The following is a 55,879-nucleotide window of genomic DNA, read 5'->3' as shown; positions in this document are numbered from 1 at the left end:
CGGCGAATGCGGAGAAGTCAAGACCGAAATTCCACTCGGCGGGCAGCGGCGTGACGCCCATGGGGATGCCGACGATCGTGGCGACCACGATCGAGATGAGCAGGCCGCCCTTTACGTTGAGGGCCTGCAGCACGACGGCCAGAAGGATGGACACGAGCGAAACGAGGACGATCGGAGACGAGAGGTCGCCGAATGCCAGGATGGTGGCCTCGTCGGGGACGATCAGGCCGCCGCCTTTCAGGCCGATGAATGCGATGAACAGACCGATGCCGATGCCGATCGCGTGACGCAGGCTTGCGGGGATGGCGTCCATGATGGCTTTGCGCAGGCCGCACAGAACAAGAACCAGGATGACGATGCCCTCGAGGAAGACGATTGCCATGGCGACGCGCCAATCGACTGCGGTTTCGCCCAGGCACAACGTGTAAGCCACGATGGCGTTGATGCCCATGCCCGAAGCAAGGGCGATCGGCCTATTGGCGATAAGGCCCATGGCCACGGTCATGACGGCGGCGCCAAGACAGGTCGCCGTCAGCGCGGCGTCGAACGGAATGCCCGCTGCCTCCAGAAGAGACGGATTGACGGCGATGATGTAGGCCATGGCCAGAAAGGTCGTCAAGCCGCCGATGATTTCGTTTCCGATCGTCGAATTGCGCTCGGAAATCTTAAAGAACTTATCCACCGAGAAAGTCCTCCTTCGATTCGTGGATATGCGACAGTGCCCCTCTTATGAGAAAGGTAACGGAATTCTAACATTTCAATCTTTTCCGCGATATGCCGACGCCGCTATTTTCGATGGATATCAGTATCGCGAGCGTTTTCGTCGAAATGCGGCTTTTTTCGACGGTCTCTTCGTACAGTTTTAAAACAGCTACTATTTACCTGGTCTTTTACCAGACTACTTCATTTGCATGACAGCGTACATGACGAATTAAGGGCGAAATAGTCCGTTTGCACGATACTCTGCATGACTCATTGGGCTATCGTGGGGTTTGTCGATTCGCTCGCAGCTTTTGCGGATAAATGCGCCGCGAGCATATCTGCCGATTTCCATCAATTAGGAGGCATTCATGAAAATCTTCGGTCTCGGCATGCCGGAACTTCTTATCATCCTCGGCGTCGCGCTTCTGATCTTCGGACCCAAGCACCTTCCCAAGCTCGGCAGCGCCCTGGGCAAGACGATCAAGAACCTGCGCGACGGATTCAATTCCGGCGACGGCATGATCAAGAAGGCGGCCGAAGAGGAAGAAGACGAGCCCGCCCCCAAGCGTAAGAAGAAGGCCGTCAAGCGCATCGAGGCTGCCAAGGACGAGGAAGCCGCCATAGAGGAAGAGACGGCTGTCGCGGCATCCTAAACCGAGCGCCTCGCGTTCCTCTATGCGGAAACCCCGACGAAACCCCTGCGGAAGCGCCTGCAGGGGTTTCGTTTTTTCTCGGGCGCGTTTGCTATGATGGTGATTCGACGAAGGAGCAGCGAGTGAGCGAATCGACAACCCCCTCCCATAACGCAGCGTCCCTGCGGCGCATCTTGGGATTTTCATGCTATCAAGGTTTCATCTATGCCATCTTCTATATGGGCGCGAACAAGGCGCTCGTCCTCGGCGGAGTCGCGATCGAGCGCGCCGATCTTTTGGCGACGCTGCTCGGCATGGTGATCGCGTTTTGCGCCATGACGGCCCTGCCGCGTCTTGCGGGAAAAATCCTCGCCAGCGACGCGGCGATCGCAGCTTGCGCAGCCATGCTGACGGCGGGGGCGTTCGCACCGCGCCTGTCGGGATCGCTCGATATCGCCGGCGTCGGCTTGGAAGCGTTTCTCGTGGGACTGCCCATGGCGGTGCTTCTTGTGGCTTGGGGCAGGGTTTTGGGCATGACATCTCCTCGCATCGCCGCCTGGGAAATATTCGCATCCACCGGTATCGCGGCGGCGGTTTGCTTCATCGCGTCGTTTTTCGGCGAAGGCGCTTCGATAATGCTCGCCGTCGCTCTGCCTGCGGCCAGCGCAGGTGTGCTGCTCGTAGCAGGCGTCGGAAGCGCGGCATGCTCGCGCGACCTGGAGTACAGGAAGCGCACGACGTCATCCGCCGACCGAGATGGTTCGGGCGTGGCCGCTCTTTCGCGACGCATGCTCGTCGGCGCTCTCATGTTCGGTCTTGCGGCGGGCCTTATGGAGACCTTCAGATCGAATCCCGGCGCATCGAGCACTCCGACGCTTCCTGCGACGCTTTTGATCCTTTCGTTTTTCTGCGTTGCGGCGCTCCAGTCATTGCGCGGAGCTGCCGAAGAAGAGCGCTCGCTCGGTACTACGTATCGCATCGCCATTCTCGTCATGATGGCCGGATTCCTCTTCACGCCGGCGCTCTATGAAAGCGGCGTGCCGGGCGAAGCCATCGTCCTTGCGGGCTGCCTCGGGTTGACGGCTGCGTTCATCGCGCTGTTCATCGCTGTCTCGGTTTTACGCGGCATCGATTCGGCTATGGCGTTCTGTCGCGGATTCGGTGCATTGTACCTGGGTGAAGCGGCCGGTATCGCGGCTGGCAATGTGATAGACGGATTCGGCGCCAATGCCGCCGTGCAGCACGGCATGCTTGCGTTCGCCGGCCTTGCGGCGCTTATCGCCTACCTCTTTCTTTTCACGGAAAACGACTTCAGGACGCTTTCGGCGATCGTCGACGCAGGAAGCGCCGAAGATGCCATGCACGATGCGATCGTCGAGCAGGCGGGGCTTTCGAAGCGCGAGGCCGAAGTGCTCGCGCTTGCCTTGCGCGGCAGGACGAACGAGCGTATCGCACAGGAGCTCGTCGTGGCGAAAAGCACGGTTGACACCCACCTGCGTCGCATCTACTCGAAGGCCGGCGTGCATTCGCGTCAGGAACTGATCGATTACGGCGAGAAGCTGATCAAGAGCGCGATGAGGAAGCGCTAACGTTCTCGCACGTCAGGAATGTGCGACGAAAAAGGCGCGTGCGAGAGCGCGCCCTGCGACGACGCCGGCGAGGCATGCGACCAGGCTTACACCGACGTTGGCGGCCGCCACGCCCGCTGCGCCCTTTTCGATAAGGATGACGGTTTCAAGCCCGAACGTCGAAAACGTAGTGAACCCTCCCAGAACGCCCGTGATGGCGAAAGCCCGCCAGCAGCCTTTTTCGTCCCAAGGTCCCCCGTCGAAGATGATCGACAGCACTCCGATGACGAAGCATCCGATGAAATTGGCGGCAAACGTGGCCACGGGTAAATCGCTTGACACGTGAAGAGCCGCGGCTGCGACGGGTATGCCGAGGCCGAGAAGATAGCGTCCTGCGGCACCGATCGCACCGCCTGCGGCGACGGCGCACAATTGCACGAACATGGCCCTCCTTCCTCGGCGCCAGGAGAAGCGCCGAATGAGTACGGTATGGGGAATTATAAAGAACGGCCGGCGGCGTGCGCTACAATACCCCAGAACGGATCATGAGAAAGAAGGCGACAAGGCATGTCGGAGGATATCGAGCGCAAGGAAGACCGAGGGCACGAAGGTTCCGGAGGCTCTTCTGAAAACCCGCACCATCCCTCCTTTTCGTCATCGGTGGCTGCGAGGCTTTCCGACTCGACGATGAGCGACTATCTGCGTCTTCATCACGAAGGCTTCGGCGAAACCCCCTTCTCCCCCGTCGATAGCCTGGTGCTTTCCGCGCTTGCCTACCTCGATTTCAGCGCCTATCCCTATGGCGACGTCGGCGGCGCGCAGCAGGTGCCGCTCATCGACATCCTGCGTTTCACCGATTTGGACGCGATGCTCACCGGAGGCTGGATCAGGGCATCGAAAGATCTCCCGGTGTTTCTGGACGCTCTCGTGCGCTGCCACCGATTCGCCGACCTGACGGTGTCGTATCATGTCAACGAGAACGCGGTGGTGATCGAGAAGCAATTCGCCGCATGCACGTTCGGTTTCGATGGCGGCAAGGCCCACTACATCGCTTTCCAGGGAACCGACGGAACGTTCGCAGGTTGGAAGGAAGACTTCAACCTGAGCTATCGCAAGATCATTCCTTCGCAGCGCTCCGCTGAACGCTACGTTTCCGGCGTTTTGTCGGCGCTACCGCGCGATGCGCGCGTGTTCGTCGGCGGACATTCGAAGGGCGGCAACCTCGCCGAGTTCGCGGTGGCCACGATGGACGAAACGAGCTACGGGCGCATCGAACGCGTGTTCAACCACGACGGCCCGAGCTTCCTCGCCGCACCTTCTCCTCGCATCCACGAACAGCACTTCAAGGACAAACTGCTGAAGACCGTACCTGAGTCGTCGATTTTCGGCATGATTCTCGAGCACCGCGACGACTACGCGGTCGTGCAGTCTGACGCCACTACGGGAATCTTCCAACACAATCCCTTCACCTGGCTCGTCGACGACACCGACTTCCTCTATCAGGAAGGTCTCAACGCGAGCGCCGCGTTTTTCGACGAGACGCTCGACCGGTGGCTGAAAAGCGTCACGCCTGAGCAGCGCGAACGCTTCATCGACGCCTTCTACGACATCATCGCTTCGACCACTGATTCCAATACATGGCAGGAGTTTTGGGAGGGCGGCGTGGTCGGCACCGTTGCGGGCGTTTTACGCGACGGCCGCAACCTCGATGCGGAAACGAAAGAGATCATCGCACACACCATCCGCAATCTTGGCGCCGTGGCCAATGCCACGGCGCGCGAGCGCCTCAAGCGCTTCGCCGCGCGCATGAGGGATGCGGCGACCGCCATGCCCGGCGGACGCTAGCGTTTCATCGCCGCGCCTTTCGTGCCCTATATCTGCCGCGTCACGCGGCACGACCCCTTGCTTGAGAAAGGACCGACATGGCCTCATCGTCGTCTTATGCCCGCTTCACGCCCCGCATGGCTCTTCAACTCGCCGCACCCCATACGTGGCCCGCCGCCGTGCTCCCCTGTCTCATCGCCGTGTGCGCCGCCGCCGTATCCCCCGGCGGGGCTTCTGCGACGATGTCGTGCGTGCTTCTGGTCATATGCGTGCTTATGCAGTCGTCTGTGAACACTTTCAACGACTACTACGACTTCGTGAAGGGGTCCGATTCGACCGACGACGACGTCGAGGAAAGCGATGCCACGCTCGTGTACAACAACGTGAACCCCCGCTCGGCGTTGCGTCTCGGGATCGGCTTTCTGGTGGCGGCGTTCGTCCTGGGAGCGTACGTCATCTATCATGCGGGCTGGATTCCCCTGGCCATCGGCGTCGTCGGCGCGTTTTTCGTGGTAGTGTATTCCGCTGGCAAAACGCCTTTGTCTTATCTGCCCTTGGGCGAAGCGGTCAGCGGCGCGGTAATGGGAGGCCTCATACCGCTCGCCTGCTATCAGGCGCTGACCGGCGACATGAATTGGCTTATGTTGCTTTGGGCGGTACCCGAGATCATCGGCGTGGGGCTTATCATGCTCACGAACAACACCTGTGATATCGAGAAGGATATCGAGGCGGGCCGCCGCACATTGCCCGTACTTATCGGCCGCGCCAAGGCGCGCACGTTCTACCGCTGCACGATGGGCGCATGGGTCGCTTCTATCGTCGTGCTGTGCGCAGCGTTCTTTCCGCGCGGCGCAATCGTGCTGCCCTTCATGGTGCTTGCCGCGTATCCTCTGGTGAAGGCGCTTGCATCGAATCCGTTGATTTCTGCATCGCGCATCGGCGGCATGGCTCAGATTTGCAGTATGAATATCGCGCTGGGGTCGTTTTACGCCGCCTGCATCATCGCTCAGGGCGCCGCGATGCATTGGTGATTCTTCCCTCGCGAGGCGCGTTAGCGCCAGCCGATCTGCTCGAGATCGACGAGCGTGCGCGGCAGCGTCGCGGGGTCGAAAACGTCGAGCAGTTCTTCGGGCGACGCCGGATCGCATGATGGAGCCAGGCCCGTTATTCCCGCGATATGCCCGATAAGGGCGCGTGGATCGCCGAAACGTTCGAGCAGCACGTCGAGGGCCGTATCCTTGTCGCGCTTGGAAAGGCGCCTGTCATGCTCGGCCACCATCAGCGGTACATGCGCATACGTCGGATGCTCGAGGCCGAGAAGCGACTGCAGATACATCTGCTGGGGCGTGGAGCAAAGCAGGTCGACGCCGCGTACGACGGAGGTCACGCCCTGCTCGGCGTCGTCGACCACCACGGCGAGCTGATAGGCGAACGCGCCATCCGAGCGCCTGACGAGAAAATCTCCGCAATCGCGTGCAAGATTCTGCTCGTAGCGGCCTTGGATGCCGTCGACGAAAGAGACCGTTTCGTCAGGGACGAACAGGCGTTGCGCCGGCGTGCGCAACGCCGCCCGTTCGGCTCGTCGCGCCTCGTCGAGCCCGCGGCATGTCCCCGGATAGACGAGCTTTTCACCGTGATGAGGGGCGGAAGCCGCATGGAGGTCGGCGCGCGTGCAGAAGCACGGATAGATCAGGTCGCGGCGTCGAAGCTCCTCGAAAGCCGCTGAATACGCCTCGTCGCGGTCGTGCTGGAAGTAGGGGCCCTCATCCCAATACAGGCCGAGCTTTTCGAAATCACGCTGCACATCGTCGATGAAGCAAGCCTTCGAGCGCTCTTTGTCGAGGTCTTCGATGCGCAGCACGATGGTGCCGCCGTTCGATTTCGCCACAAGCCAGGCGACAAGCGCCGAGAAGACGTTGCCCGCATGCATACGTCCGGTCGGCGAAGGCGCGAAGCGGCCTTTCAATGGCGCGGCGGCGTGTTCGGACGGTGCGCATCGGTCTTGCATCGAAAAGCCTTCTTCCCTGTTCTTCATCATGAAAACGGCGCGGCCCGGAAAGCGTCGGAGACGATCCCGGGCCGCGCCGCGTGTCGCTTCGAACGGCCTTCGGCGCGCTCGAAACGTATCTTACATCTTTCTCAAATCCTGTACATGCTTGGTCTTGCCCGTACTGCGCTCGATGCCGCTGGGCTCGACGAGCTTGACCTTCGAAGAAACCAGCAGGACGCTCTTGAGCTTCTCTTCGATATTGCGGCGGAATGCATCCATCTGCTCGAAGGAGTCCGAGAATGCCTCGGGCTTGAGCTCGACATGGACCGTCATGCGGTCGAGACCGGTTTCGTTGTCGACAACGATGCGGTAATGCGGCGTAACGCCGTCGATGCCCGAGAGCACGTCTTCGACCTGACTCGGGAACACGTTCGTGCCTCGGATGATGAGCATGTCGTCGGAGCGCGAACGCACCTTTTGCATGCGCGCCGTCGTGCGGCCGCACGCGCAACGCCCGGTCACGACACGCGTGAGGTCGTGCGTACGATAGCGGAGCACGGGAATGGCATGTTTGCCGAGCGGGGTCAAGACGAGCTCGCCCATTTCGCCCTCGGCGACCGGCTCGCCCGTCTCCGGATCGACGACCTCCCAGACGAAATGGTCCTCCGCGATATGCTGCATGTCTCGCTCGGCCAGGCATTCGCCTGACACGCCGGGACCTATGACCTCGGTAAGGCCGTAGTTGTCAGTGCAGACGATGTGCATGCGGCGTTCGATTTCGGCCTTGAGCGCCGGCGTGCACGGCTCGCCGCCGAACAAGCCCACGCGCAGGGTGCTCTTCTCCCAGTCGACGCCCATGTTCTCTCCTACTTCGCATACATGCAGCGCATACGAAGGCGTAGAGACGAGCACGGTAGAACCATAGTCCTGAATCATCTGAATTTGACGCTCGGTATTGCCCGACCCCGCCGGAATCATCATGCAGCCTAGGCGCTGCAGGCCGTAATGCAGGCCGAAGCCGCCGGTGAACATGCCGTAACCGAACGCCATCTGCACGCGGTCGCTCGGCACGACGCCCGCCATCTGCACCAGACGCATGATGCAGTCGGCCCACAGGTCCATGTCGCTTTTGTCGTATCCGACGACGATGGGCTTGCCCGTAGTGCCGGAAGATGCGTGCAGCTCGACCACTTCGTCGAGAGGCACGGCGAACATGCCGTACGGAAACGTCTCGCGCAACGCCTGCTTATCGGTGAACGGAAGCAGGCGGATGTCGTCGAGGGTCTTGATATCCGAAGGCGCAACGCCTGCGGCATCCATGCGCTCGCGGTACCAGGAAACGCGGTTATAGGTCCATTCGACCTGGTCGATCAGACGCGCGAGCTGGATAGCCTTGATGCGCTCGCGGCTCGCGCATTCGATCGAAGGGTTGTGGATGGGCAGCTCGTCGAAACGCCCCTCCTGCGCGGCTTTCAACGCCGCGCCTTTGACGGTCATGTCGGCCACGGCTGCTACTCCTTTTCTTCCTTGGACGTCCGCGCGTCATCGAACGCGAAATCGGCCAGGTCGCCCTGGTCGATCAGCTCGATGGATTCACCCTCGAGCGCACGCTGGGCGGCATTGAGGTCTTTGACGGACATGGCGATGAAGGTCGAAATGAGCGAATAGCTGTATTCGACGTTGATGCCGCAACGCGCCATGATTCCCATGATGCGCGCGAGCTCGCCTGGCGTATCGGGGAGAAGGGCGCACAGGACTTCGGTCTTCACGGCGGCGGCGCCCATGTCCTCAAGTACCTTCAGGGCGAGGTCGGGATCGTCGACGATGAAACGCACGATGCCGTAATCGCCCGTATCGGATGCGCTATAGCCGCGTACATTGACGTTCGCGCGATTGAACGCGTCCAGGACGCGGGCCATGTGGCCCGGACGGCTTTCGACGAAAACGCTGATCTGGGATACGCTCACGGCTACGCCTCCTTCGCGGCGTTGTTTTCGGCCCAGGCGCACGCCGATTCGAATGCCGCAATATTGACATCTTTGAATTTCGCAGGCACGCGTTCTTCGATGACGCGCAGCCAGACATCTTTCGGAAATGGAAGATGGGTCGACAGTGCACCGAGCAAAACCACGTTAACGGCCTTGATGCTGCCCGCCTGCTTCGCCAGAAGCTCGGCGGGAATCACTTGCGCGTGATGGGCGGCGAGCTGTTTGCGCGCGCCCTTGGGCATGGCGAGCTTGCCCGTCAAGACGGGCAACGGCTTGATCGACTCGTCGCTAACGATGGCCACGCCGCCTTCACGCAGATACGAGATGTTGCGCAGGGCCTCGGTGGTCTCGAACGACACGAGATAATCGACGCAACCCTGGTCGGCCACCATGGACGAGACCTTCTCGCCGAAGCGCACGACCGTGGTGACCGCGCCGCCGCGCTGGGCCATGCCGTGGATTTCGGAAAGCTTCACGTCCTGTCCGCACGCCATGGCGCAGCGGGCGAGGATATCGGCGGCCAGAAGGGCGCCCTGCCCTCCCACGCCGCACAGAAGCACGGTCGTTGCACTGCTAGGCATTGCTACCTCCTGTCGACACGATGCAGCCGTACGGACACGCCTGCGAACACTGGGAACATCCGACGCACAGGCTCGCGTCGATGAAGGCGACCCTCGTTTCGGGGTCGCACGAAATGGCGGGGCAACCGATCAGCGAGCAGGTGCCGCATGCACGGCAGTCGCTTTTCACCTCATAAGGCGCCTTGCGCTCTTTTGTCAGCAGTACGCAAGGAGATTCGAACACGATGACGCTCAGCTCATCGTTGGACGTGGTCTCTTTCAGCGCGGCGCGGACGGCTTTCATGTCCATCGGATCGACCATGCGCACATCGTCGACGCCGAGCGCACGCACGAGCGCGGGAAGGTCGAGCTCACGGCTCGGACGATGCTGCAGCGTGATGCCGTTGACGGGGTTGCCCTGATGGCCCGTCATGGCGGTAGTGCGGTTGTCGAGGATGCACACAGTGCCGGTGCCGCAGTTATAGACGGTGTTCAAAAGCGACGTGATACCGGAATGGGCGAACGTCGAGTCGCCTATGACGGCAACCACCGGACGATGCTTCTCGCCTTCGAGGCCCAGTTCGAAACCGTGCGCCATCGAAATGGAAGCGCCCATGTCGACGCAGGTATCCACGGCGGAAAGCGGCGCCAGCGCGCCGAGAGTGTAGCAGCCGATATCGCCCGTGACGATGGCCTTCATGCGGGCAAGTTCGCGGAAGACGAGCCTGTGCGGGCAGCCCGGGCACAGCGCGGGCGGGCGCGGCGGAAGGTTAGCGGGCGCATCGGCATGCGGCGCTTCCCCGGCGCCGAATGCGCAGGCGATTGCCTGCGGCGTGAGCTCGCCTGCCGGAGAAAGCGGGCAAGCGGGTTCGGAAAGCTTCACGCCCAGCGCCTTCACCTGATCGGACAGGTAAGCAGATGCCTCTTCGACCACATAAACCTCGTCGACGCTTTCCGCGAAATCGGCGATGGTCTGCGCGGGAAGCGGCCAGGACATGCCCAGCTTGAGCACGCTCGCCTCAGGAAGCGCTTCTACGACATGCTGATAGGTCGCCCCGACGCAGATCACGCCGACCGCGCCGCTGCGCCGCTCGATGCGGTTGAACGGGCAGGTCTCGGCGTAGGCGCGCAGACGCGCGATGCGTTCGTCGAGGTCGAGCCTGCGAGGCTTAGCGTACAGCGGCATCATAACCCATTTGGGCTGATTCTTCTCGTATACGACAGGTGTCGCCTCGACACGCTCTCCGGTCTCGACAGCGCATTTCGTATGAGAGACGCGCACGGTGGAACGGATGAACACGGGAATATCGAAACGCTCGGACAGCTCGAAAGCATCCTTGGTGAAAGAAAGCGCCTCGGCGCTGTCGGCGGGATCGAGCATGGGAATATGAGCGGCCATCGCATAATAGTGGGAATCCTGCTCATTTTGCGAGGAGTGCATGCCGGGATCATCGGCCGCAAGCACCACGAAGCCGCCGCCGACGCCGGTATAGGCAGCCGTGAACAAGGGGTCGGCGGCAACGTTCACGCCGACATGCTTCATCGTGGAAAGCACGCGTTTGCCTGCGGCCGATGCGCCCAGGCCCACTTCGACGGCAACCTTCTCGTTCGGGCACCATTCTGCATAGACGTCGGGCATCTTGGAAAAGTTCTCCATCGTCTCGGTCGAGGGGGTGCCAGGATATGCGACGCCGATCGTCGCACCTGCCTCCCAGGCGCCGCGTGCGATCGCCTCGTTTCCAGATATCAGTTCCATAGAGTCACTTCCTATCGCGCGTCGTTACGAAAATCGTCGTTACATGCTCGGCATGGACTGATAGACCAGGCAGAACGTGCCGATCTGAACGACATCCCCATCTTTGAGGACCGCTTCTTTGACATTGAGGTTGTTCACCCATAGCCCGTTGAAGGAATCGGCATCGACGATTTCGTAGCCGCCGGGAATGCGCTTGAGCGTTGCGTGCATACGCGATACGGTCATGTCATTGAGGAAGATGTCGCACTGGGGACTGCGGCCGATGGTGATGGCGTCGGAGGACAGGCGGAACACGTTTCCGACCTGGGGGCCCTTCACGATGCTTAGCGTGCATTCTTCAAGAATGGACGCGGGCGCCGTATTGGCGTTAGGCTGCACGGCTATCGGAGAAAAGGCCTGCGTACGACCAAGAAGCTTGAATCCGCAGGTGAAACAGGCGTCGGCTCCCTCAGGGAGCGGCGCGTTGCAGACGGGGCATACACTTGCCATGATGTTCCTTTCTCGAATGGAGAATAGCTTCTCCATATGACTTTCAAATGCAGCGAGCGCGTCCTACATATCGGATATGGCGGACGGATCGTTCAAGCAGACCGAAGAGGCCGTTTCCGGTTGATTCTGGAGCCCGCGCACGAAGCGGTCGATCCAGACCCCGATTTCCTGGAAGAAATCAGGGGCGGCCTGGCTTTCAGCGGCGACCAGGTCGCATTCCGCGATTTTCTCGCCGTTCTGGGTGAATGTCAGATGCCCGATAACGTCCCCTTCGGAAACGTCGCCCCTCACGTCGACGAATGAGGCCTGCTGCTCGATAGGGCCGACGAGGTCGAATACTTCGACGGCGAGCTCGGGGTCGGACGCTACGGCGTCGATCGTGCAGTCGGGCCATTGCGTGTGGGCAACTTTGGCGACGAGGGGTTGGCGAACGCCTCCTGCCTCGATGTATTCCGTGCTGTTGATCAAGCGTTTCTGTACGATATTGCCATACATCCAGTCGAAAAGCGCTACCGTGTCGGTAAAACGCACGTCCGAATCGGGACTGCCGAGAACGACGCTGTAGAACTCCCCCTCTTCGCGGGATGCAGCGCCTGCGAAACAGAATCCGGCCGCATCGGTGGTGCCTGTTTTCACGCCGCAAATGCCATCGTAGACGCCGATGAGCTCATCGGTGGAAACGAGTTGGAGAAAACGTCGTGCGCCGTCGGCCGAAGCGACTTCTATCGTAGTGTCTCCCGCGTCGACGATCGCGCGAAACGTGTCGTTGCGCATTGCGTAGGACACCACAAGCCCCACGTCTGCAGCGGTCGAATGACAGTCGCTTTCGAACGCTCCGGCATCGAGACCGTGCGGATTGGTGTACACGGTGTCTTCGCAGCCGAGCTCATGAGCCTTCGCGTTCATGGCGGCCACGAACGCCGCTTGAGGGTCCGACCCATCGTATTCGGGAAGAAGGGCGCCGACGGTTTTGGCGACGGCGATGGCGGCGTCGTTGCCCGACGGCACCATGAGCGCATACAAGGCCGTTTCGAGGTCCATCGCATCTCCCTCGAGAAGGCCCGCCGACGACTCTCCCACTCCTGCCGCCTCGGCATCCACGACCACCTGCGTGTCGAGCGACGCGTTTTCGAGTGCGACGACGGCGGTCATGACCTTTGTGATGGATGCGATTTTGACCGGTTCGTGGGCATCGCGCGCAAAATACACGGTGCCGTCTTGAGACACGAGCAGGGCATTACGCGCCTCGATGTCGGGGCATGACGCGACGGAGAGGCCTCGATCGGCCACGCTTTGGGAAAGGACCTCGTCCTCTTGCAAGACGACGCCGAAAGCATCCTGAACGGGGATGCAGCACAATGATGCCGCAAGCGCGCACGAGACGAAAGTCGCGCCGACGCGTGCAGACATGCCGAAACGGCAGGACTTGGAAAAGCCCTGCCGTCCGACGGATTCATTCGACAATATCGAAGTCGAGCTATTCATCGAGCTCGTAGACCTCCTCGGCTCTCACGATATCGAAACCTGCTTGCAACAGTGTACTCTCGATAGACGAGTCGCCGACCTTCAAAACGTCGATCGCCGTTTGTTCGCCGCGAGAAAAACAGTAGCCGTATTCGATGTTGCAACCCGCATCCTCGATTGCCTCGAGAAGCGTGGCAAGGCCCCCCGGCACGTTGGGAACGCGCACGGCCAGCACATCTACGACGCGTGCACGATATCCGCATTCTTCGAGCATGGCGGCGGCCCGTCGCGGCGTATCGCAGAAAATACGGACGATACCGAAATCCGACGTATCGGCCACGAAAAGGTCGTGCATGTTGACATCGGCGTTCGCCATGTCGCGACACAGCTGCGAAAGACGCCCCTTTTCATTCTGAAGCAAAACGGTGAGCTGTTCGATCATGTAGAGTCTCCCTTCCGGTATCAAAACATCGCAGCAGCTAGTCTTTATTACGCAGATCGAAGACGCGCTTAGCCTTGCCTTCGCTCCGCTCGATCGTCTTGGGCTCGACGATTTTGATGTCCACCGCGATCTGCAGGTTGCTCTTGAGCTCGCTCGCGAGACGGCGACGCAGGTCTTCAAGGGCGCGAATCTCGTCGAACGGGAAATCGGGCGCCGTCTCGACGCGCAATTCCACGTGATCGAGCTTGCCCTTGGTGGTGAGCACGATCTGATAGTGCGGAACCACTTCGGGGAACGACGTGATGACCTGCTCGATTTGAGACGGAAATACGTTGACGCCGCGGATGATCATCATATCGTCGGTGCGGCCCAGGATGCGATCGATCTTACGATGCGTGCGACCGCAAGCACAGGGTTCGGAAATGATACGGGTCAAGTCTCGCGTGCGATAGCGGATCAAGGGACTGCACTCGCGCGTCAGCGTGGTAATGACCAATTCGCCGAGCTGTCCGTCGGGCACGGGTTCGAGCGTGTCGGGGTCGACGATTTCGACAAGGAACTGGTCTTCGGCTATATGCAGGCCGCACCCCTCGGAGCATTCCATGGCGACGCCCGGACCCATGATTTCGGAAAGGCCGTAGACGTCGCAGTACTGGACGCCCAGTTTGCGACGAATCTCATCTCGCACATGTTCGGAAGCGGGCTCTGCGCCGAGGATCGCACCCGAAAGATTGAAGTCCTTCGCAGGGTCATAGCCCATTTCGATGGCCGTATCGGCGATGAGCAGAGCGTACGAAGGGGTTGCGCACAGGATATCGACCCCGAAGTCCTTCATGACCTGGATTTGGCGCTTGGTGTTGCCGGTTGAAGTGGGAACAACCGTGCACCCTGCGGTCTCTCCGCCCATATGTGCACCCAGGCCGCCTGTGAACAGGCCGTATCCGTATGATACCTGCATTGTCGAATCAGCGTCGCCGCCGACCATCGCAATTCCGCGGGCGAAGCAATCGCCCCAATTCTTCAAGTCGTTCTCGGTGTAGCCTACGACGGTCGCTTGACCCGTGGTGCCAGAAGATGCATGAAGGCGTTTGACCTGCTTGCGATCGACCGCGAACAGGCCGAACGGATAGGCGTCGCGCATGTCCTGCTTGACCATGAACGGAAATCGCACGATATCGTCAAGCGATTCGATGCTGTAGGGGTCGAGGTCTGCAGCATCGAATCGCTCTTTATAAAGGGGGACGTTTTCGTACGCATGGACGACGGCCCATCGCAAGCGCTCGAGCTGCAGCTTTTCGAGCTCGGCGCGAGGCATGCATTCGATTTCCTCCTGGTAATACATCGGCGATTCCTTTCTCTTCACGATCACGGAAGACGACTTGTCGCCTTCCGCTTTCATACTCTAGTCTAGTAAAGTGCATTCGTGAAGTTAAAACCGCGTGAATTGAGCTTATTTTTTGCAATAAAGCTCATAAACGGGAGAAATCAGCTTGCGTCGCGTTCGGTTCGTACCTCCTGCAACGCTCGCAAGCCGCGATGGATGTAGACGCCTGTAGTGGCAAGTGCCATGGCGAGACCGGCATAGACGAACCAAATTCCCCAGGAAACAGGCTCTCCGTTGAATCCAGGGAGCCATGCCAGGTCGCACATGCCCAAGCCGGGGATCAAAGGCCGGTTCAGAAGTAAGCCGGCGAAGCCGACGAACAGAAGCGTGGTGGCCACTTTTCCGGGAAACACGACGGCGATGCGTTTTTTGTAACGCAGCAAGAACGCCCCGCCGACCAGGAGGAACAAATCGCGGACGATTACGACCACGATAATCCATAGCGGCAAACGTCCGACGAGCAAAAGACCCACCACGCCTGCGATCATGAGGATGCGGTCGACCGCAGGATCGAGAAGCTGGCCGAGACGCGAGACGGTATGGGTGCGGCGCGCGAGCTGACCGTCGACGAAATCGGTCGAGGCCGCCAACGCGAACAGGAACGTGGCAAAGATGTCGTGCCCCTCGAAAAGGAATACGAGATATGCAGGTACCATGCACAGCCGGATGAACGAAATCACATTCGCAAGCGTGAATATTCTATTGGTGACCTGTTCCTGCTGCCCCATGGAAATCTCTTTCAAAACGAATCGAACAACGCCCGCCGCTTCGCGGCAAACGGCTGTCGATTGTATCAGGGTTTTCGTGGATACGACGGCGCCGTCGGCCATATTCGCGATACCGTCACGGACTCGTTGAGAAAAGTTGAGAAACGCTACACGAAATGGGCACGGGCAGGTCTGCAAGCGGCTGCACCGTGCCCGAAAATGAACGAAGGCCGATGCGACGAATGCGCGCATCGGCCTTCGCGGCCTTCGGGGCGGATTGGTCGACCCCCTTACTCGCCCGCCGCTTCGCGAGCGGCCTTTGCGGCGAGCGCCGCCTTGACTCGCGCCGCCTTTTCGGCTTCTTTCGCAGCGGCTGCAGCCTTCTCTTCCTCGGAGGGCTCGGGCTTGTGAAGCGTCTCAGCGCTCTTTTGCGGAGCAGGCGCGGGGTAGTTCGGATCCATCGTCAGCGAGTCCTTCGGACATTCGCGCACGCAAGTCCCGCACTGAACGCACCTGAAACGGTCGATCTGCCAGAATTCTTCTTTCTTAACCACCTTGATGGCATCGGTCGGGCAGCGCTTCTCGCAGATGCCGCACAGGATGCACGTATCGATGTCGTTGAGAATCTGACCCTTAAGACCTTCGGGCTGATAACGCTTCTGCGCCGGATACATAATGGTCTCCGGCTTCTTGAACAGCGAACGCAGGGTCATCTTCCCCAGTTTGAAGTTTCCCATCGCGTCCTACCTTTCAGAGCAGCTGATACACGGATCGATAGTCAGGATGACCATGGGCACGTCGGCCAGGTCGCATCCCTCGAGCGCCTTCACCATGCCGGCGAGATTTTGACTGGTGGGCGTGCGCATACGCATGCGATCGAGGTTCTTGGTGCCGTTACCTCGCGCGTAGTAATAGCACTCGCCGCGCGGCTGCTCGAGCACGCTTGCGGCCTGCGAGCCCGCAGGAGGCGTCAGCTTGCTTTTCTCGCCGATGCCGTCATGGGGCATCTTGGCGGCCAATTCCTTGATGATGGCGATCGATTGGTTCACCTCGAGAGCACGTACCTTGCAGCGAGCGTAGCAATCGCCTTCGTCGGAGAGGATGGGCTCGAAGCCCTCGAGGTCGCCATAGCCGCCACGGCCGAGCATGCGAGCATCGTAGGCGACGTTGGAAGCGCGGGCGAACGGACCGACCATGCACAACGCTTCGGCCTCCTCCTTGGACAGATAGCCGACGCCGCAAAGCCTGCTTTTCACGGAAGAGTCTTTCAGGAAGGTGTCCGTGATTTCCTTGTATTCGGATTCGATGCTGTCGAGCTTGTCGATGATCGCCTTCATCATGACGTCGTCGATGTCGCGGTTCACGCCGCCGATGCAGACGGCGGACAGGATGACGCGGCCTCCCGTCGTGGCTTCGAAGATGTCGAGGACGCGCTCACGCAGCCGCCAGCAGTGCATGAACAAGCTCTCGAAGCCGAACGCGTCGGCCGCAAGGCCCATCCACAAAAGGTGAGAATGCATACGCGAGAGCTCGTGCAAGATCACGCGGATGTATTCGGCGCGCTTGGGCACCTCGACTCTCATGAGGTCTTCGACCGTCTCGGCATAGCCGAGGGAATGGCCGAAACTACAGATGCCGCAGATTCGTTCGGCAACGTAGATGAACTGATGGATGTCACGCGTTTCCACGAGTTTTTCGAGACCGCGGTGGATGAAGCCGATCTGAGGGATGGCCTCGATGACGCGTTCGTCTTCCACCACCAGGTCGAGATGAAGCGGCTCGGGCAGCACCGGGTGCTGCGGGCCGAAGGGAATGACCGTCGCTTTGCCCATGCTATTCGCCGCCTTTCTTCTCGGCGGCGATGCGCGCCGCCTTCGCTTCCATGGCCGCACGCACTTTGGCAGCCTTTTCCGGATCCATGCCCGCGAGCTTCTGCTCGAGTTCATCGCGCTTCGCGCTTTCGGCTGCCGCCTTCTCCTTGGCGGCTTTCGCCTCCATGGCTGCGCGTACCTTAGCCGCCTTCTCGGGGTCCATGCCCGCCAGCTTGGCTTCGAGGTCGTCGGCGGGCTTGTCTTTGCCCGCGGCCTTGGCGGCCTTCGCCGCCGCGATTTTGGCAGCCTTCTCGCGAGCGGCTTTTTGCGCCGGCGAGATGACGGTCATCGGCTTGTCCATGGCCACTTTATAGAAGTTGCCCGCGAAGTCGATGGCGATGTCGGTGATGCTCAAGCCGAATAGGTCATGCGCCTCGTTTTCGAACGGAAATGCTGCCAGATAGAAGCCCGTGACCGACGGAACGCTTTCCGTTGCCGTATCGATGCCGCGGATAGTGTAGTTTTCCAGGCGGTCGCCCTTCATGAAAGCATAAAGGGCGTCGATGCCCTGCTCCGTGTTGACGCAAAGCATCTGGACGAAGCGGTAGCCGTCGTTGCGCTTCTTTTCCGCGAGCGCGAGCAGATCGGCCGTCTGGATGGTTTCGAACGTGGTATGCAACGCCATTGTCCTACTCCCCTTTCTTCTTCGAGGCCGCAAGCGCCTTCGATTTCTCCTCAAGAATGGCAAGACCCTGAACGACGCCATCGATGATCGCTTCGGGGCGCACCGCACATCCAGGAACGTAGACGTCGACCGGAATGGCTTTGTCCACGCCGCCGATGATGTTATAGCAGTCGTGGAAGATGCCCGCCGAACATGCGCAGATTCCGCATGCCACGACGACTTTCGGCTCGACCATCTGATCGTAGATCTCTTTGACCACGCCGATGTTCTGTTCGTTCACCGAACCGGTAACGAGGAAGATGTCGGCGTGTTTGGGATTGCCCGTATTGATGATGCCGAATCGTTCGACGTCGTAGAGAGGCGTCAATGCGGCAAGCACCTCGATGTCGCAGCCGTTACAGCTGCTGCCATCGTAATGGATGACCCAGGGCGATTTGGAAACACTGCTCATGATTGGCTCCTACGCGAAAATGATGTACAGCACGAGACCGAGGATGTTGACGAGGCCCGCGACGAGCGAGACGATCCAAGCCCATTTCAGACAGGCCTGCCACTTCACGCGCGCGAAATTGTTGTCGATCCAGATTTCGAGGAAGTAGACGGCTGCCGCCACGACGATGGCGAGCGCAATGGACGCCGGGTTGGACCAGACGAAGAACATCGCCACCCAGGCCATGAACAGCACGTTCTCGCACCAGTGCATCACTTCCACTTTGGCGAGCGTACGACCGGACATCTCCGTGGTCACGCCTTTGACGAGCTCCTGGTGGGCATGGTGCGAATAGGACAGGTCGAACGGCGACTTACGCAGCTTGATGGTCAGCACGAAAAGCAGTCCGATGAAAATCGGCCAGGCGGCGACGATCATCGGAGCCCCGCCGTAGAACACGCCTGCCACATCGAAGGTGCCCATAGTGAGCAGCATGCCCACCGCTACGAACAAAATCATGGGCTCGTAAGACATGACCTGCAGGATTTCGCGGTCGGCGCCGATTTCCGCATAGGGCGAACGCGACGAATACGCAGCCAGGATGAAGAACAGGGCCGACAGCGTCACCAGAAAGACGCACATCAAGAAATTGCCGCCGCCGAAGAACACGCCGCCGGCGATCAACGTGAAGATGAGCGCCATGGTGATGTAGGTTCCTTCGACCGTGTTGACGCTTACGTCGTCTTTGGCGATGAGCTTACGCACGTCATAGTACGGCTGCAGCAGCGGAGGACCGACACGGCCCTGCATGCGGGCGCTGACGATGCGGTCGATACCTGCCAGCAGGCATCCGAGAACAGGGCCGATGACGAGGAAGGCAACGATGCCGATCAGCGTAGAGAACACGCTTTCATTCAGCAAGGCGGTCTGCAGGTACAAGGGCAACGAAACGGAGCCGACCGCGCCGCCTACGAAAATGCTCGCGACGATGCATACGACGAGCACGGCGGCCGTAATCACGGTTGCGGGCTTGTCGAGGCGCCTCTCGCCGAAGATGCCTTCGAGATACCAATTGCGAGAGGTGGCTTCGCGCTCGCCGCCGAGAGCGCCCTTGAAGACGCGTTTCGAAGAGTCGACGGTGATGCCTGCCATATAGACGGGCACAATCTTTTTCTTCGCCTTTCCGAGCGTGCCGAAAAGCACCACGACGATAAAGGCGACGATGATGGCCATAATCGCCATATTATCAAAGCCGATGGCAAGCGGCGCCATACCGTAGACGCCGGTCAGATAAGGCTCGACGAATGCGGAGGAAATGAACGGCATGCCGACGCAGCAGGCCACGACCAGGACAGCCATCAGCAAAATAGCTCCCCATTCGGTCTTGTTGACCGAAAGCTCTTCGTTTTCGCGATGGGCGGCGATGCCGGCGAGCTTGCCGAGCCACTTGCCCCAGAACATGAAGGTGGCCGCGCTGCCGAACGCCAACAGGACCAGCAAGACGACCTGGCCGGTGGTAGCGAACGACACAAGCGTTGCCCACTTGGAAACCAGCATGCCGAACGGCGCGATGAACATGGTCATGATGCCGAGCATCATGAAGCGCGCAAGGCGGGGCATGCGTTCGAACAGCTCGTCCATGTCCTCGATGTTGCGGCTGCCGATATGGTGCTCGGCGGTGCCGACGCACAGGAACAGCAGGCTTTTCGCCACGGCATGGAAGATGACCAGGAAGATGGCGGCCCAGATGGCCTCAGGCGTACCGACGCCTGCGCAAGCGGTGATCAAGCCGAGGTTGGCGATCGTGGAATATGCGAGAACGCGCTTGGCGTTGCTCTGCGAAATCGCCAGGAACGAGCAGAACAGGAAGGTCAGACCGCCTACAAGGACGACCATACCCGACGCGATAGGAAAGACCAGGAACAGCGGAGAAAGCTTGATCAGCAAAAAGACGCCCGCCTTCACCATGGTGGAGGAATGAAGCAGCGCGCTCGTGGGCGTGGGGGCGACCATGGCCCCGAGCAACCAGGTATGGAACGGCATCTGGGCGGCCTTGGTCATGCCGGCGAAGGCGAGCAGCACGACCGGAACGGCGAACAAGGCGGCCGCGGCCGTGCCGGCCGACATGGCGCCCGCCATCAGGAACTCGCTGAACACCAGGGGCAAACCGTTGATGGCGGCGAATGCGATGGCAATTTGGAATGCGATGCCGCCGAGCATGTTCATCACGATCTGACGGAATGCATTATTAATCGCCTCGTCGGTCTTGGTGAAGCCGATGAGCAGGAACGAACACAGCGTGGTGACTTCCCATGCGGTATAGATCCAGGCCATGTTGTCGCTGAATACGATGTTGAACATGGCGGCAAGAAACGCGAACATGAGGGCGAAAAACCAAGGACGGCGGTCCTTCTGCTCGGGATGATGTTCCTGGAAGTCTTTCATGTATCCCAGGGCATATACGCAGATGCCTGAGCCGACGATACCGATGATGAGCGCCATGATAACGGTGAGCTCGTCGACGCGCATCTGGGTGGAGAACTCATGGCCGGCCAGGACAGACACTTCCAGCCAAATCGCCATCACAAGCTGCACCAGAGCCAATCCGAGCGCCAGCATGCGTTTGTAACGGATCGCGTAGGCGAGAATGAAGACACCGACGGCCATCTCGATCAAGAAATTGACGATTCCCAAAACGCCGGCAGACGACTCGGGAAGCGCGAAATACGCAGGGCTCTCACCGAGATAGCGAACCGCGAACACGACTGACAGCAAGCCGATCACCGCGGCAAACGCCACGGCCAATACGTTTCGAGCCTTGTCACAGCGCACCACCAACATCAGCAGCGCTGCGAGACAGGGCACGCCCACGAGGGAAACGATCAACTCCATCGGTTCCTCCTCCTTCGCACGGTCGATACAACGAAAAGCGGCGAGAGAACCTCGCCGCTTCGTACTCTATCAAAGTGGAGCAAATGTATTCGAAGTGCCACCGATTCGATCACGTTTGGGGTCGATGCTTATCGGTGAATGGGGACGTCCCATGCCGCCGGCCGTCGAATGCGCCTATTTCGCGCGCTTGGCATACGTCGTGAGCTGAGAGACGTTGAAAAGCTCGCCGTCGCTTTCGCGGTACTGTTCGATTTTCCATACCTGAATGCGACCGCCCTGGCGAACGGACGTCGCAACGCTGCGAATGGTGTCGCCCAAAGCAACGGGAAGAAGATGCGTGCTCGTCAAATCGAGGCCGACGATGTAGTCGGCCGCACCTTCGAGTGCGAGATTGGCCGCCTCGCTCGCAACGCTTTCGGCCAAATAGGCGCTCATACCGCCATGAAGGATTCCTTGGGGCTGCAGCATCTCTTCGACAACGGGGGTGACCATCACCACGCGGCCTTTCTCCTTCTCGACAAAGCGTCCGCCGATTCGTTCGAAAAACATCATGGATCTTCCTTCCTTCAGGCAATCGTCGTTCCGTGGCTACGCTAACGCAGTGCGGCGATGCTGTCGATGGGCAAATACGCTAACGCGTATGAGCCGGTTTGCCGCCCCAATATAGCTCTATAAAGTGCTTCTTAGGTTCGTCTATGCCTCCGATCAGGCGCAAGGATGCTTCGGCAATATCGATAGCAGCATCGGGGCGCCGCAATATCTCCCCATTGACAAGCATGGCCTGCAGGCTCGAGGGGTTGGCATGCAAATGGCGCAAGGCGCCGAGCAGTTCACGCGCCGTCGTAACATGCATTCCTACGCCAAGCGATGTGAGCATGCTCGTATTCGCCTTTTCTTGGCCGTACGACCGGCCCAAAAGCACCATAGGAAGCCTTGCGCAGAGACACTCCGTTACTGTGAGTCCTCCTGATTTGCAAATGGCAAGATCGCTCGCGGCCATAAGAGCGGGCATTTTATCGACATAACCCATGATGCTCATATTGTCTATAGACATGGCTTCCCTTTGCCGCTCGAGATGCACGGCGTACTCCTCATCCCTGCCAGGAAGGAATACGAAATGCATGCCCGACAACCCCTTGAGATACGGAAGGGTCTCATCCATGGTCGCGCGGAAACGCACGTAGGGCTGCGGGAGATGGGCGCCCGCCATAACAAGGACAATCGTCTTGTCGCGCGGCAGGCCGAGCTCGTCGCGTACCGCGGCAACATCGTATTTCTCGCCTAGGCCGCCACGCACGGGGATGCCGGTCATTTCCATCTTGCGTTCGGGAACCCTGCGGGGACGCAGCGTTTCTGCCATGGCCTCCGTGGCAACGCAGAACAGGTCGGCTTCTTTATGAGGCCACAGTCCTTCGATTTCGTAATCGGTCGGTACGCAGACAATGGGAAAACGCTGCCCCGTGAGCATGCGTGCACCGACGATGGCATTGGCCGCGGTGATGTGCGTGCAGACGACCACGGAGGGCTTGCGCTGCTCGACGTATTCGGTGAGCTTTCCGAACATGACGTGCGACCACGCGGTGCCGCCGCCCCACAGAAGCCTGCCAGTGAGGGTATAGCGCCACGTGATGTCGTAAATCGGCCTCGTAGGACCGGTGAACATGGAGGCGGTCTTGTCTCCGTCGATAGGAACGCGGCCGTAATCGAGAATGTCGATGACCTCTATCTCTGCATCAGAAGGAACGCGCTCGTTATCGGACGCTTTCAGAGCCTCGAACGCCTCGGCCACGGCCAAGGCGGCGCTGCGATGGCCCGAGCCGACCGATGCATGCATCACGAACACAACGAACGGATCGCATTTCGCGTCGCCTCCAACCTCCGGCGCTTCGCCGGAGGTTGAGCGGACGATAGAGCTTTCCTCCGCAACGTCGTGGTCCTCGCGGATGGAGTCGGATTCGGCCACCGGATGCCCCCCTGTCGTCTTCATGCTGTTTCTCGCCGTCTGATCATACGAACGCGGCTTCGAAAGAAGCATAGCTTATTTATCATATGCTCACGAAAAGAGCGGTATCGGTGAAACCGAGCCGTTGACGTGAGGAGGATGCACATGATCGACCCCGAAAAAGCCGCCGTTGTGATGATAGACATGCAAAACGGCTTCATACACGAGCGCTCCCCTCTCCATATAGCCGGGGCGCGCGCAACCGTCGACGGTTGCGCGTGCGTACTCGACGCCGCGCGTCGTGGCGGCATGACGATCGTCCACGCCGTACGGCGTTACGCCGCCGACGGCTCCGATGTCGAGCCATGCCGCTACGACGCATGGCTCGACGGTCAGCCCCTCTCCGAGGGCTGCGACCCTGCGATCGACACGCGCGAGCCTTCGGAACTTGCGCCGAGCGAGGGCGACCTGACCGTCGTGAAGCCGAGCTTTTCCGCTTTCTTCGAAACGAATCTGCACGAGATTCTTCGCGACAAGGACATCAGCACCGTCGTGCTGATAGGGACCACGACGCCGAATTGCATTCGCAGCACCTGCTACGATGCCCTTTCGTACGGATACAACGTGGCCGTCGTAGAAGACGCCACCTCGTCGCGTACGGAAGAAGTCCAGGCGGCCAACATAGCCGACATGGCCTTCATCGGCGCTTTCGTGCTCTCGAGTAGCGAATTCACGAAGCATCTGCTTGCGAATATGGACGATACCGCACGCCGGGTGCGCGAAAGCATCAGTCGGAGCGCTCGAATGAGATGACGGCGCGGCCGCATCTGTTAGACCATGCTACGCGCAGTCCGCACGATGCACATGCGGAAACGATGCGAGCCATGCCCGTCTTTTCTGTGTCGACCGCCCCGAATCGATAGAGCGCCTGCAGCAGCAACGCATTGCGCGCGACGATGCCGTCGTCGGCATCGTAGTAGGAAGAAAGCGATTCCAGTGCTCCTTCTCCGCACCTGGAAACGACGCATTCGCCGGAAAGAAAGGCTCCAGGTGACGATATCTCGACGAATCCAGGCGACACCACCGCTTCTACGGGGCCTGTTCCATCGTAGTCGCGATGCACGAAAGCGTTGAGGAGCGCCTCGTCGAGGGCGCGGGCAAAACACGATGCCCGTCCTTCTTCCGGCGCCATATCTATACCGAACGCGCGCAGCGCATAGCGCCTGAGGAAGATCGAGGCTTCATCGAGAGCGGAAGAAAAGACCCCTGCGTAATCGACTCCTTCGATTAGGACGTCGCAACAGGTTGAATCATAGACGCGACATAGGACGAGCGGCTCGTGCGTGGGTCGGAACAGCAGCGCGGCGGCGTTTGTCAGCATGCCGCCGCGAGATAGGCCGAGGTGTCGCAACGCCGCCTGAGCATCGTCGCAGAAAAACGGGATGCGACGCTCGGCGCATCCTTGTCGTACGGCCAGCATGACGCCGAAAGCGTCCGCCTGGTCGACGGCATGGCCGCTCGAGCGCATGTCCCATGGCTCTCGATCGCGCGAAAGAACCTCTTCGCGTGCGGGAAACGACGGCGGACGATGCTCTGAATAGGTATACGACGCGGTCATGACAGCCCCCTTTCTAGGAAGCGGCTGTCCTTCGCGCGAAGTTAGGCTGAACCAACCGTTACGAACGTTTGTTTCGTTCATAATAGCGAATATTTGTTCGTAAATCAAGCGTCGCAGAGGCGTTCTCGTCGGCAAAAATACGCCAGGCGACCCCTACTCGTTCGGGATACGCAGCGCGGCCCGGGGATTCTCGACGAAGCGCGCCTCGTCGACCACCGCGACGCCCGCCGAGCGCAGCGCGCGCACGGCGATACCGTCCCCTTCGGCCAGCCGTCCCGAAAACGTGCCGTCATAGATCGATCCTACGCCGCACGAAGGACTTTTCGCCTTCAGCACCGCCAGGCGGCATTCCTCGGACCGGGCGGTCTCTACCGCCATGAAGGCCCCGCGCGCGAACGCGTCCGTCACGTCTTTCCCCGTTGCGTCGAACACGTGAACGCCGTCGGCCGCTATCTCGCTCGCCGGTCGAGGGCATGGCAACCCGCCGTCTCGCTCCGGGCAGACGAGAACGGGCTTGCACCCGTGTGCGACCAGCGCCTCCGCCAGTCCGACCGCCGTTTTCGCCTTTCCGTCGTAGCGGCATGGTTCGCCCAGAAGGCACGCGCTCACCAGAACGTTCATCGTTCGTCCCTCGCTTTCGAAGCCGATTGGAAACCGACGCGACCCTCATCCCCGCGACGGCCTCGTGCCATGATAGCGCAGCGGGAACGGCGCCGAGGAGAAGCGCGGGCGATGCACCTCATGACGAAACGGCCGCGAACCCCTACAATCCTGTCATTGCAAAAGCCGTACGACCGAACGCCGACAGAAGAGGTCCCACGCCGATGGATATCATGCAAGCGATAGAGCACCGCCGCTCCGTGCGCAAATACTCGAATGCGCCGATCGACCCTGCAGCCGTCGAGCGTCTCGAGCGCATCATCGCGCATTGCAACGCCGAAGGCGGGCTTCGTTTCCAGCTTTGCCTGAACGACCCTGCCCCGTTCGCGTCACGCTTGGCCACGTATGGCATGTTCGAAGGCGTGAGCGACTACGTGGCGCTCGTCGGTGAAAAGGGCCCGCTTCTCGAAGAGAAGGTCGGATACTACGGAGAGCTCGTGGCCCTCGGGGCGCAGATGGCGGGGCTCAACACCTGCTGGGTCGCGCTGACCTATCGCAAAAAGGCTCTTTCCGCGACAATAGCCGACGGCGAAGCCTGCCCCTGCGTGCTCGCGCTCGGATATGGACTCGACCAGGGATTTCCCCGTAAGACGAAACCTGTCGGGAAACTTTGTCGCAGCGATCGAGACCCTCTTCCTGATTGGTTCGCGGCCGGCATGAAGGCGGCCCAGCTCGCCCCGACGGCCCTCAACCAGCAGCGATTCCTCATCACGCTCGAAAACGAAGCCGTGCAGGCCGTCGCGCTCGCCGCTCCGTGCGCGAACATCGACCTGGGCATTGTGAAGCGCCATTTCGAACTGGGCGCGCGCAGCGTGCGCCCCGATTGGGACTGGAAATAGCAAGGCCCGCCCCTCGAAAAGAGAGGCGGGCTCCGAATCCTGCGTCAATGCGGATGGCGGATGTCGTTTCAGCGCGAATGCGCTACTGGGCGGGATAGAATCCCGAAGGCTCCTCGGAAAGGTTCACCAGGATATTTTTCGTCTGGCAATAGTGCTCGAGCATCACTTTGTGGGTCTCGCGGCCGATACCGGACTCCTTATAGCCGCCGAACGGGGCGCCTGCAGGAATCTGGTTGTAGGTGTTCACCCACATGCGGCCGGTCTGGATGCCGCGGGCCACGCGGAAGGCGCGGTTGATGTCGCGCGTCCATACCGCTCCGCCGAGTCCGTAGACGGAATCGTTGGCCAAATCGATGACCTCCTGCTCGTCTTTGAACTTCATCACCACGGCAACCGGACCGAAAATCTCTTCTTGGGCGACGCGGCAGGAATTGCTCGGGATTTCGAGCAGGGTCGGTTTGAGGAACGCGCCCTTGGAAAGCTCGCCTTCCGTCGCGCGCTCGCCGCCGACCAGCACGCGACCGCCTTCCCGCTTGGCGATTTCCACATACTCGAGGATCTTATCGGCCTGTCGCCGATCGATCTGGCTTCCCATCTGGGTCTGCTCGTCCCACGGCAATCCGACTTTAACCTTTTTGAAAGCCTCGACCGTCTCGGCGACGAACTCGTCGTAGATGTTTTCGTGGACGAAGATGCGGCTACCGGCACAGCAAACCTGTCCCTGGTTGAACAGAATGCCCAGTTGGATGCCGTCGATCGCCATGTCGCGCTTGGCGTCGGGGAACACGATGTTGGCGGATTTGCCTCCAAGCTCGAGCGTTGCGGGAATCAGGCGGTCGGCGGCGGCTCGGGCGACCTCGCGGCCTACCTCGGTAGAACCCGTGAACGCGAGCTTCGCAAGCCTCTTGTTCTCAAGCAGATACTGGCCCGACTTCGACCCGCGGCCCGTGACCACGTTGAAGACGCCGGCAGGGATGACGTCTTGGGTCAGGCGCGCCAGCTCGAGCGCCGAAAGCGACGTGGACGACGACGGCTTGAGAACGGTGCAGTCGCCGGCGGCGAGCACGGGCGCGAGCTTCCATGCGGCCATGAGCAACGGGAAGTTCCACGGCACGATCTGGCCCACCACGCCGATCGGCTCATGCAGCACGATCGACATCATTTGCGGCGTCACCATATCGGCCTCGCCGGTCTCGGCGAGCAGGACGCCCGCGAAATAGCGGAAGTGCTCTGCGGAATAAGCCACGTCGATCGCGCGGGTTTCACGGATCGGCTTGCCGTTGTCGATCGATTCGACGAGTGCCAGATGCTCGGCGTTTTCCTCGATGATGTCGGCGACGGCGGTCAGGATGCGCGCACGTTCCGTCTTGTCCGTGCGACCCCATGAGACGAAGGCCTCATGGGCGGCGTCGACTGCCGCGTCGACGTCTTCGCGCGTCGCATCGGCGATGCTTGCGATCCTCTCTCCGTTAGCGGGGCAGTAGGTATCGAGCACGGCGCCGTCGGACGCCTCGACCCAGCGACCGCCGATGAAAAGCTTGTAAGAATCGGAAACGGGATACTTCATGGTATCGCTCCTTTCTGACGAGGGCGTTTCCTCTCGGTATTTGCGCGTCATAATACCTATTGTTTTTGTAGGATATATGATCGATATGTTACAGAACGAATAACAGATACCGAAGCGAGGCCTCCCTATCCCGCCCGATTCGTACGGCTCCTCCCACGCCATTTCATTTCTTAATAAGTAAAGCCTCCGCAATCGGCAGAGGCTTCGGGAAAGCGGGCCCGGACGAACGGGCCCGAAACATTGCATGAAGCGGCCTAATTCACCTTGACCAGCGAGAATACTTCGACGTCGGTGGCTTCGGCGATGGCTTTGCGAGGCTCGAGAAACGTAAGCTCCATTAAAAAGCCCATGCCCGCCAGGCGCGCGCCGAAACGCTCGACCATACGGGCCTGCGCCACGGCGGTGCCGCCCGTAGCGACCAGGTCGTCGACGATCAGCACCACGTCGTCGGAGGAAATGGCGTCGAGGTGGATTTCGAGGGAGTCGGTGCCGTATTCGAGCGCGTAGCTTTCGCTCGCCGTTTCGCGAGGAAGCTTGCCGGGCTTGCGGGCAGGAACGAAGCCCGCGCCGAGACGATGCGCGACCGGGGCGCCTACCATGAAGCCGCGCGCTTCGGCGCCGATGACCTTGGTGACGCCTGCATCGGCGAAATGCTCGGCGATAGAATCGACAACCGCGCCGAATCCTTCCGGATCGGCGAACAGCGGCGTGATGTCTTTGAACACGACGCCCGGTTCGGGGTAGTCGGGAATGTCGACGATCAGACGCTCGAAATCGTATGCGGCCATGATATTCCTTTCTGCGTGCCTCTTTTCGAGGCCCGGTAGAGCTTTCGTGCCTGATGCATTGTACTACTCCCCCGGCGCCTCTTCTTGACGGCGCGCGCATGCTCGTATAAAGTCCCGCCGATACCGCACTGCACAAAACACATGTCTATTTCAGGAGGAAGCATGGCAAAATCGGTGAACGATAGGAAGGTAGCCATCGTCGGATGCGGATTCGTCGGATCGTCTTCGGCATTCGCGCTGATGCAAAGCGGGCTGTTCACCGAGATGGTCCTGATCGACGTCGACCGCGACCGCGCCGAGGGCGAAGCCCTCGACATCAGCCACGGCCTGCCCTTCGCCCGCCCCATGAACATCTACGCGGGCGATTACGACGACGCTGCCGACGCCGCAGTCACGGTGATTACGGCCGGCGCCAACCAGAAGCCGGGCGAAACGCGCCTCGACCTGGTGAAGAAAAACGTCGCCATCTTCAAGACCATCATCCCCGAAATAGCGGCGCGCGACTACCAGGGCATCGTCTTGGTGGTGTCCAACCCCGTCGACGTGCTCACCTACGCAACCATCAAGCTCTCGGGCCTGCCGCTCGGCCGCGTGCTCGGCTCCGGCACGGTCCTCGACACCGCGCGCTTCAAGTACGCGCTCGGCCAACACCTCGGCGTGGACCCGCGCACCGTCCACGCACGCATCGTCGGCGAGCACGGCGACAGCGAAATCGCCGTCTGGAGCACCGCCAACGTAGGCGGCGTGCCGATCAACTCCTTCTGCGAGCTGCGCGGATTCTACGACCATGAGGCATCCATGCGCCGCATCGCCGAAGGCGTGAAGAACAGCGCCTACGAAATCATCGAGAAGAAGAACGCTACGTATTACGGCATCGCCATGACGGTCAGGCGCCTGTGCGAGGCGATCGTTCGAGACGAGAAGTCGGTCCTTCCCGTCTCGAACCTGATGCAGGGCGACTACGGCCTCGACGACGTGGTGCTGAGCATGCCTGCGATCATCGGCCGCGGCGGAATCGAGCAGAAGGTCCCCATCAGCCTGAGCGCCGAGGAGCAGCGCAAGCTCGAGGAATCGGCCGCGGCCTTGCGCGCCGTGATCGACGAGCTCGACCTGCCCAACACGAACGCCTAGTACGACGAGGGCCCGCAGCTTCGAACGAAGAATGCGGGCCCTCGTGCGTTTTCGGAGGGCGCGCCGCATGGAGAGTTTGCGGCGGGAACGCTGCCGGCACGACCCGAAGGTTCGCTGACGCTACCATATCGTTACATCATTGAAATATCTCGTACCGTAGAAAGCCCGCATGAGCCCTCGCAAAGAAAACCTCTCCCTCGATTCAGCCTATTTCGTCGCGTTCGAAATGACCCACGACGCCCTCAAGCGGGGCCTGAAAGCGGCAAGCGAGCTGAACATCACCCAGTACCGCATGCTCGTCAAACTGGCTGCGGCGGGCGCGCCCATCGCCCAATCCGAGCTTTCCGGCATGCTCGGGCTGCGCCCCAACGTGGTCACCCAGGCCGTCAACGCCCTGGAGGAAGCCAGATTCGCCAAACGTGAAGTGGGAACCGGCGACGGACGAGCGCGCATGGTCGAGGCGACCGAAGCAGGCATCGCCCATGTAGGCGTCGCCAACGAATCGATCGTCGCGCAGCTCTATGCACTCTTCCCCACCGAAGACGCCGCATGGCGTGCGATTTTGGAAACGTCCATCACGGCGGGTTCGTTCATCGACCCGCCTATTTCGGAGCGCGAGACCGCCTGCTATCCGGCGTCGCGAGCGCTCGCTTCGCTCGAACGTTTCCGTTCGGCCATCGAAGCGGGCCTGCGTGACGCCTGCGGCGCCTCGTACAACGAATGCCGCGTGATGCAGCGGCTCGCCGAAACAGGACGGCCTATGCGTATCGGAGACATCGCCGCGCAGCTGCAGCTTTCGCCCGTCAACGTCGCCCGGGCCGCAGACAGACTCGCCGCACGGTCGTGGGTGCGTCGCATGGGAGCCGCCCATGACCGCAAGGCGGTCTTCGTCGAAGTCACCGAAGCAGGCGCCAAACAGCAGCGCGTCATCGCCCGCACGGTCGACGACCTGGGACGGAAACTGCTTTGGAAGCATTTGAAGCGACCGCAGCGCGACGCGATCCGCGCCGTGACCGATACGGTCATCGAGGGGCTGCGCGAACGCGAACGGCGCAAAGACCTCGCGGTAGCCGAGAATCTACGGCCGATCGGCTAGGCGCAACGTCGTCCGACGCCGAAAAAAAGAGAGGGCGGCCCGCACAGAACCATCCTCTCTTCCATCTTTCACTATTGCGCGATTTATCGGGCATTTTTCGCCAAGCGCCAGGCGATGGCCGCCATGACCGTATTCGCGGCGACGTCGGCGACGAGCCAACCGCCCGTGCACATGCCGTCGATCGAAGTCGTATTGACCGACGCGAACGTGCCGACCGTCAGCAGCATCGTCACGACGCCGCACAATACCGTGGCGATAACCAGGTTCTTCGCCAGCGCGCATGGCGATTCGGCGCGTACAAGGCAGGCATGCACGACCAGCGACGCCGCGGCGAGCAGCGTGCCGATGAACGCCGAAAACACCACGACGGCCGCGAACAGGACAAGCGCTCCAGGCAGCTTCGAGCTCATCGAGGCGACCTGCACGCCGCTCAAGATGCCGCTTGTCACGATCAGAAGGCATACGACCGCAACGAACGCCGTGATCCAGCCCCACAGAAAGGCGGTGCCTGGATGAGCGGGAGCCGCGTCGCGGCGCGTCAGGTAGCCGTACAGCGCCACGCCTGCCGTCGACAGCGTCAAGGCAAGAGAGCCCGCGAAGATGAACGCCACGAACGCCGAGCCGGTAAGGATGGAGCAGACCACGTCCAGGATAGCCACCCCCGATGCCGAGATATAGTCATAGGCGATCGTGCCGGTCATGTCCATGATCCACAGGCCTATCCTGGCCAGAATCGCTATCACGAGCGCGATGGCGAACAGCCCCGCATACGGGCGCGCCATGTCTTTCATCAATTTAGCCATCTCAACCTCCCCAGCGGCGCCTTAGGCGCGGTCCAATTCATGCTCGACGGCCGACGTGCCGCACAGATATCCTCCGCAGAACGCCAGGCCCACGTCGCCCATCAGCGATCCGAGGATAGGGTCGCCCACGTAGCTGTTCTCGCCGCAGGCACCGCCTGCGGTATGCCAGCCTGCATACAGGCCTTCGACGGGCTTGCCGTCGAAGGCCATGACCTGCATGTCCTCGTTGATCGCCAAGCCCGCCTTGGTACCGTACAGGTTGCCTCCGATGCGGCATCCGTAAAACGGCGGCTCGGTTATCGCATGGAGCCACTCCTTCGGCATGGGATACAGGTAATCGTCCTCGCCGCGCTCGCACGCCTCGTTCCATTTCGCCACCGCATCGACTAAGACGCCGGGGGCGAATCCCAAATCCGCCTCGAGTTCTTCGAGCGTGTCGCGGCGCTTGAGCACGTCGGCGTCGATCGCGTCCTGCACGCCGTGGTGCCAATCGCGGTAATGCGGCGGGACCTTTTCAATCTGCTCGAGGTCGGGCGTGATGAGCTTGCGGCAGTGCTCCTGCGCGAAACCGGCCAGGTGGTCTTCGTAGTTCGCGTCGAAAATGATGTAGGAGCGATGCCCGGGAGGCGTCATCTGAATCGTCGCCAGATCGCCCAGCGCATAGATCGCGTTCGCGCCGTCCTCGCCGACGCGACTGTCCATATAGCGCAGACGGTTGCCGCATCGGTCGATCGTCAGCCACGGCTGGCGCGAGAGCTGCGTCATGCCGTCGTAGAGGAAGCGCGCCCATTGGCCGCCTTCGGCCTCCCAATCGACGCCGCCGTCGAAGCTCGCCGAACTGTTGAAGCCCGAAACGTCGGCCCCGACGCCGAGGCCCATGCGGAAGCATTCGCCCGTTTCGCCCAAGGTGAGATAGCTCGACGCGCAACCCATCGCCGCTGTGGGGATGTACCGGTCGAGCAGCGCCTTGTTGTTGCAGAAGCCGCCCGCGGTCAGAATAACGGCCGCCGAGGCGTGGATGAACACTTCGCGCTGGTAGTCCTCTTCGCACACGACGCCCACGATGCGTCCGTCGCCATCTTGCACGAGCGCCGCGGCCGGGCACTGGAAGCGGTAGTCGACGCCCTTGCGTTGTCCGTAGTTGAACATGGCATCGGTAGCGTCCTTCATCTTGAGGACATGGTGGTCGAGCGTGGCGTTTTTGGGAGCAACGTACACGGGAACCTCGCCCAAGCGCCACTGCACGCCGCATTCGGCCATCCAGTCGAGGCTCGGTCCGCCCTGCTCGGCGATTTTGTATATCAGCTTCGGATCGGCCGCATAGTGGTATTCGTCCATGGCCCAATCGGTCAAAGCCTTGGCGTCGAACGGGTAAGACGGAAATGCGAATCGCTTCGACTCCTGCATTTTCGAGCCGCCAAGAATGCCGCACATGCCCGCTTCCTGGGCGTTGCCGCCATGCAGGCCGGCCGCTTCGACGCAAATGACGGATGCGCCCAGCTCGGCCGCGCGGGCCGCAGCGTTCAAGCCGCCGCCTCCTGCTCCGACCACGCAGATGTCGCACTCGTAATCCCAGACCTCGGGAACCGCGCGAGGCGGAATGGGCGTCGCGTCGTCGGCGGGAAACGCTGCGGCGTTATGTTCGCGATACGTTCCGTCGGAAGCGGTCGCGTTCGTCTTTGCGCTTTCCGGGACCTCGACCGCACGCGATCCGTCAGCCGACCAGTCGCCGATGAATCCGGCCTCGACCGCCTGGGCAGGCTGCGTTGCGAACGCCCCGGCAGCGACGGCTCCCGCTCCCGCGACGGCCGCGCGCGCGAGGAAATCGCGGCGCGAGATGCCTTCGTTTTTGTATTCGTTCATCAGGACCCCCTATTCGCCTGCCGTCGCATTGGCGCCGGCCGCCATCTCGGCCTGCGCTAACGCGTCGTCGACGGCCATCTTCACGCCTGCCGTCGTGATCGTCGCTCCGCTGATCGCATCGATATCGGAGCCTTGCGCCGTCTCGATCATGGCGGCGAACGTGCCGTCGCGCACGGCCTCATAGCCTCCGCGGCTCTGGCTTTCGCCCTCCTGGGTCACCTCGAGACACGAAATATGATTGTCGTCGACAAGCAGCGTGACTGTGACCAGGCCCTCCATAGCCGTTCCTGTGCCGGTATAGACTCCGTCGGCATACGTCCCCGCGGCATGCGGGCGCGCTTCGGACTGCTGGACCGCGGCCCACGGATCGTCCGTGCGCATGGCAAGCTGCTCGGCGCTCGCCGCATCCTTCGACCCAGACCCCTCGAACGACGCTCCGCAGCCCGTCAGACCGAGCATGAGCACGGCCGCAGCGCCTGCCGCCGCCTGCGTCTTCCCCTTCATAGAACCTCCCCTCGGGAAACGGCCGAAACCGCTTCCGCGTTGTATCCAACGATGACGCGCCCCTAGGCGGGATTCGTCCATCCCTCGGGCGTCAGATAGTCGTGGCATGCGTTGCAGTACATGTTCGACGCCTTATGCACGCCATGGCAGTTGCTGCAATCGATCGGAGCGCCCTGGTGCGATTCATGCGGATTGACGCCTGCTTCTCCGCCCCAATCGGCCGTGGCCGCGACCACGTCCTGCATGTCATGGCAGCCGCTTCGGGCGCACATCTTCTCGTCCGCCGTCACGCCCACCGTGGCGATATCGCCGTTTTCGTCGACCTCGAAATCGCCGCGGACCCATGCCGCCCCCTCGGCGATCTGCTCGTCGATCTTTGGCTCGTGGCAATCGAGGCACGAAGCGTCGGCGCGATAATGTTCATTGGCGCACAAGGCCTCGTTGCTGTAGTAGCCCTCCACGTAGTTGTCCATCGGAACGTGGCAGATCGCATTGCAGAAGCTCGGCTGCTGATGCCAGACGAAAAAGCCCGCGCCTGCGAGCACGAGGATCGCAACGACGCAGCCGACGACGATCGGCCACTTCTTCTTGGTCTTGGCGCGCGGATCATGATGCGCCGCGTCGGCCGACGTCCCCTCATGCTGCGGCGTCGCCTCCGGTCCGCCTTCGCGCGCCTGCGATGTTTCGGGATAGACCCCCCGTTCTTCCCCGCTCATCGATTCCCCCTCTCTCCTTCTTTCTTTTACTTCATTGAAGTTTTTAATTCATTACATCAATGAACTTTATGGGGCGCACTATATCACGGAGATATCGAAGTGAAAATAGCCTTTGTCCTGGTTTTTTACGGATTGACGGATTGTCAAAACTGTACATTGACGCGGCGTCAAAAGGGAGCGTATGCTGCAGAAATCAAGGGGAATGCGACGAGGTCGACGCGCAAAGGGGAACGTGCGTCCAACGCTTCTCGCCGCATATGCGAAGGCTGCCGGATCGGCACGCGTTTCACGAAAACGCGCCGCATCCGCGCCGAAGGAGGAGCCATGGGGCGCCGAGAGCAGATCATCGCCTGCACGCGCGAGCTTTACGAGGAAAAGGGCCTCGCCAAGACGTCCGTGCAAGACATCGCCGACAGGGTCGGCGTCACGCGCAGCCTTTTCTACCATTACTTCACCGACAAAGACGCCGTTACTTCGGCTGTGCTCGACTCGTATATCGAGGATTTCCTCGGCATGCTCAAGACGTGGAACGACGATCGCGTGGAAGGCGACGTCGACGGCGCGCTCGATACGCTCGTTCCCGTGCTGCGCCGGGCGCTGTTCGACCGCGGCTCCTTTCGTCGCGCGCTGGCGTCGCGTGAAAACGCCGCGCTTTACATCGATTTCATCAACCGCGTGGCCGACCAGGCGGCGCGCTACATCGTCACCACCACGGTGCAGGATTACGAGCGCCTGCACGAGGTTCGCATCGAGCATGTCTATGAATCGTTCTATGTGCTGATCATCGGCGTCGTTGGATATCTGAGAACGCACCCTGACGCATCCGATGCGATCGTCAAAGACATCATCGCCCAGTCGCTGCATCTCGACAGAGGGCGCTTACGAGCATAGAACCGAGCGGCACGCGCCGCAACGAAACCGAAAAGCCGCGAATCGACACTCCTCCTGCGCTTCGGCATCGCGAAGCGCCCAGGTTCGAGCGTCCGAAATCGCGCACCGACGGCCGGGAAAGGACGGCGACGACACCACGGCACAGCCGATTCGAGCATTACAACACAAGGAGTTATCATGCTATTCGACGTATACGGCGATACCGCCGTCTTCCAGTGGGTCGGATGGATCATCGTCTTCGTCGGCCTGATCCTGATGAACGAGTTCGCCCGCCGCACCAAAGCGGGCGGTATCATTTGCTTCCTGGTCATTCCCGCCATCCTGACGGTCTACTTCATCGTCATCAGCATCAGCGCCGCATCGGGCGCGCAGTGGGCGCTGGACAACCCCACCTATACCGATATGAACAGCTGGTTCCATTATGCGAAGCTTTATGCGGCGACCATCGGCTGCATCGGCTTCATGGCCCTGAAGTATCGCTGGGGCAAGATCGGTAAAAGCCATTGGTTCAAAGCCTTCCCCTTCGTCATCGTCGCCATCAACATCCTGATCGCCGTGGTGAGCGACTTCGAGAGCGCCGTGCGCGCTTTCGGCACCACCTGGGTTTCCACCGAAGGAGTCACCCTCTACGGCGGTTGGCATAACGTGTTCAACGGCATCGCCGGCATCATCAACATCTTCTGCATGACCGGCTGGTGGGGCATCTACGTGTCCAAGAAGAAGCAGGATATGCTCTGGCCCGACATGACGTGGGTGTTCATTCTCGCCTACGACCTGTGGAACTTCTGCTACACCTACAATTGCCTGCCCACGCACTCCTGGTACTGCGGCCTGGCTCTGCTGCTGGCCCCCACGGTCGCCAACGCGATCTGGAACAAGGGCGGCTGGATCCAAAACCGCGCCTACACGCTGGCCATCTGGTGCATGTTCTGCCAGGTCTGCCCGATGTTCGCAAACGATAGCGTGTTCGCGGTGAACTCGGTCAACAACCCCGACATCAACCTGGTCATTTCCGTGATCGCCCTGGTCGCCAACGTCGCGGCCCTCGGATACATCGTCTACCGCGCCAGGAAGCTCGGCGTGAACCCCTACACCCACGAGGTGTTCACGGGCACCCGCGACTTCGTCAAGGCGATGAACCGTCGCGAAGACGAGAACGGCGAACTGGCGGCCTAACGACCCGCCGAGGCGCTTTCTAACACCGCATCGATACGTATTGAAAACCCCGGCTCTCGATGAGGCCGGGGTTTTCGCGTGTCGGCGGTCGACTTTCCGCCGCGCCGCCGACATCGCCCATGTAAGCGAAAACACGGGAAATGCTATTATAGAAACCGTATATCGAAACGACGTGAAGGAGCCGCCATGATGATTTCGACGAAAGGGCGCTATGCCATGCGACTCATGGTGGACGTCGCAGTCAATGCGCAGGAATCGCCCGCGTCCCTGAAGGATATCGCCCAACGCGAGCACATGCCGCTCAAATATCTCGAGCAGCTCGTGCGGTCGTTGACCCGCAGCGGCCTGCTGAAAAGCGTGCGCGGCCAGCGCGGCGGCTATCTGCTGTCCCGAGAAGCGGCCGATATATCGGCGGGCGACATCCTGCGCGCCGCGGAAGGGACCACCGCGCCCGTGGCCTGCCTCGATGGAAACGTGGTCGATTGCCCGCGCATGGGAACGTGCACCACCCTTTCGTTCTGGCAAGGGCTCGACGAAGCCATCGAGTCCTACGTCGACGGCGTGACCCTCGACGACCTGGCCCGTCCTCACCGTCTCGAAACATGCGCGGCGCGTTCTGATTCCTAAGGGCCCGATTCCCCTCTCCCACGCCTCTTTCGGCCCTCTGCCCTTAATTGATACCTTTTTAGTATGAATTAGCTTGACACCCTGTTCGCATGCCTTATTTTAATCCTAGAAAATAACTATGATTAGAAAGGCATGCCATGAACCCTGACATCCTGCTTTCTGTCCAGGGCCTTAGCGCCTCCGCCGACGGCAAACCCATCCTCCGCGATATCTCGCTCGACATCCCCGCCGGCCAGACCCATGTCATCATGGGCCCGAACGGCGCAGGCAAATCGACCTTCGGCCACGTCGTCATGGGCGACCCCGCCTACGGCGTCGACAACGGATCGATCCTGCTCGCAGGCGACGATATCACCGGGCTTTCGCCCGACAAGCGCTCGCGCGCCGGCGTGTTCTTGAGCTTCCAGGCCCCCGTCGAGATTCCGGGCGTTCCCGTCTCGAGTTTCCTGCGAGCCCAGACCGCGGGCCGCGACGGCATCGAGATGAAGGGCAAGCGATTCCGCCGCCACATCGCCGAACTGGCCGAAACCCTGGAAATGGACCCGTCCTATCTCGAGCGTGAGCTGGGAGTGGGTTTTTCGGGCGGCGAGAAGAAAAAGCTCGAGATGCTGCAGCTGCTGCTGCTCAAGCCGCGCCTGGCCATCCTCGACGAAACCGACTCGGGACTCGACGTCGACGCGCTCGGCGTGGTATCGCGCGGCATCAGGGCCTACCGCGAATCCTGCGAAGGAACCCTCGTCATCATCACGCATAACACCAGGATCCTCGAGAACCTGCCGATCGACCGCGTGCATGTGATCGCCGACGGCCGCCTGGTCGAAAGCGGCGACGCATCGCTTGTGGAAGAGATCGATCGCACCGGCTTCGAGCGATTCGTCCGCCACGAGGACGAGGCCGCCGCGCCTTGTTCCGACGCACGCGACGAGCTGCATTGCGACCACGCCGACGAGGGCCTTCTCGGCGGCAAGACCGAAGGCGACTGCGTCGCCGCAGATGAACGGTAGGTGGCGCCATGGCCGAAAACCGCACCGAGGTCGCCGATATCGACCGCAGCATGTATGACTTCCGCTTCGAAGACGCCGGATTCGAGCGGGTCGACGCGGGTCTGACCCCCGCCATCGTCGAGGAGATTTCGCGCAAGAAAGACGAGCCCGCCTGGATGCTCGAATTCCGCCTGAAGTCGCTTGAAACCTACCTGAGTATGCCCGCTCCCGACTGGGGCCCCGCCCTCGACGGACTCGACATGGACAATATCGTCACCTACGTCAAGCCCGACACCGAGCAGAAAAGCGATTGGGAAAGCGTGCCCGCCGATATCAAGGACACCTTCGAGCGCCTCGGCATCCCCGAAGCCGAACGCGCCTACCTCGCGGGCGTCGGCGCCCAATACGATTCCGAGCTCGTCTACCACAGCGTCCAGGAATCGGCCGCGAAGATGGGCATCGTGTATTCGGGCATCGAAGAAGCGCTCAAGGGAGACTGCGCGGAGCTCATCCGCGAGAAATTCATGACGCTCGTCACCCCGCGCGACCATAAGTTCGCGGCGCTGCATGGCGCGGTATGGAGCGGAGGCAGCTTCGTCTACGTGCCCGCAGGCGTCAAGCTCGACTTCCCGCTGCAGAGCTACTTCCGCCTCAACGCGAAGGGCGCGGGACAGTTCGAACACACGCTCATCATCGTCGAAGACGACGCCGACCTGCACTTCATCGAGGGTTGCTCGGCGCCGAAATACAACGTGGCGAACCTGCATGCAGGCTGCGTCGAGCTGTTCGTCGGCGACCGCGCCCACCTGCGCTATTCGACGATCGAGAACTGGTCGAAGAATATGTACAACCTCAACACCAAACGCGCCTTGGTAGGCGAAAGCGGCTCGGTCGACTGGGTGAGCGGATCGTTCGGCAGCCACGTGGGCTATCTCTACCCCATGTCGGTACTCGCCGGCGAGAACGGCAGCTGCACCTTCACCGGCATCACCTTCGCGGGAACGGCCCAGAACCTCGACACCGGCTGCAAGGTCGTGCTCGCCGCCCCCGGCACGTCGGCCGCGGTGCAGACCAAGTCCATCTCGAAAGGCGGAGGCATCTCGACCTTCCGCTCGTCGGTCGTCGCGACCGAAGCCGCACACGGCGCGAGCGCGAGCGTGTCCTGCCAGTCGCTCATGCTCGACGACGCGAGCCGCGCGGACACGATTCCCGCGATGGACATCCGCTGCAAGCACGTCGATATCGGACACGAGGCGACCATCGGCCGCATCGGCGACGACACCGTATTCTACCTGATGAGCCGCGGCATTCCCGAAGAAGAGGCGCGCACCATGGTGGTCAACGGCTTCGCCGAGCCCGTCAGCAAGGAACTGCCGCTCGAATACGCGGTCGAAATGAACAACCTCATCAAACTCGAAATGGAAGGGGCGATCGGATAATGCTCGACACCGTCATTCGACATGCGAACGCGATGCCTGCTCCCACCTGGCATCGCCTCGGCATGAATCATGCCGACATCGCCGTGAAAACGGCTTCGGGGCGCATCCGCGCCGCATCCCTCGACGCGTCGGGGTTCGTGCCCGACGCCGCGCCCGACGCCTCCGACGCCGCGCTGCGCTCGATGCCGTCCGTTCCCGCGCGCCCGTCCGCGACGCCGACAAGCGATGCGAACGACCTGGATGCATGCGCGCTTTCTCGCTACCAAAGCGAGCTCGCCGCCCGCGAGAAGCGCGGCGACGCGGCAAGCGCCTTCAGGACGGGAGCCGGAGCTGACGCGGCCGCGTTCGTCGCCGACCTCGCTTCTGCCCGCGCCGTTCTGCAGACCGCTCCCGGCACGACGGGCGCCCGCGCCTTCGTGCGTCTGGAAGCCCATGAGGGCGAAGCCTGCGCGAACGCGCTCGACATCGTGCTCGCCGAAGACAGCGTCGCCGAGGTCTCGGTGCTTATCGACGGAACGCGCGCCGCAAACGGATTTCTGGGGTCGGCCCTGCGCGTCTTCTGCGGAGCGCGCAGCCGCCTGACGCTTTCGACGCTTCAGGCAGGATGCGCGGATGCGACTGTCCTCGACGATACGGGATGCGTCCTTGCCGAAGACGCGTCGGTCGACGTGCGCCATTTCGCGCTCTCGGCCGGCGCCTCCTACACCGGCTTCTCCTGCGACCTGCGCGGAGAGGCCGCGCGCGTCGGCGCAGACGTGCGCTATCTGGGCCGCGGCCAGGCCGACATGGACCTCAACTACGTCTTCGAGCACCGCGGCCCGGCGACGATAAGCGACCTGCAGGCCAACGGCGTGCTTGCGGGCGAAAGCGTCAAGACCCTCAAGGCCACGATCGACTTCATCCGCGGATGCAAGGGCGCAAGCGGCCATGAGCAGGAAACGGCGCTCATCGCAGGCGAGCATGCCCATAACCGCAGCTGCCCCGTGATCTTGTGCGGCGAAGACGACGTAGCGGGCGACCACGGCGCCTCGATCGGCCACATCGATGCCGACCAGATGTTCTACCTGGCCAGCCGCGGCCTTTCGCCCGATGCGGCCGAGGCGTTGTTCTCCCGCTCCGTGCTGGAGTCGGCGCTTGCCGCCTGCCCCGACGACGAATGGCGCCGCGCGGTGGAGCGCATCGCGGGCGAAACGCTCGAAACGAAGGAGGATGAGGACCCATGTCCCGCATGGCGATAACCGTCGAAGAAGCGCGCGACATCGCGAAAAACCCCTACAAGGCCGACTTCCCGCTGCTCGCCGCCCGTAGCGACCTTGCGTTTCTCGACAGCGCGGCCACCTCGCAGCGACCCCGCCGCGTCATCGACGCGCAGACGCGCTTCTACGAGACCCTCAATGCCAACGCCCTGCGTGGCCTGTACGACCTTTCGGTCCAGGCCACGGCCGCCATCGACGACGCCCGCGGCAAGCTGGCGCGCCATATCGGCGTCGCCGACCGCAACGAGGTCGTCGTGTGCCGCAACACGAGCGAGGCGCTCAATATCGTGGCGGGATCGTTCGCGCGCGATATCCTGCGCGAAGGCGACGAGGTGTGCGTCACGGCCATGGAGCATCACAGCAACCTGATCCCGTGGCAGCAGGCCTGCCGCGCGACCGGCGCCAAGCTGACCTATCTCTTCCCCGACGAAAACGGCGTCATCACGGCAGAAGAGATGGACGCCAAGATCGGCCCGTCCACGCGCATCGTGGCGGCCGCCCACGTATCGAACGTGCTGGGAGTCGAAAATCCCGTCGCCGAAATGGCGCGCCGCGTCCATGCGCACGGAGGATACCTGGTGGTCGACGGAGCGCAATCGGTCCCCCATATGGATATCGACATCGTCGCGCTCGGATGCGACTTCTTCGCCTTCTCGATGCACAAGGCCTTCGGCCCGTTCGGCATCGGCGTGCTCTGGGGCCGCCGCGACCTGCTCGAAGCGAGCAGCCCGTTTCTCACCGGCGGCGAGATGATCGAATCGGTTACGTTCGAAGACGCCGTATGGGCGGGCATCCCCGAAAAATTCGAGGCGGGAACGCAAGACGCCGCGGGAATCCATGCGGCGGGAGCGGCGATCGACTACCTCGAATCGGTGGGCATGCAGGCCGTGCGGGCGCGCGAAGAAGCGCTCATGCGCTCGTGCATGGACACGCTCGAGGCGTTCGATTTCGTCTCGATCGTCGGCCCGGCCGATGCGAACGCGCGTCACGGCGTCGTCTCCTTCAACATCGACGGCATCCACCCGCACGACGTGGCAAGCATCCTCGACATGCAGGGCGTGGCCATCAGGGCGGGCTTCCACTGCGCCGAGCCGTTCCTGAAATGGCTCGGAACGGGAGCGTGCTGCCGCGCGTCGCTCGCCTTCTACAACGACGAATCGGACATCGCCGCGCTCGGTCGCGGACTCGAGACGGTATGGAGGACCTTCAATGGCTAGCATCTACACGGCGGCGCTCATGGAACACCATGCGCACCCCGATTACAAATACGAGATGGACGGCGCCACGCATTCCCGAGAAGGCGTCAATCCGAGCTGCGGCGACCAGCTGACGCTGTCGTTGCGCGTCGAAGACGGCGTGGTCGAGGAGGCGGCGTTCTCGGGCAGCGGCTGCGCCGTTTCCCAGGCATCCGCCGACATCATGGCCGACCTGGTCACGGGCGAAACCGTCGACGAGGCGCGCAGGCTGTGCGCGCTGTTTCTCGCCATGGTCCGCGGAGAAGAACTCTCCGAAGAAGACCTCGAGGACCTCGACGAGGCGGCTCAGCTCGAATCGATCGCGCGCATGCCCGCCCGCGTGAAATGCGCCGAGCTCGCATGGCGCACGCTCGAAACGCTCCTCGACGAGACGAACGCCGCCTCATAAGCCGTACGACGAATCCACACGCAGAAGAAGGGGCGCCCATGCGCCCCTTCTTCGCATAAGAGCGCGGCCCCGATCGCAGGGGCCGCGCTCTTATTTATATATGCCCGCATGCCGGCAAACGGCGGCGAGCGAATATGCATTCGAAAAGCGCGGCCTTACGAGACCCCGCCCCGCTCGACGGAATACGATGCGTCCGCGAAAAACGCCGCAGAGGGACGATGGCTCACCAGAACGACGGTGCGATCGCCCCGATTCTCGACAAGGGCACGCAGCACGGCCGCCTCATTGAGGCTGTCGAGATTGCTCGTCGGCTCGTCGAGCAGCATGAACGCGGCGTCGCTCAAAAACAGGCGCGCAAGGCCCAGCCGCTGGCGCTCGCCGCCCGAGAACGACTCCCCGAGCTCGCCGACTTGCGTGTCGAGGCCCTTCGGAAGACGCGCGACGGCTTCTCCAAGCGCCGCCTTGTCGAGCGCCGATAGCACCGCTTCGTCATCGACGTCGGGATCGCAAAGCGCCACATTGTCGCGCACCGTTCCCGTGAACAGATGCGTTTCCTGGGTCATAAGGCCCTCGATCCCGCGCAGGCTTTCGGTGGTCGCATCGGCGATGTTTTCGCCCGATATCTCGATCGAGCCGGAATCGGGATCCCAGAAACGCATCATCAGCTTGAGCAGCGTCGATTTTCCCGAACCGCTTCTCCCCGTTATCTGGACGACGCTGCCGCGCTCGATTGAGAGATCGACCCCTTCGAGCACCTTGCATCCGTCGTAAGAGAAATCGAGGGCACGGACGCGCGCGCCCGAGAAGCCTTCCAAACGCTCTCCTTCCAGCACATCCGACGTTTCAGGACGCTCTTCCATCAAGTCGAGCACGCGCGCTCCTGCGGCAAGAGTGCCCTGCAGCGTGCTTCCGAGATCCGCGAGCGCTATCACCGGTCCGAACGACGATATGAGGGCGGCGCTTGCGATAACGGCCGCCGCAAACGGCACCGTCCCCTGCATGACAAGGCCCGACGAAAACGCAATCATCGCGATGTCGAAAGCCAGCACCGCCGCTCCCGTCCCCGCGAATGCGAAGGCCGCGCGCCTCTTCAGACGCATGGAGTCGCGGCCCACCTCTTCCATACGCGCGTCCAGGCCGCGCGCCCGGGCGTCCTGCCCCGAGAACTGCAGCGTCTCGCGCAGGCCGCGAAGGCTTTCGAGCACGAAGGAATTCAGCCTTCCCATGCCGTCGCGCACCTTAAGCGGCAGCGCGCCGGCGGCTTTCGAGGCCGCGAGCGGAATCGCCGATCCGACCGCCAGGTACGCGCAGGCGGAATAGACCCCGAGCGCAGGAGAAATCGAAGCGATGAACGCGACCATGACGGCCGAGACGACCGCGGCGATCGCGACGGGCGAAAGCGTATGGGCGAAAAACACCTCGAGCAGCTCGACGTCGGACGTGATGAGCGACACCAGGTCCCCTTTATCGCGCCCCTCGAGCTTCGCGGGGGCGAGGATGCGCAAACGTGCGAACACTTTGTCGCGCACATCCGCCAGCACCTTGAATGCGAGGTAGTGATTGCACAGCTGCTCCCCGTAGCGCAAAGGGCCGCGGATGACGGCGCATATGCCCGCCGCCGCGACGAACGCCCCGGCCGGCGCGCCCATGGGAACGCCGGCGACGGCGAGAAGCGCGGCGGCCGCGAATACCGTCAACCCGATAGCGGCGAGAAAGCCGAGGATGCCCAGCGCGACGGCCAGCAGCATGACGAAGACGAGCGGCCCGACGAGCCCGACCAGGCCAGCCATCACCGACGCCTTCGAGCGTTCCCTCGAGACGCGCGGCTTTTCCCGTCCGTCCGCGCGCTCTTCGCGTATCGCATCCGCCTGCGGCGACAGGTCGTATTCGGACGCCTCGTCGTCGCAGACGCCGTCCGTGAAGCGCTCGAGCTTTTCCTGCTCGCTCCACATTTCGGCATAGCAGCCCCGCCCGGCCGCCAACTCGTCATGAGCGCCGACCTGGACCACGCGTCCGCCGTCGAAGACGTAGATTCGCTCCGCGCGGCGAAGGGCCGCCAGGCGATGCGATATCACGACGACCGTCTTCTGTCGAGCCAGCTCCTCGATGACGTCCATGATCGCATGCTCGCTTCGCGCGTCGATGTTCGACGTCGCCTCGTCGAAGATGTAAACAGCCGAATCGTGCAAGAGGGCGCGCGCCAAAACGAGTCGCTGGCGCTGCCCTCCGGAAAGATTGGCCGCATCGGGGCCGACAACGGCGCCGAGTCCGCCGAGCGAACGCACGAACCCCGCAAGACGGCAACGCTCGAGCACGCTCCAGAGGGCCTCATCATCGGCATCGGGGTCGGCCAGGCGCAGATTCTCGGCAACCGTTCCCGCGAACAGACGGCTCGAAAACGAAACGTAGGTCACCGCGCGCGAAAGAGACGCCCCCGACGCCTGCTCGACGTCCACTCCGCCGATCTTCACCGTTCCCCTGAAAGCCCTGTTGGCCCCGGCAAGCACCCCTGCGAACGTCGACTTTCCCGATCCGCTCGGGCCGACCACGCCGACGAAGGAACCGCGCGAGGCGTAAAAATCGACATCGGAAAGGACGAAACGCGATCCGTCGTAGGAATATCCGACGCCTTCGCAACGCACATCGCCGGCGTCGGCGGGGATGTGCGCCGCAGCAGGCGGCGGCTCGGGCGCATCGAGAATGGAAAACATCTTGTCTGCGACGGCCATGCCGCCCATGGCCGCATGGAAGAACGAGCCGAGCGTACGCAACGGAAGGAAGAACTCGGCTGAAAGGAACACGATGGAAAACGCCGCCGAGAAGCCTATCGCGCCGTGCGAGTACTGCCAAACGGCGCAGGCGATGCCCGCCGCAGCGCCGCCGAAAGCGAACAGGTCCATGACCGTGATCGAATTGAGCTGCATGCGAAGCAGGCGCATCGTGGCCCGGCGAAAGCCTTCGGCCTGGCGGTTCATCGCCTCGTGGGCGCGTTCGTCGGCAGAAAAGATCCTCAGCGTCGTAAGCCCCTGGATATTCTCCAAAAACGATGCCCCCAGGTCGATATAGGAACCCCAATAGCGGCCCATCGTGCGTTTCGCTATCTTCTGAATGGCGATGATCGAGACGGGGATGAGCGGCACGCAGGCCAGCAATACCGCGGCGGCGGGAAGCGAAAGCGGCGCAAGGCAGACGAACAGCGTCGCCGGAGCCAACACCGCATAGAACAGCTGCGGAAGATACGAGCCGAAGTAGCTCTCCAGCTGCTCAGCGCCTTCGACGCACACCTGGACTGCGGCGCCCGTCGAGGCGTGCTCGCGATACCCGGGGCCCAAAGCGACCAGTTTGTCGTACACGCGTCGCCTGACGACGCGCTTCGCCCTCTCTGCAGCCGTCGCTCCGGCACGCACGGCCGCCGCCTGGCAGAAGAAGCGGACGGCGATCGCGAACAGGCCGACGCCGACGAACAAGGCCAGCTCGCGGGCGCCGGCCTCCCCTTCCAGCAACAGCCCGAAAAACCTGCCTGCGGCGATGAACAAGGCCACGTTGGCAAGCAGTGCGGTCCACTGCAAGACGACGCTCGCCGCAATGGGGCGCTTCGCTGCAGGAACCATGGCGAAAAGACGTTTATCGAACACGCTTCATCCTTTCATCCGAAAAAGAAGCCACGGCTTATGTTTGCCATGGCTTACTTCATGCTACCGGAAAACCCATCGTTGTAAACCCCGTCTTACTTTACCGCCTACGGTCGCAGCCACCTTGTCGAGGCAAAAGCCTTTCCGTATCATGAAAGTTTGGCGAAAGGGAGGCCGAATGATTTCAGAGCAGGAACTCGCGCATCAGTGCGCGCCGAAAACGTTGCAGCGAGCGCAGCAGATCGCTTCGTCGGAGCAGAACATCCTCACGAAGAAATGCCGCTACGACCGCAACGGCACGCATCTCAGCGCATTCGTCGCATCGAGCCATGGATGGAACGACTGCTATCGCAGCTCCATCTCGTTCGACGAGGATGCCGACCGCGTCATCGACTACGCGTGCACCTGCCCCGCCTATCTCCAATACGACGGGCCCTGCAAGCACAGCCTCGCCCTGGCGCTTTCCTACAACCGCCGCCCTGCGGGATTCATGGGATACAAAGCGCATCGAAAGCCCGAGACCACCGCATGCCTGGCCGATCTGATCCGTCGTGCCGATGCGGCCGGAAACGTCGAAGAGCCGGGCGAGGTGGATATCGAACCTACGTTCATATACGGATACCGTTCATGGTCGGTGCAGTTCAAGGTGGTCGGCGCCGAGGGCTCTTACGTCATGAAGGACATCGGGGCGTTCGCCGACGACGTGCAGCGCGGCGCATGGCATTCCTACGGCAAGAAACTCGCGTTCACCCATACCCTCGACGCCTTCTGCGCGCATGGACGCGTCATGGCCGAGCTGATAGACCGCGCCGTCTGCGCACGCAGGCGCGCCTCGTCGGGCGCGCGCGGAAGCGACGCGTCGAGCCGCGTTCTCGACCTGAACGAATTCGAGCTCATCGATTTCCTCGACGCCTCGCAAGGGTGCTCCTTCGTCGTAGAAGGCGCCGATTACGGCGTGCGCTCCCGCACGATTGCGCATATCGAGCGCACCGACCCGACCGTCGACGTGAATATGACCTGGGAGGATAGCGGAATCTCGATCAAATCGGCCGAGGATGCGGTCGCCATCTCGCACGGCGGGCGCCTCTACCTATGGCAGGACGAGGTCTTCTATCGCTGCTCCGCCGAACTCGCCGGCTGCTCGGCGTTTCTGCGCATGCTGCACTCATCAGACGCCGACGAGCTGTTCGTCAGCGAAGACGACCTTGCCCTGTTCTGCTCCGCCGTGCTTCCTCGAATCGAGCGCACGCTGAACGTATCGGCTCCTGAAAAACTCGACGCATGGCGCCCCGTCGAAGGCGTCCTTGAATTCTATTTCGATAAAACGGATGCCGCTGCCACTTGCGAGGCGGCCGTGCGATACGGCGAGAGCCGCAGGATTCTAGCCTTCGACGGAGCGCGCTGGGAAAACGATGACGCATCGGCACGACCGCTCCCCGACGAAAAGCTCGAACGGGCGGCGTATACGCTGCTGCACGCCTTTTTCCCCGACGCAGCGCCGCGCAAGGCGAGCGCAGACGAGCGCGAACGCTGTCATTTCCTTCTACTCGAACGCCCGCAACGCGTCGCTGAACTGCTGTTCGGCGGCCTGGTGCGCTTTGCCGAGCAGGGGTCGGTGTTCACCACGGACGCCTTCGACAGGCTCGTCTCCGACAAGAAGCCGCGTATCAGCGTGGGCATCTCGCTTGCCGGCGACCTGATCGACCTCGACGTGCATGCCACCGACCTCGACCGCGACGAGCTCGCAGCGCTGCTGGGGAGCTATCGCGCGCGCAGGCGATACCACCGCCTCAAAAACGGCGCTTTCCTCGATATGGCCGATTTCGAACTCGCCCAGCTCGACCGCCTCGCGCGCGACCTCGACCTTTCGCCCGCGGCTCTCGCCGCAGGCACCGTCGAACTTCCCGCCTATCGCGCGGTCTATCTGGACGAAACGCTCGAGGACGCGCGACGCGACGCGGCGTTCGAGACGTATGTCGAACGTTTGCGCGATGCGAAAACCGTCGAGCACCCGGTGCCCGATGAGCTCGCGGCCACGCTGCGCCCGTACCAGCGCGAAGGCTTCTCGTGGATGAATTCGCTTTCCGACCTGGGATTCGGCGGAGTCCTCGCCGACGAGATGGGCTTGGGCAAATCGATCCAGCTCATCGCGTTTCTGCTCGCACGGCGCGACGAGGCGCGCGCGGTCGGACCGAGCCTGGTCGTCTGTCCGGCATCGCTGGTGTATAACTGGACCGCCGAATTCGAGCGATTCGCCCCCGGCCTGAACGTACGTGCCGTGGCCGGCACGAAACAGGAGCGCATCGCCGCGCGCGCGGAGCGCGACGTCGACGTGTTCGTGACCTCGTACGACCTCGTGCGCATCGACGTCAAAGACTATGCCGACCGCGATTTCTACTGCTGCGCGCTCGACGAGGCGCAATACATCAAGAACCACGGCACGCTCACCGCGCGCGCCGTCAAGCGGGTGAAGGCCCGTCGCCGCTTCGCGCTGACCGGCACGCCGATGGAAAACAGGCTGAGCGAGATCTGGAGCATCTTCGATTTCCTGATGCCCGGGCTTTTGGGCTCCTACATGCGTTTCCGCGAACGCTTCGAGCTCGATATCATCGGCGGAAACGACGAGGCGGCCGCCCATCTTCAGGCGCTCGTCGGCCCATTCATGCTCAGGCGCCTCAAGGCCGATGTACTCAAGGACCTGCCCGACAAGATCGAGTCGGCCGTGCCCGTCCCCATGACGCGCAGGCAAGAAAAGCTCTATCTGGCCTATGAACAGCAACTGAGGGAATCGCTCGCCGCACAGCGCGCGTCGCGCAAGAACAAAGGCGGCGCCGAGGCCCAGGGACCGGGCGTCGAGGTGCTCGCGGAACTGACGAGGCTGCGCCAGATCTGCTGCGACCCGCGCCTGGCCATGCAGGATTACCCGGAGCCTGGCGCGAAGATCGGCGCGATCGTCGACCTGCTGGAATCGGCCGAAAACGACGGGCAGAAGACGCTTGTCTTCTCGCAGTTCACGAGCTTTCTGTCGCTGATCGCCGACGAGCTGGACAAACTCGGCATGCCCTACTACACCATCACCGGCGCGACGCCGAAAAAAGAACGCGTCGACCTGGTCGACGCGTTCAATGCCGACGATACGCCGGTATTCCTGGTATCGCTCAAAGCGGGCGGGACGGGCCTGAACCTGACGGGCGCGTCGGTCGTGATCCACGCCGACCCCTGGTGGAATGCCGCCGCCCAGGCGCAGGCCACCGACCGCGCCCACCGCATCGGACAGACACGCTGCGTCAGCGTGCACCAGGTAATCGCGAAAGGAACGATCGAAGAACGCATCGTCGCGCTCCAGCAGGCGAAAAGCGACTTGGCCGACAAGATCGTCGGGGCCAATGCCGCCCCGTCGCTACGCCTGACCGGAGACGAGCTGTACGAGCTTTTGCAGGGATAAGCTTCCCGCGAAGCGCCCGAGACGGACTAGAAGCCGCCGCGCTCGGGCGCTTCGCCGCCCAGCTCGAAGAACTCGCGCACGCACACGCCCAGCATGCGGCTCGCGATATCAGACACGCGCTCGTCGGGCACCTTCATACCGCGGTCGATCCAGGCGCTATATGCTCCCAGAATGCCGCCGACCAGCGATGCGATATAGATTTCCAGCACATCGTCTTCGACCTTGATGCGCGCGGGTCCGCGTCGCCTGATTTCTTTCGCCAACGGACGCGCCAAGCGGTCCGCCAGCATCGTCGCGGGCATCGCCGAAAAGATATGCTCTTTCATGGGAAGATGCTCCATCATCGCGCGATTCACGCCCGCGAAAAACACATGGAGGTCGGGTTCGACATTCTCGGCCGTCTCGTCTCTACGACGCTGCATGTCGTCTTCGACGTCGTCGAGAATCTCGGCCACCATGGCATCGACCTTGTCATCGATCATATCGTCGATCGAACTGTAATGAAGGTAAAAGGTCTTACGGTCGATATCCGCTTCGCGGGCAAGCTCGGATATCGTGATCTTGTCATAGTCTTTCGTGCAAAGGAGGCGATCGAACGCCTCGAACAAGGCCTTGCGCGTCTTCAAAACGCGGCGGTCGGTTTTCTTCGGCTTCGTCGCACGTTCACGTTCCATGATTCGTTTCCCCTCGTTCCTCGTCACGATGCGGCGTAGTGCGCACGACCCGCATCATTGGCAATTGTGGTCGATGTCCATAAGAATATAATCCCCATATGTAGAAAAAACAACATGGAAAACACGAATCCATAGAGGTCCGCGCGGAAAGGACGGCCATCGTGAATGCAAGCGAGCGTATGAAGCGTGCAGCTCTGAACAAGCTCGTCGACTATATCGTCAAAGATCCCGAAGGACATGTCGACGCGATCATGGACATGCTCGAGCCGCTGGTGCCCGAGTCGCTGTTCCCCGAGCAGCGCAAGGCGTTCCGTATCTCGTTCGAGCAGAAGAACAACTGGTACGAGCTTGTCATGAAGGCATTGCACCTCAACGAAGAGGTCGTGCCCTCGCTGCTGAAGACCTTCCTGGTGGAAGCGAACCTGCTCGCATGGCCGAAGCAGGAGAAGGCGCGCAGCGAATACGGCTGCAACATACCCTGGGCCATCCTGCTCGACCCCACCAGCGCCTGCAATCTGCACTGCACCGGATGCTGGGCCGCCGATTACGGCCACAAGCTCAATCTGAGCTTCGAAGACATCGATTCGATCATCTGTCAGGGCAAAGAACTCGGCGTGCATGTCTACATCTACACGGGCGGCGAGCCGCTCGTGCGCAAGAAGGACGTCCTGCGCCTGTGCGAGAAGCACCCCGACTGCGCGTTTCTCTGCTTCACCAACGCCACGCTGATCGACGAGCAGTTCTGCCAGGACATGATCCGCGTGAAGAACTTCGTGCCCGCCATCAGCGCCGAAGGGTCGCGCGAGACCACCGACGCCCGTCGCGGCGAAGGAACCTACGACCGCATCGAGGCGGCCATGGCGCTGCTGAAGAAGCACCGCCTGCCGTTCGGCATCTCCGCATGCTATACCTCGCAAAACGCCGAGGCGGTCGCCTCCGAAGAGTATTTCGACCGCCTCATCGACGCAGGCGCCCTGTTCTGTTGGATCTTCACGTTCATGCCCGTGGGCTCCGATGCGCCCGTCGAGCTGATGCCGAGCGTCGAGCAGCGCGAGCATCTCTATCGGTTCGTTCGCGCGATGCGTTCGAAAAACCCCTGTTCACGCTTGATTTCCAAAACGACGGAGAATTCGTCGGCGGCTGCATCGCGGGCGGGCGGCGTTACCTGCACATCAACGCCGCAGGCGACGTCGAGCCCTGTGTGTTCATCCACTACTCGAACGCCAACATCCACGACGTGAGCCTGCTCGAAGCGCTGCAATCGCCTCTTTTCAAGGCGTACTACGAAGGACAGCCCTTCAACGACAACCTGCTACGCCCCTGCCCCATGCTCGAGAACCCCGAATGCCTGGAATCCATGGTGAACCGCACCGGGGCGCATTCGACCGACCTGCAGTGCGCGGAAGGCGTCGAGCACCTCTGCGGCAAATGCAAGCCCTTCGCGCGCGAATGGGCCGAAGCGGCCGAACGGATCTGGACCGACGAGAACGACCCCCAATACACCAAGCGCGCTGTGCCCACCCAAGGCATGTCCGAAAGCGACCTCGAGCGCTTCGAGCGCATCGGCCGCGCAGGACGCACGAAAGCGGACCGCGCGTAGCGATACGGCCGACGCGTCGACGAAAAAGGCCGCCCCGCATGCGATGCGTGGCGGCCTTGCGCGTTATCGATGAGCCTTCAGATAGGCGAACACGCCGACGAAATTGCGCTTGACCCACGAGATGAACCTGCTCTCGGCCATCATGAGGCCGGGCTTGCGCCAGCGGATCGGCAAGAGCATGACGCGCATCATCATGGAGCCGGGACGAGCCTCGGCTACGGCGCGCTGCACCGACGGCGCGAGCACCATGCGCGCGGCCTCTGCTTTTTTCTCGCTGGGAGAAAGCGGGCAATCGGCGCAGGTGAGCGTCTCGATGCATCCCACCACGCGTTCGACGTGGCGACGCGACAGGAATTCGCGCGACGCCTCGTCGCGCACGCCCCAATGCTCGTAGAGCTCGCGCATCCAGCCGTCTTCCTCTTCGCGCTTCTCGAACGTTCCCGCGCGGTATTTCGTGTTCTCGCTCTCGGAGCGGGCGCGCAAGAAATGATAGAACGCATCCTCCATCAGCGACACGCGCTCGATGTCGCGCAGGACGGCCAGATTGAACGGCAGGTCATCCCACCACACATCGGGAAACTCGATGTCGCGCTCGAACAGATACGACGCCCTGAACAGCTTGTTCCACGGCGTGTATAACAGATTGCGATCGAACAGACGGTACGCGTCCTCGCGGAACTCGCGCGCGGATGCATACGTCTTCGACGGAAGGCACTTCTTCTCGCGGAAGAATTTATCGTCGCTGCGGTAGGTATCGATGTAGAAGCCCACGACCACCAGGTCGAACGGACCCGACTCGGCGCGCTCGTACATGCGCTCGAGCATCTCGGGCTCGCACCAGTCGTCGGCGTCCATGAAGAAGAGATACTCGCCCGCAGCGACCGCCATCGCCGCGTTGCGCGCGCTCGCCGCGCCGCCGTTGCTCTTATGAATCACCTTGATGCGCTCGTCGCGTGCGGCATAAGAGTCGCAGATCGCGCCGCTTTCGTCGGGGCTTCCGTCGTCGACGAGCAGCAGCTCGAAATCGCCGAACGTCTGGGCCTGAATCGACTCGATGGCGCGCCCCACCCAATCCTGCACTTTATAAACGGGAATGATCACGCTGATGCCGGGTTTGTTCGCCACTGAAAGACTCCTTGGAATTTGACGCGTCGCACGAATCTATTTCGATAAAATTCGGAAACCATGTTCAATCTATTATAAAATATTAGTTTGGTATGCGCTCGATCGTCTCGCAGCGTCGTTTTATTCACCATTATCGAACGGAGATACGTTGACCTGGTTGCATTATGTCATAGTGACTGCAGTCGCCTGCATTGTAACCATGGCGCTCGTCCCTCCCGTCAAAAAGCTCGCGTTCATCGTCGACGCCGTCGACTATCCTAACGCCCGCCGCGTGAACAAGAAGCCCACCGCCCGCTTCGGGGGCGTGGCCATGTTCGGCGGATTGGCCGCGGGGCTTGCCGCCATCTGGATCGGCACGCAGTTCTTCGGCTGGAACTATCCTCTTCACAGTCCCGTGAGCCGCAACATCTGGTACCCGGGAGTCATGCTGGGCGTGATTTTGATCTTCCTCGTCGGTGCGGCCGACGATATCTGGGATCTGCGGCCGCGCACCAAACTGCTCGGCCAGATCGTAGCCGCGGGCATCGTGGCCGCATCGGGCCTGTTGCTTTCGGACATGCACAACCCCGTGGGCCCCGGCTACATCGATTTCGGCATCTTCGCCTATCCCATCACCATCTTCTACTTGGTGGCCTTCATGAACGTCATCAATCTGATCGATGGGCTCGACGGCCTGGCATCGGGCATCACCGCCATTTCGGCGCTGACCATGTTCATCTTCGCCACCCTGACCTTCCGCCTCGACGCAGCATTCCTCGCCGTCGGCCTTATCGGAATCTGTCTGGGCTTTCTGCGCTACAACTTCAACCCCGCGTCGATCTTCATGGGCGATTCTGGATCGCTGCTTCTTGGCATGTCTCTCGGCATCGTGTCGCTTTTCGCCACCACGCGCTCGGCGCTGTTCGTGTCGCTGCTCGTACCCATCCTCGTGGCGGGCGTCCCCATCATCGACACCGCATCGGCGATCATCCGCCGCATGCGCGCCCACCAGCCCATCCAGCAGGCCGACAACGGCCACATCCACCACCAGCTTCTGCGCGAAGGCTTCAGCCAGCGAAAGACCGTCCTCATCATGTGGGGATGGACCGCCATCCTCGCCGTCTCGGCCATCTTCATCACCGAGACGCACGGCGTCATGCGTCTGGCGTTCATGGCCCTCGCGTTCGGCATCTCGGCGTTTTTCGTCGTGCGACTGCATTTGCTCGGACCCGTGCTACGCCACCACTACGCGCCGCGTCCCGCAACAGGACAGAAACGCGCGGCCGAAGAATTCAACAAGGCCGCCGACCTCGTCGGCACGACGCCCGGAGAAGACCGAAGCCATGCCGACCCGAACCCGTCCGATACCCGTCGTTAGACCTCCCATGGAGAGCAGACTATGACCGACCGCATTGTCGTCCTTATTCCGTGCTATAACGAAGAAGTCACCATCGCCAAGGTGGTAGACGATTTCAAACGCGAGCTGCCCGAAGCCGCGATCTACGTCTATGACAACAACTCCACGGATGCCACCGCCGAAATCGCGCGCGCCCACGGCGCCATCGTGAAGCGCGAGCCGCGCCAGGGCAAAGGAAACGTCGTGCGACAGATGTTCCGCGACATCGAAGCGGATTACTACCTCATGGTCGACGGCGACGACACCTACCCTGCAGAATCCGCCCGCGCACTGCTGAAGCCGCTCATCGACGACGAAGCCGACATGACCGTCGGCGACCGCCTATCCAACGGCAGCTACGGCGAAGAAAACGATCGCGCATTCCACGGATTCGGCAACGACCTCGTTCGCTGGCTGATCAAGTTCATCTACGGCTATGCCTTCGATGACGTCATGACCGGATACCGAGCCTTCAACCGCACCTTCGTCAAGACCATGCCCGTCCTTTCGTCGGGCTTCCAGATCGAAACGGAGCTCTCCATCCACGCCGTCGATAAACGGTGGCGCATCGTCGACGTTCCGATCGAATACCGCGACCGCCCCGAAGGAAGCGAGAGCAAGCTTTCGACGTTCGAGGACGGCGCGAAGGTGCTCATGGCCATCGCATCGCTGTTCCGCGAGAGCAAGCCGTTCGCCTTCTTCGGATGGATCGCGCTGCTCTTCTTCGTCCTCGGCCTGATCGTGGGCGTGCCCGTCGTATTGGAATTCTTCCAGACAGGCCTCGTGCCGAAGTTCCCTTCGACCGTGCTCGCATCGGGCCTTGTGTCCTGCGGCGTGCTTTCGATCACCGCAGGAGCCATCCTCGACACCGTGGCGAAAAGCCATCGCAAGATGTGGGAACTCGAAGTCTACCGCGTTCAACAGGAAAACTCCCGCTAACGCACGACCGCCGAGCCGGCGCAATCGCTCATCGCAAACCCCTCGCCTTCCGGAAACACTCCGTGCAGGCGAGGGGTTTTCTTGGTCATGCACATCCTAAACGCAGCCTCCGATACGGCCGGGATGCACGAACGCCCCTCGCATCGATATGCGAGGGGCGTTCTAGGAACACGATGAAAGAGCATGCTACGCGGTGATGCGATACAGCCTCATGTCGCCTTC

At 61.7% G+C, this 55,879-nt stretch carries 51 protein-coding genes; 21 read left to right on the top strand and 30 right to left on the bottom strand.

The genetic code is table 11. From position 1 onward, the window contains the following. Positions 1-682: NCS2 family permease (locus Q6E04_RS05770; protein ID WP_303249856.1), on the bottom strand; the 682-nt coding region annotated here is incomplete at its 3' end. Positions 683-1,070: 388 nt separating this feature from the next. Here Q6E04_RS05770 and Q6E04_RS05765 point away from each other — a divergent pair. Both Q6E04_RS05765 and Q6E04_RS05760 read left to right on the top strand, forming a co-directional pair. Beyond that, a complete protein-coding gene (locus Q6E04_RS05765) occupies positions 1,071-1,355 on the top strand; it encodes a twin-arginine translocase TatA/TatE family subunit (protein WP_303249855.1) in 285 nt (94 codons plus the stop codon). Positions 1,356-1,477: 122 nt separating this feature from the next. Beyond that, positions 1,478-2,923, top strand: a complete 1,446-nt coding sequence (locus Q6E04_RS05760; protein WP_303249854.1) for a LuxR family transcriptional regulator — start codon at positions 1,478-1,480, stop codon at positions 2,921-2,923. Positions 2,924-2,935: 12 nt separating this feature from the next. On the opposite strand, the gene crcB is transcribed toward Q6E04_RS05760, so the two are convergent. Further along, positions 2,936-3,346, bottom strand: a complete 411-nt coding sequence (gene crcB, locus Q6E04_RS05755) for a fluoride efflux transporter CrcB (RefSeq protein ID WP_303249853.1) — start codon at positions 3,344-3,346, stop codon at positions 2,936-2,938. A gap of 123 nt (positions 3,347-3,469) precedes the next feature. Here crcB and Q6E04_RS05750 point away from each other — a divergent pair, with 123 nt between their 5' ends. Together Q6E04_RS05750 and Q6E04_RS05745 are read left to right on the top strand one after the other, a co-directional pair. Continuing rightward, the gene (locus tag Q6E04_RS05750; protein WP_303249852.1) at positions 3,470-4,747 is read left to right on the top strand and encodes an Mbeg1-like protein; all 1,278 of its coding nucleotides are present in this window, start codon (positions 3,470-3,472) and stop codon (positions 4,745-4,747) included. 77 nt (positions 4,748-4,824) lie between these two features. Then, a complete protein-coding gene (locus tag Q6E04_RS05745) occupies positions 4,825-5,757 on the top strand; it encodes a prenyltransferase (RefSeq protein WP_303249851.1) in 933 nt (310 codons plus the stop codon). A 20-nt stretch (positions 5,758-5,777) separates the two neighbouring features. Here Q6E04_RS05745 and gluQRS read toward each other — a convergent pair whose 3' ends face one another. The 17 genes from gluQRS to Q6E04_RS05660 all read right to left on the bottom strand — a co-directional run bounded on the left by gluQRS (position 5,778) and on the right by Q6E04_RS05660 (position 23,311). Next, positions 5,778-6,764: a tRNA glutamyl-Q(34) synthetase GluQRS gene (gluQRS, locus tag Q6E04_RS05740; RefSeq protein WP_303249850.1), complete on the bottom strand. Its 987-nt coding sequence runs from the start codon at positions 6,762-6,764 to the stop codon at positions 5,778-5,780. 90 nt (positions 6,765-6,854) lie between these two features. Continuing rightward, the gene (locus tag Q6E04_RS05735; protein WP_303249858.1) at positions 6,855-8,213 is read right to left on the bottom strand and encodes a phenylacetate--CoA ligase family protein; all 1,359 of its coding nucleotides are present in this window, start codon (positions 8,211-8,213) and stop codon (positions 6,855-6,857) included. Positions 8,214-8,227: 14 nt separating this feature from the next. Then, the gene (locus Q6E04_RS05730; RefSeq protein ID WP_303249849.1) at positions 8,228-8,683 is read right to left on the bottom strand and encodes an ACT domain-containing protein; all 456 of its coding nucleotides are present in this window, start codon (positions 8,681-8,683) and stop codon (positions 8,228-8,230) included. Between the two features lie 2 nt (positions 8,684-8,685). After that, positions 8,686-9,285 (bottom strand): indolepyruvate oxidoreductase subunit beta, encoded by a 600-nt coding sequence (locus tag Q6E04_RS05725; protein ID WP_303249848.1) that lies wholly within the window; start codon positions 9,283-9,285, stop codon positions 8,686-8,688. Next, positions 9,278-11,020 (bottom strand): thiamine pyrophosphate-dependent enzyme, encoded by a 1,743-nt coding sequence (locus tag Q6E04_RS05720; protein ID WP_303249847.1) that lies wholly within the window; start codon positions 11,018-11,020, stop codon positions 9,278-9,280. The genes Q6E04_RS05725 and Q6E04_RS05720 overlap by 8 nt, the downstream gene beginning before the upstream one ends. 39 nt (positions 11,021-11,059) lie before the next feature. Then, positions 11,060-11,509: an FHA domain-containing protein gene (locus Q6E04_RS05715; protein ID WP_303249846.1), complete on the bottom strand. Its 450-nt coding sequence runs from the start codon at positions 11,507-11,509 to the stop codon at positions 11,060-11,062. 63 nt (positions 11,510-11,572) lie between these two features. Next, positions 11,573-12,919 (bottom strand): D-alanyl-D-alanine carboxypeptidase family protein, encoded by a 1,347-nt coding sequence (locus tag Q6E04_RS05710; protein WP_303249845.1) that lies wholly within the window; start codon positions 12,917-12,919, stop codon positions 11,573-11,575. 67 nt (positions 12,920-12,986) lie between these two features. After that, complete coding sequence (locus Q6E04_RS05705) at positions 12,987-13,415, bottom strand: amino acid-binding protein (protein ID WP_303249844.1); 429 nt, start codon at positions 13,413-13,415, stop codon at positions 12,987-12,989. 37 nt (positions 13,416-13,452) lie between these two features. Then, positions 13,453-14,757, bottom strand: a complete 1,305-nt coding sequence (locus tag Q6E04_RS05700; RefSeq protein WP_303249857.1) for a phenylacetate--CoA ligase family protein — start codon at positions 14,755-14,757, stop codon at positions 13,453-13,455. Positions 14,758-14,900: 143 nt separating this feature from the next. Next, positions 14,901-15,527 (bottom strand): CDP-alcohol phosphatidyltransferase family protein, encoded by a 627-nt coding sequence (locus tag Q6E04_RS05695; protein ID WP_303249843.1) that lies wholly within the window; start codon positions 15,525-15,527, stop codon positions 14,901-14,903. 269 nt (positions 15,528-15,796) lie between these two features. Then, positions 15,797-16,243: a 4Fe-4S binding protein gene (locus Q6E04_RS05690; protein ID WP_303249842.1), complete on the bottom strand. Its 447-nt coding sequence runs from the start codon at positions 16,241-16,243 to the stop codon at positions 15,797-15,799. Positions 16,244-16,249: 6 nt separating this feature from the next. Next, positions 16,250-17,338, bottom strand: coding sequence for a nickel-dependent hydrogenase large subunit (locus Q6E04_RS05685; protein WP_303249841.1), 1,089 nt, complete (start codon positions 17,336-17,338; stop codon positions 16,250-16,252). A 1-nt stretch (position 17,339) separates the two neighbouring features. Continuing rightward, on the bottom strand, positions 17,340-18,002 hold the full coding sequence (locus Q6E04_RS05680; RefSeq protein ID WP_303249840.1) for an NADH-quinone oxidoreductase subunit C: 663 nt from the start codon (positions 18,000-18,002) through the stop codon (positions 17,340-17,342). Between the two features lie 4 nt (positions 18,003-18,006). Continuing rightward, the gene (locus Q6E04_RS05675) at positions 18,007-18,453 is read right to left on the bottom strand and encodes an NADH-quinone oxidoreductase subunit B family protein (RefSeq protein WP_303249839.1); all 447 of its coding nucleotides are present in this window, start codon (positions 18,451-18,453) and stop codon (positions 18,007-18,009) included. A 9-nt stretch (positions 18,454-18,462) separates the two neighbouring features. Then, on the bottom strand, positions 18,463-21,324 hold the full coding sequence (locus Q6E04_RS05670) for a proton-conducting transporter membrane subunit (RefSeq protein WP_303249838.1): 2,862 nt from the start codon (positions 21,322-21,324) through the stop codon (positions 18,463-18,465). Between the two features lie 174 nt (positions 21,325-21,498). Next, positions 21,499-21,876: a PaaI family thioesterase gene (locus Q6E04_RS05665; RefSeq protein ID WP_303249837.1), complete on the bottom strand. Its 378-nt coding sequence runs from the start codon at positions 21,874-21,876 to the stop codon at positions 21,499-21,501. A 79-nt stretch (positions 21,877-21,955) separates the two neighbouring features. Continuing rightward, positions 21,956-23,311 carry a glycosyltransferase gene (locus Q6E04_RS05660; RefSeq protein ID WP_303249836.1) on the bottom strand — a complete coding sequence of 452 codons (1,356 nt, stop codon included), beginning with the start codon at positions 23,309-23,311 and terminating at the stop codon, positions 21,956-21,958. Between the two features lie 120 nt (positions 23,312-23,431). On the opposite strand from Q6E04_RS05660, the gene Q6E04_RS05655 reads away from it, so the two are divergent. Next, positions 23,432-24,079, top strand: a complete 648-nt coding sequence (locus Q6E04_RS05655; protein WP_303249835.1) for a cysteine hydrolase family protein — start codon at positions 23,432-23,434, stop codon at positions 24,077-24,079. Here the strand turns inward: Q6E04_RS05655 and Q6E04_RS05650 are convergent. Both Q6E04_RS05650 and Q6E04_RS05645 read right to left on the bottom strand, forming a co-directional pair. Then, positions 24,054-24,884: a hypothetical protein gene (locus Q6E04_RS05650; protein ID WP_303249834.1), complete on the bottom strand. Its 831-nt coding sequence runs from the start codon at positions 24,882-24,884 to the stop codon at positions 24,054-24,056. The two genes, Q6E04_RS05655 and Q6E04_RS05650, sit on opposite strands and share 26 nt — an antisense overlap. 153 nt (positions 24,885-25,037) lie before the next feature. Next, on the bottom strand, positions 25,038-25,505 hold the full coding sequence (locus tag Q6E04_RS05645) for a DUF523 domain-containing protein (protein WP_303249833.1): 468 nt from the start codon (positions 25,503-25,505) through the stop codon (positions 25,038-25,040). Positions 25,506-25,708: 203 nt separating this feature from the next. Here Q6E04_RS05645 and Q6E04_RS05640 point away from each other — a divergent pair, with 203 nt between their 5' ends. After that, positions 25,709-26,383: a nitroreductase family protein gene (locus tag Q6E04_RS05640; RefSeq protein WP_303249832.1), complete on the top strand. Its 675-nt coding sequence runs from the start codon at positions 25,709-25,711 to the stop codon at positions 26,381-26,383. A gap of 82 nt (positions 26,384-26,465) precedes the next feature. Here the strand turns inward: Q6E04_RS05640 and Q6E04_RS05635 are convergent, their stop codons facing one another. Further along, on the bottom strand, positions 26,466-27,950 hold the full coding sequence (locus tag Q6E04_RS05635) for an aldehyde dehydrogenase family protein (RefSeq protein WP_303249831.1): 1,485 nt from the start codon (positions 27,948-27,950) through the stop codon (positions 26,466-26,468). 254 nt (positions 27,951-28,204) lie between these two features. Beyond that, positions 28,205-28,738, bottom strand: coding sequence for an adenine phosphoribosyltransferase (locus tag Q6E04_RS05630; protein ID WP_303249830.1), 534 nt, complete (start codon positions 28,736-28,738; stop codon positions 28,205-28,207). 162 nt (positions 28,739-28,900) lie between these two features. On the opposite strand from Q6E04_RS05630, the gene Q6E04_RS05625 reads away from it, so the two are divergent. Both Q6E04_RS05625 and Q6E04_RS05620 read left to right on the top strand, forming a co-directional pair. Beyond that, entirely contained in the window at positions 28,901-29,869 is a 969-nt protein-coding gene (locus Q6E04_RS05625; protein WP_303249829.1) for an L-lactate dehydrogenase, read from the top strand. Positions 29,870-30,038: 169 nt separating this feature from the next. Continuing rightward, complete coding sequence (locus Q6E04_RS05620) at positions 30,039-30,965, top strand: MarR family transcriptional regulator (protein WP_303249828.1); 927 nt, start codon at positions 30,039-30,041, stop codon at positions 30,963-30,965. A gap of 83 nt (positions 30,966-31,048) precedes the next feature. Here Q6E04_RS05620 and Q6E04_RS05615 read toward each other — a convergent pair whose 3' ends face one another. The 4 genes from Q6E04_RS05615 to Q6E04_RS05600 all read right to left on the bottom strand — a co-directional run bounded on the left by Q6E04_RS05615 (position 31,049) and on the right by Q6E04_RS05600 (position 34,851). Next, on the bottom strand, positions 31,049-31,768 hold the full coding sequence (locus Q6E04_RS05615) for a hypothetical protein (RefSeq protein ID WP_303249827.1): 720 nt from the start codon (positions 31,766-31,768) through the stop codon (positions 31,049-31,051). A gap of 21 nt (positions 31,769-31,789) precedes the next feature. Next, the gene (locus Q6E04_RS05610; RefSeq protein WP_303249826.1) at positions 31,790-33,631 is read right to left on the bottom strand and encodes an FAD-dependent oxidoreductase; all 1,842 of its coding nucleotides are present in this window, start codon (positions 33,629-33,631) and stop codon (positions 31,790-31,792) included. A 9-nt stretch (positions 33,632-33,640) separates the two neighbouring features. Further along, positions 33,641-34,135: an FMN-binding protein gene (locus Q6E04_RS05605; protein ID WP_303249825.1), complete on the bottom strand. Its 495-nt coding sequence runs from the start codon at positions 34,133-34,135 to the stop codon at positions 33,641-33,643. A gap of 62 nt (positions 34,136-34,197) precedes the next feature. Next, positions 34,198-34,851 carry a cytochrome c3 family protein gene (locus Q6E04_RS05600; protein ID WP_303249824.1) on the bottom strand — a complete coding sequence of 218 codons (654 nt, stop codon included), beginning with the start codon at positions 34,849-34,851 and terminating at the stop codon, positions 34,198-34,200. A 324-nt stretch (positions 34,852-35,175) separates the two neighbouring features. Here Q6E04_RS05600 and Q6E04_RS05595 point away from each other — a divergent pair, with 324 nt between their 5' ends. The 8 genes from Q6E04_RS05595 to sufU all read left to right on the top strand — a co-directional run bounded on the left by Q6E04_RS05595 (position 35,176) and on the right by sufU (position 42,867). Then, a complete protein-coding gene (locus Q6E04_RS05595) occupies positions 35,176-35,742 on the top strand; it encodes a TetR/AcrR family transcriptional regulator (RefSeq protein WP_303249823.1) in 567 nt (188 codons plus the stop codon). Between the two features lie 177 nt (positions 35,743-35,919). Next, complete coding sequence (locus tag Q6E04_RS05590) at positions 35,920-36,918, top strand: DUF5692 family protein (RefSeq protein ID WP_303249822.1); 999 nt, start codon at positions 35,920-35,922, stop codon at positions 36,916-36,918. Positions 36,919-37,104: 186 nt separating this feature from the next. Then, on the top strand, positions 37,105-37,545 hold the full coding sequence (locus Q6E04_RS05585; protein WP_303249821.1) for an Rrf2 family transcriptional regulator: 441 nt from the start codon (positions 37,105-37,107) through the stop codon (positions 37,543-37,545). 137 nt (positions 37,546-37,682) lie between these two features. Then, complete coding sequence (gene sufC / locus Q6E04_RS05580) at positions 37,683-38,549, top strand: Fe-S cluster assembly ATPase SufC (protein ID WP_303249820.1); 867 nt, start codon at positions 37,683-37,685, stop codon at positions 38,547-38,549. 8 nt (positions 38,550-38,557) lie between these two features. Continuing rightward, the gene (gene sufB / locus Q6E04_RS05575) at positions 38,558-39,967 is read left to right on the top strand and encodes a Fe-S cluster assembly protein SufB (RefSeq protein WP_303249819.1); all 1,410 of its coding nucleotides are present in this window, start codon (positions 38,558-38,560) and stop codon (positions 39,965-39,967) included. A 62-nt stretch (positions 39,968-40,029) separates the two neighbouring features. Continuing rightward, positions 40,030-41,205, top strand: coding sequence for a SufD family Fe-S cluster assembly protein (locus Q6E04_RS05570; RefSeq protein WP_303249818.1), 1,176 nt, complete (start codon positions 40,030-40,032; stop codon positions 41,203-41,205). Continuing rightward, entirely contained in the window at positions 41,187-42,440 is a 1,254-nt protein-coding gene (locus Q6E04_RS05565) for an aminotransferase class V-fold PLP-dependent enzyme (protein ID WP_303249817.1), read from the top strand. Before Q6E04_RS05570 ends, Q6E04_RS05565 begins: the two co-directional genes overlap by 19 nt. Further along, on the top strand, positions 42,433-42,867 hold the full coding sequence (gene sufU / locus Q6E04_RS05560; protein ID WP_303249816.1) for a Fe-S cluster assembly sulfur transfer protein SufU: 435 nt from the start codon (positions 42,433-42,435) through the stop codon (positions 42,865-42,867). The genes Q6E04_RS05565 and sufU overlap by 8 nt, the downstream gene beginning before the upstream one ends. A 155-nt stretch (positions 42,868-43,022) precedes the next feature. Here sufU and Q6E04_RS05555 read toward each other — a convergent pair whose 3' ends face one another. Continuing rightward, positions 43,023-46,502: an ATP-binding cassette domain-containing protein gene (locus Q6E04_RS05555; RefSeq protein WP_303249815.1), complete on the bottom strand. Its 3,480-nt coding sequence runs from the start codon at positions 46,500-46,502 to the stop codon at positions 43,023-43,025. Positions 46,503-46,677: 175 nt separating this feature from the next. Here Q6E04_RS05555 and Q6E04_RS05550 point away from each other — a divergent pair, with 175 nt between their 5' ends. After that, positions 46,678-49,944: a DEAD/DEAH box helicase gene (locus tag Q6E04_RS05550; protein WP_303249814.1), complete on the top strand. Its 3,267-nt coding sequence runs from the start codon at positions 46,678-46,680 to the stop codon at positions 49,942-49,944. A 26-nt stretch (positions 49,945-49,970) separates the two neighbouring features. Here Q6E04_RS05550 and Q6E04_RS05545 read toward each other — a convergent pair whose 3' ends face one another. After that, positions 49,971-50,618, bottom strand: coding sequence for a TetR/AcrR family transcriptional regulator (locus Q6E04_RS05545; protein WP_303249813.1), 648 nt, complete (start codon positions 50,616-50,618; stop codon positions 49,971-49,973). 179 nt (positions 50,619-50,797) lie between these two features. Here Q6E04_RS05545 and Q6E04_RS05540 point away from each other — a divergent pair, with 179 nt between their 5' ends. Both Q6E04_RS05540 and Q6E04_RS05535 read left to right on the top strand, forming a co-directional pair. Next, a complete protein-coding gene (locus Q6E04_RS05540; RefSeq protein ID WP_303249812.1) occupies positions 50,798-51,859 on the top strand; it encodes a radical SAM protein in 1,062 nt (353 codons plus the stop codon). Beyond that, the gene (locus Q6E04_RS05535) at positions 51,820-52,218 is read left to right on the top strand and encodes a hypothetical protein (RefSeq protein ID WP_303249811.1); all 399 of its coding nucleotides are present in this window, start codon (positions 51,820-51,822) and stop codon (positions 52,216-52,218) included. Before Q6E04_RS05540 ends, Q6E04_RS05535 begins: the two co-directional genes overlap by 40 nt. Positions 52,219-52,281: 63 nt before the next feature. Here the strand turns inward: Q6E04_RS05535 and Q6E04_RS05530 are convergent, their stop codons facing one another. After that, a complete protein-coding gene (locus tag Q6E04_RS05530) occupies positions 52,282-53,343 on the bottom strand; it encodes a glycosyltransferase family 2 protein (RefSeq protein ID WP_303249810.1) in 1,062 nt (353 codons plus the stop codon). A gap of 199 nt (positions 53,344-53,542) precedes the next feature. Here Q6E04_RS05530 and Q6E04_RS05525 point away from each other — a divergent pair, with 199 nt between their 5' ends. Then, entirely contained in the window at positions 53,543-54,700 is a 1,158-nt protein-coding gene (locus tag Q6E04_RS05525; protein ID WP_303249809.1) for a glycosyltransferase family 4 protein, read from the top strand. Positions 54,701-54,721: 21 nt separating this feature from the next. Then, the gene (locus tag Q6E04_RS05520; protein ID WP_303249808.1) at positions 54,722-55,657 is read left to right on the top strand and encodes a glycosyltransferase family 2 protein; all 936 of its coding nucleotides are present in this window, start codon (positions 54,722-54,724) and stop codon (positions 55,655-55,657) included. Positions 55,658-55,879 lie beyond the last annotated feature (222 nt).

This window comes from uncultured Slackia sp., assembly GCF_959608125.1.
Classification (GTDB): Bacteria; Actinomycetota; Coriobacteriia; order Coriobacteriales; family Eggerthellaceae; genus Slackia.
The sequence above is the reverse complement of the archived record's forward strand: the minus strand, read 5'-3'. Positions and strand labels throughout refer to the sequence as shown.

Coding starts and splice junctions, on each gene's coding strand:
- Q6E04_RS05765 (WP_303249855.1), top strand. CDS start 1,071: ATGAAAATCTTCGGTCTCGGCATGCCGGAACTTCTTATCATCCTCGGC.
- crcB (WP_303249853.1), bottom strand. CDS start 3,346: ATGTTCGTGCAATTGTGCGCCGTCGCCGCAGGCGGTGCGATCGGTGCC.
- Q6E04_RS05750 (WP_303249852.1), top strand. CDS start 3,470: ATGTCGGAGGATATCGAGCGCAAGGAAGACCGAGGGCACGAAGGTTCC.
- Q6E04_RS05745 (WP_303249851.1), top strand. CDS start 4,825: ATGGCCTCATCGTCGTCTTATGCCCGCTTCACGCCCCGCATGGCTCTT.
- gluQRS (WP_303249850.1), bottom strand. CDS start 6,764: ATGATGAAGAACAGGGAAGAAGGCTTTTCGATGCAAGACCGATGCGCA.
- Q6E04_RS05735 (WP_303249858.1), bottom strand. CDS start 8,213: ATGACCGTCAAAGGCGCGGCGTTGAAAGCCGCGCAGGAGGGGCGTTTC.
- Q6E04_RS05725 (WP_303249848.1), bottom strand. CDS start 9,285: ATGCCTAGCAGTGCAACGACCGTGCTTCTGTGCGGCGTGGGAGGGCAG.
- Q6E04_RS05720 (WP_303249847.1), bottom strand. CDS start 11,020: ATGGAACTGATATCTGGAAACGAGGCGATCGCACGCGGCGCCTGGGAG.
- Q6E04_RS05715 (WP_303249846.1), bottom strand. CDS start 11,509: ATGGCAAGTGTATGCCCCGTCTGCAACGCGCCGCTCCCTGAGGGAGCC.
- Q6E04_RS05710 (WP_303249845.1), bottom strand. CDS start 12,919: ATGTCTGCACGCGTCGGCGCGACTTTCGTCTCGTGCGCGCTTGCGGCA.
- Q6E04_RS05705 (WP_303249844.1), bottom strand. CDS start 13,415: ATGATCGAACAGCTCACCGTTTTGCTTCAGAATGAAAAGGGGCGTCTT.
- Q6E04_RS05700 (WP_303249857.1), bottom strand. CDS start 14,757: ATGTATTACCAGGAGGAAATCGAATGCATGCCTCGCGCCGAGCTCGAA.
- Q6E04_RS05695 (WP_303249843.1), bottom strand. CDS start 15,527: ATGGGGCAGCAGGAACAGGTCACCAATAGAATATTCACGCTTGCGAAT.
- Q6E04_RS05690 (WP_303249842.1), bottom strand. CDS start 16,243: ATGGGAAACTTCAAACTGGGGAAGATGACCCTGCGTTCGCTGTTCAAG.
- Q6E04_RS05685 (WP_303249841.1), bottom strand. CDS start 17,338: ATGGGCAAAGCGACGGTCATTCCCTTCGGCCCGCAGCACCCGGTGCTG.
- Q6E04_RS05680 (WP_303249840.1), bottom strand. CDS start 18,002: ATGGCGTTGCATACCACGTTCGAAACCATCCAGACGGCCGATCTGCTC.
- Q6E04_RS05675 (WP_303249839.1), bottom strand. CDS start 18,453: ATGAGCAGTGTTTCCAAATCGCCCTGGGTCATCCATTACGATGGCAGC.
- Q6E04_RS05670 (WP_303249838.1), bottom strand. CDS start 21,324: ATGGAGTTGATCGTTTCCCTCGTGGGCGTGCCCTGTCTCGCAGCGCTG.
- Q6E04_RS05665 (WP_303249837.1), bottom strand. CDS start 21,876: ATGATGTTTTTCGAACGAATCGGCGGACGCTTTGTCGAGAAGGAGAAA.
- Q6E04_RS05660 (WP_303249836.1), bottom strand. CDS start 23,311: ATGAAGACGACAGGGGGGCATCCGGTGGCCGAATCCGACTCCATCCGC.
- Q6E04_RS05655 (WP_303249835.1), top strand. CDS start 23,432: ATGATCGACCCCGAAAAAGCCGCCGTTGTGATGATAGACATGCAAAAC.
- Q6E04_RS05650 (WP_303249834.1), bottom strand. CDS start 24,884: ATGACCGCGTCGTATACCTATTCAGAGCATCGTCCGCCGTCGTTTCCC.
- Q6E04_RS05645 (WP_303249833.1), bottom strand. CDS start 25,505: ATGAACGTTCTGGTGAGCGCGTGCCTTCTGGGCGAACCATGCCGCTAC.
- Q6E04_RS05640 (WP_303249832.1), top strand. CDS start 25,709: ATGGATATCATGCAAGCGATAGAGCACCGCCGCTCCGTGCGCAAATAC.
- Q6E04_RS05635 (WP_303249831.1), bottom strand. CDS start 27,950: ATGAAGTATCCCGTTTCCGATTCTTACAAGCTTTTCATCGGCGGTCGC.
- Q6E04_RS05630 (WP_303249830.1), bottom strand. CDS start 28,738: ATGGCCGCATACGATTTCGAGCGTCTGATCGTCGACATTCCCGACTAC.
- Q6E04_RS05625 (WP_303249829.1), top strand. CDS start 28,901: ATGGCAAAATCGGTGAACGATAGGAAGGTAGCCATCGTCGGATGCGGA.
- Q6E04_RS05620 (WP_303249828.1), top strand. CDS start 30,039: ATGAGCCCTCGCAAAGAAAACCTCTCCCTCGATTCAGCCTATTTCGTC.
- Q6E04_RS05615 (WP_303249827.1), bottom strand. CDS start 31,768: ATGGCTAAATTGATGAAAGACATGGCGCGCCCGTATGCGGGGCTGTTC.
- Q6E04_RS05610 (WP_303249826.1), bottom strand. CDS start 33,631: ATGAACGAATACAAAAACGAAGGCATCTCGCGCCGCGATTTCCTCGCG.
- Q6E04_RS05605 (WP_303249825.1), bottom strand. CDS start 34,135: ATGAAGGGGAAGACGCAGGCGGCGGCAGGCGCTGCGGCCGTGCTCATG.
- Q6E04_RS05600 (WP_303249824.1), bottom strand. CDS start 34,851: ATGAGCGGGGAAGAACGGGGGGTCTATCCCGAAACATCGCAGGCGCGC.
- Q6E04_RS05595 (WP_303249823.1), top strand. CDS start 35,176: ATGGGGCGCCGAGAGCAGATCATCGCCTGCACGCGCGAGCTTTACGAG.
- Q6E04_RS05590 (WP_303249822.1), top strand. CDS start 35,920: ATGCTATTCGACGTATACGGCGATACCGCCGTCTTCCAGTGGGTCGGA.
- Q6E04_RS05585 (WP_303249821.1), top strand. CDS start 37,105: ATGATGATTTCGACGAAAGGGCGCTATGCCATGCGACTCATGGTGGAC.
- sufC (WP_303249820.1), top strand. CDS start 37,683: ATGAACCCTGACATCCTGCTTTCTGTCCAGGGCCTTAGCGCCTCCGCC.
- sufB (WP_303249819.1), top strand. CDS start 38,558: ATGGCCGAAAACCGCACCGAGGTCGCCGATATCGACCGCAGCATGTAT.
- Q6E04_RS05570 (WP_303249818.1), top strand. CDS start 40,030: ATGAATCATGCCGACATCGCCGTGAAAACGGCTTCGGGGCGCATCCGC.
- Q6E04_RS05565 (WP_303249817.1), top strand. CDS start 41,187: ATGTCCCGCATGGCGATAACCGTCGAAGAAGCGCGCGACATCGCGAAA.
- sufU (WP_303249816.1), top strand. CDS start 42,433: ATGGCTAGCATCTACACGGCGGCGCTCATGGAACACCATGCGCACCCC.
- Q6E04_RS05550 (WP_303249814.1), top strand. CDS start 46,678: ATGATTTCAGAGCAGGAACTCGCGCATCAGTGCGCGCCGAAAACGTTG.
- Q6E04_RS05545 (WP_303249813.1), bottom strand. CDS start 50,618: ATGGAACGTGAACGTGCGACGAAGCCGAAGAAAACCGACCGCCGCGTT.
- Q6E04_RS05540 (WP_303249812.1), top strand. CDS start 50,798: ATGAAGCGTGCAGCTCTGAACAAGCTCGTCGACTATATCGTCAAAGAT.
- Q6E04_RS05525 (WP_303249809.1), top strand. CDS start 53,543: ATGGCGCTCGTCCCTCCCGTCAAAAAGCTCGCGTTCATCGTCGACGCC.
- Q6E04_RS05520 (WP_303249808.1), top strand. CDS start 54,722: ATGACCGACCGCATTGTCGTCCTTATTCCGTGCTATAACGAAGAAGTC.